Source organism: Pseudoalteromonas sp. CR1 (assembly GCF_019392235.1).
GTDB lineage: Bacteria > Pseudomonadota > Gammaproteobacteria > Enterobacterales > Alteromonadaceae > Pseudoalteromonas.
The window spans coordinates 1-56,786 of the sequence record NZ_JAHXRM010000015.1; the positions used below are offsets into that span (position 1 = coordinate 1).

58 protein-coding genes and 2 pseudogenes (1 of these 60 running past the window's edge) are annotated in these 56,786 nt (G+C 40.6%); 37 read left to right on the forward strand and 23 right to left on the reverse strand.

Annotated features, from left to right (window positions below; genetic code table 11):
* Positions 1-153: pseudogene (locus tag KZZ04_RS13305) on the forward strand (elongation factor Tu); the annotation flags it as partial.
* Positions 154-508: 355 nt separating this feature from the next.
* On the opposite strand, the gene KZZ04_RS13310 reads toward KZZ04_RS13305, so the two are convergent.
* The 5 genes from KZZ04_RS13310 to KZZ04_RS13330 all read right to left on the reverse strand — a co-directional run bounded on the left by KZZ04_RS13310 (position 509) and on the right by KZZ04_RS13330 (position 5,843).
* Entirely contained in the window at positions 509-1,711 is a 1,203-nt protein-coding gene (locus tag KZZ04_RS13310) for a dipeptidase (RefSeq protein WP_219422940.1), read from the reverse strand.
* A gap of 64 nt (positions 1,712-1,775) precedes the next feature.
* Positions 1,776-2,030, reverse strand: coding sequence for a YheU family protein (locus tag KZZ04_RS13315; protein WP_219422941.1), 255 nt, complete (start codon positions 2,028-2,030; stop codon positions 1,776-1,778).
* 2 nt (positions 2,031-2,032) lie between these two features.
* The gene (locus KZZ04_RS13320) at positions 2,033-3,019 is read right to left on the reverse strand and encodes a hydrolase (protein WP_058403653.1); all 987 of its coding nucleotides are present in this window, start codon (positions 3,017-3,019) and stop codon (positions 2,033-2,035) included.
* 504 nt (positions 3,020-3,523) lie between these two features.
* Positions 3,524-3,937 carry a TIGR02444 family protein gene (locus KZZ04_RS13325; RefSeq protein ID WP_219422942.1) on the reverse strand — a complete coding sequence of 138 codons (414 nt, stop codon included), beginning with the start codon at positions 3,935-3,937 and terminating at the stop codon, positions 3,524-3,526.
* Positions 3,921-5,843: an ATP-binding cassette domain-containing protein gene (locus tag KZZ04_RS13330; RefSeq protein ID WP_138527409.1), complete on the reverse strand. Its 1,923-nt coding sequence runs from the start codon at positions 5,841-5,843 to the stop codon at positions 3,921-3,923. Before KZZ04_RS13330 ends, KZZ04_RS13325 begins: the two co-directional genes overlap by 17 nt.
* Before the next feature lie 132 nt (positions 5,844-5,975).
* On the opposite strand from KZZ04_RS13330, the gene KZZ04_RS13335 reads away from it, so the two are divergent.
* Complete coding sequence (locus KZZ04_RS13335; RefSeq protein ID WP_058403650.1) at positions 5,976-6,179, forward strand: YheV family putative zinc ribbon protein; 204 nt, start codon at positions 5,976-5,978, stop codon at positions 6,177-6,179.
* Positions 6,180-6,209: 30 nt separating this feature from the next.
* Here the strand turns inward: KZZ04_RS13335 and KZZ04_RS13340 are convergent, their stop codons facing one another.
* Together KZZ04_RS13340 and KZZ04_RS13345 are read right to left on the reverse strand one after the other, a co-directional pair.
* Positions 6,210-6,425, reverse strand: coding sequence for a SlyX family protein (locus KZZ04_RS13340; RefSeq protein WP_006793743.1), 216 nt, complete (start codon positions 6,423-6,425; stop codon positions 6,210-6,212).
* Positions 6,412-7,410 carry a WD40 repeat domain-containing protein gene (locus tag KZZ04_RS13345; protein ID WP_219422943.1) on the reverse strand — a complete coding sequence of 333 codons (999 nt, stop codon included), beginning with the start codon at positions 7,408-7,410 and terminating at the stop codon, positions 6,412-6,414. The genes KZZ04_RS13340 and KZZ04_RS13345 overlap by 14 nt, the downstream gene beginning before the upstream one ends.
* A gap of 215 nt (positions 7,411-7,625) precedes the next feature.
* On the opposite strand from KZZ04_RS13345, the gene fkpA reads away from it, so the two are divergent.
* Complete coding sequence (gene fkpA, locus KZZ04_RS13350; protein WP_008126756.1) at positions 7,626-8,372, forward strand: FKBP-type peptidyl-prolyl cis-trans isomerase; 747 nt, start codon at positions 7,626-7,628, stop codon at positions 8,370-8,372.
* Positions 8,373-8,443: 71 nt separating this feature from the next.
* Here the strand turns inward: fkpA and KZZ04_RS13355 are convergent, their stop codons facing one another.
* Positions 8,444-8,914: an Rsd/AlgQ family anti-sigma factor gene (locus KZZ04_RS13355; protein ID WP_058403648.1), complete on the reverse strand. Its 471-nt coding sequence runs from the start codon at positions 8,912-8,914 to the stop codon at positions 8,444-8,446.
* 523 nt (positions 8,915-9,437) lie between these two features.
* Between KZZ04_RS13355 and hemE the strand changes: the two genes are divergently transcribed.
* Complete coding sequence (gene hemE / locus KZZ04_RS13360) at positions 9,438-10,502, forward strand: uroporphyrinogen decarboxylase (RefSeq protein WP_008126752.1); 1,065 nt, start codon at positions 9,438-9,440, stop codon at positions 10,500-10,502.
* Between the two features lie 73 nt (positions 10,503-10,575).
* On the opposite strand, the gene sthA is transcribed toward hemE, so the two are convergent.
* Both sthA and KZZ04_RS13370 read right to left on the reverse strand, forming a co-directional pair.
* The gene (gene sthA / locus KZZ04_RS13365; protein WP_010557785.1) at positions 10,576-12,006 is read right to left on the reverse strand and encodes a Si-specific NAD(P)(+) transhydrogenase; all 1,431 of its coding nucleotides are present in this window, start codon (positions 12,004-12,006) and stop codon (positions 10,576-10,578) included.
* 13 nt (positions 12,007-12,019) lie between these two features.
* Positions 12,020-13,153 (reverse strand): fatty acid desaturase, encoded by a 1,134-nt coding sequence (locus tag KZZ04_RS13370; RefSeq protein WP_219422996.1) that lies wholly within the window; start codon positions 13,151-13,153, stop codon positions 12,020-12,022.
* A 126-nt stretch (positions 13,154-13,279) separates the two neighbouring features.
* Between KZZ04_RS13370 and fabR the strand changes: the two genes are divergently transcribed.
* The 5 genes from fabR to leuD all read left to right on the forward strand — a co-directional run bounded on the left by fabR (position 13,280) and on the right by leuD (position 18,986).
* Positions 13,280-13,903 (forward strand): HTH-type transcriptional repressor FabR, encoded by a 624-nt coding sequence (fabR, locus tag KZZ04_RS13375; RefSeq protein WP_058403645.1) that lies wholly within the window; start codon positions 13,280-13,282, stop codon positions 13,901-13,903.
* Positions 13,904-14,304: 401 nt separating this feature from the next.
* The gene (gene leuA, locus KZZ04_RS13380) at positions 14,305-15,858 is read left to right on the forward strand and encodes a 2-isopropylmalate synthase (RefSeq protein ID WP_219422944.1); all 1,554 of its coding nucleotides are present in this window, start codon (positions 14,305-14,307) and stop codon (positions 15,856-15,858) included.
* Positions 15,855-16,931, forward strand: a complete 1,077-nt coding sequence (leuB, locus tag KZZ04_RS13385) for a 3-isopropylmalate dehydrogenase (protein WP_138527403.1) — start codon at positions 15,855-15,857, stop codon at positions 16,929-16,931. Before leuA ends, leuB begins: the two co-directional genes overlap by 4 nt.
* Before the next feature lie 55 nt (positions 16,932-16,986).
* Positions 16,987-18,387, forward strand: a complete 1,401-nt coding sequence (leuC, locus tag KZZ04_RS13390; RefSeq protein ID WP_219422945.1) for a 3-isopropylmalate dehydratase large subunit — start codon at positions 16,987-16,989, stop codon at positions 18,385-18,387.
* Positions 18,387-18,986: a 3-isopropylmalate dehydratase small subunit gene (gene leuD, locus KZZ04_RS13395; RefSeq protein ID WP_219422946.1), complete on the forward strand. Its 600-nt coding sequence runs from the start codon at positions 18,387-18,389 to the stop codon at positions 18,984-18,986. The genes leuC and leuD overlap by 1 nt, the downstream gene beginning before the upstream one ends.
* Before the next feature lie 72 nt (positions 18,987-19,058).
* Here the strand turns inward: leuD and KZZ04_RS13400 are convergent, their stop codons facing one another.
* Positions 19,059-20,567, reverse strand: coding sequence for a DUF3360 family protein (locus tag KZZ04_RS13400; RefSeq protein WP_219422947.1), 1,509 nt, complete (start codon positions 20,565-20,567; stop codon positions 19,059-19,061).
* Between the two features lie 411 nt (positions 20,568-20,978).
* On the opposite strand from KZZ04_RS13400, the gene KZZ04_RS13405 reads away from it, so the two are divergent.
* Positions 20,979-21,965, forward strand: a complete 987-nt coding sequence (locus tag KZZ04_RS13405; RefSeq protein ID WP_058403640.1) for a hypothetical protein — start codon at positions 20,979-20,981, stop codon at positions 21,963-21,965.
* 43 nt (positions 21,966-22,008) lie between these two features.
* Positions 22,009-22,602: a hypothetical protein gene (locus KZZ04_RS13410; RefSeq protein ID WP_219422948.1), complete on the forward strand. Its 594-nt coding sequence runs from the start codon at positions 22,009-22,011 to the stop codon at positions 22,600-22,602.
* A gap of 2 nt (positions 22,603-22,604) precedes the next feature.
* On the opposite strand, the gene KZZ04_RS13415 is transcribed toward KZZ04_RS13410, so the two are convergent.
* Positions 22,605-22,970, reverse strand: a complete 366-nt coding sequence (locus KZZ04_RS13415; protein WP_219422949.1) for a hypothetical protein — start codon at positions 22,968-22,970, stop codon at positions 22,605-22,607.
* A gap of 98 nt (positions 22,971-23,068) precedes the next feature.
* Here KZZ04_RS13415 and KZZ04_RS13420 point away from each other — a divergent pair, with 98 nt between their 5' ends.
* Positions 23,069-23,515: a TerB family tellurite resistance protein gene (locus tag KZZ04_RS13420; RefSeq protein ID WP_058403637.1), complete on the forward strand. Its 447-nt coding sequence runs from the start codon at positions 23,069-23,071 to the stop codon at positions 23,513-23,515.
* 11 nt (positions 23,516-23,526) lie between these two features.
* Here KZZ04_RS13420 and KZZ04_RS13425 read toward each other — a convergent pair whose 3' ends face one another.
* Complete coding sequence (locus KZZ04_RS13425) at positions 23,527-24,093, reverse strand: NADPH-dependent FMN reductase (RefSeq protein WP_058403636.1); 567 nt, start codon at positions 24,091-24,093, stop codon at positions 23,527-23,529.
* Positions 24,094-24,212: 119 nt separating this feature from the next.
* Here KZZ04_RS13425 and KZZ04_RS13430 point away from each other — a divergent pair, with 119 nt between their 5' ends.
* A complete protein-coding gene (locus tag KZZ04_RS13430; RefSeq protein ID WP_219422950.1) occupies positions 24,213-25,112 on the forward strand; it encodes a LysR family transcriptional regulator in 900 nt (299 codons plus the stop codon).
* Here the strand turns inward: KZZ04_RS13430 and norR are convergent.
* Positions 25,105-26,661, reverse strand: a complete 1,557-nt coding sequence (gene norR, locus KZZ04_RS13435) for a nitric oxide reductase transcriptional regulator NorR (protein WP_219422951.1) — start codon at positions 26,659-26,661, stop codon at positions 25,105-25,107. The two genes, KZZ04_RS13430 and norR, sit on opposite strands and share 8 nt — an antisense overlap.
* A 160-nt stretch (positions 26,662-26,821) precedes the next feature.
* Between norR and KZZ04_RS13440 the strand changes: the two genes are divergently transcribed.
* Genes KZZ04_RS13440 through hmpA form a run of 3 tightly spaced genes read left to right on the forward strand, consistent with a single transcriptional unit; the run spans position 26,822 to position 29,525 of the window.
* Complete coding sequence (locus KZZ04_RS13440) at positions 26,822-27,091, forward strand: hypothetical protein (protein WP_058403663.1); 270 nt, start codon at positions 26,822-26,824, stop codon at positions 27,089-27,091.
* Entirely contained in the window at positions 27,091-28,323 is a 1,233-nt protein-coding gene (locus tag KZZ04_RS13445; RefSeq protein WP_219422952.1) for an NnrS family protein, read from the forward strand. Before KZZ04_RS13440 ends, KZZ04_RS13445 begins: the two co-directional genes overlap by 1 nt.
* Before the next feature lie 20 nt (positions 28,324-28,343).
* Positions 28,344-29,525, forward strand: coding sequence for an NO-inducible flavohemoprotein (hmpA, locus tag KZZ04_RS13450; RefSeq protein WP_219422953.1), 1,182 nt, complete (start codon positions 28,344-28,346; stop codon positions 29,523-29,525).
* A gap of 60 nt (positions 29,526-29,585) precedes the next feature.
* On the opposite strand, the gene KZZ04_RS13455 is transcribed toward hmpA, so the two are convergent.
* The 4 genes from KZZ04_RS13455 to KZZ04_RS13470 all read right to left on the reverse strand — a co-directional run bounded on the left by KZZ04_RS13455 (position 29,586) and on the right by KZZ04_RS13470 (position 33,135).
* Positions 29,586-29,957 carry a hypothetical protein gene (locus tag KZZ04_RS13455; protein WP_219422954.1) on the reverse strand — a complete coding sequence of 124 codons (372 nt, stop codon included), beginning with the start codon at positions 29,955-29,957 and terminating at the stop codon, positions 29,586-29,588.
* The gene (locus tag KZZ04_RS13460) at positions 29,957-31,573 is read right to left on the reverse strand and encodes a S41 family peptidase (RefSeq protein WP_219422955.1); all 1,617 of its coding nucleotides are present in this window, start codon (positions 31,571-31,573) and stop codon (positions 29,957-29,959) included. The genes KZZ04_RS13455 and KZZ04_RS13460 overlap by 1 nt, the downstream gene beginning before the upstream one ends.
* Before the next feature lie 147 nt (positions 31,574-31,720).
* The gene (locus tag KZZ04_RS13465; RefSeq protein WP_219422956.1) at positions 31,721-32,374 is read right to left on the reverse strand and encodes an endonuclease; all 654 of its coding nucleotides are present in this window, start codon (positions 32,372-32,374) and stop codon (positions 31,721-31,723) included.
* A 62-nt stretch (positions 32,375-32,436) separates the two neighbouring features.
* Positions 32,437-33,135: a hypothetical protein gene (locus KZZ04_RS13470; protein WP_058403629.1), complete on the reverse strand. Its 699-nt coding sequence runs from the start codon at positions 33,133-33,135 to the stop codon at positions 32,437-32,439.
* 246 nt (positions 33,136-33,381) lie between these two features.
* Between KZZ04_RS13470 and KZZ04_RS13475 the strand changes: the two genes are divergently transcribed.
* Positions 33,382-33,762, forward strand: a complete 381-nt coding sequence (locus KZZ04_RS13475; RefSeq protein WP_219422957.1) for a hypothetical protein — start codon at positions 33,382-33,384, stop codon at positions 33,760-33,762.
* 1 nt (position 33,763) lies between these two features.
* Here the strand turns inward: KZZ04_RS13475 and KZZ04_RS13480 are convergent, their stop codons facing one another.
* Positions 33,764-34,207 (reverse strand): PaaI family thioesterase, encoded by a 444-nt coding sequence (locus KZZ04_RS13480; RefSeq protein WP_058403628.1) that lies wholly within the window; start codon positions 34,205-34,207, stop codon positions 33,764-33,766.
* 176 nt (positions 34,208-34,383) lie between these two features.
* Between KZZ04_RS13480 and lexA the strand changes: the two genes are divergently transcribed.
* From lexA to KZZ04_RS13505, 5 genes are all read left to right on the forward strand, one after another.
* Positions 34,384-35,001 (forward strand): transcriptional repressor LexA, encoded by a 618-nt coding sequence (lexA, locus tag KZZ04_RS13485; RefSeq protein WP_006793773.1) that lies wholly within the window; start codon positions 34,384-34,386, stop codon positions 34,999-35,001.
* A 416-nt stretch (positions 35,002-35,417) separates the two neighbouring features.
* Complete coding sequence (gene coxB / locus KZZ04_RS13490) at positions 35,418-36,560, forward strand: cytochrome c oxidase subunit II (RefSeq protein WP_058403627.1); 1,143 nt, start codon at positions 35,418-35,420, stop codon at positions 36,558-36,560.
* Complete coding sequence (gene ctaD / locus KZZ04_RS13495) at positions 36,560-38,152, forward strand: cytochrome c oxidase subunit I (protein ID WP_058403626.1); 1,593 nt, start codon at positions 36,560-36,562, stop codon at positions 38,150-38,152. The genes coxB and ctaD overlap by 1 nt, the downstream gene beginning before the upstream one ends.
* On the forward strand, positions 38,152-38,682 hold the full coding sequence (locus KZZ04_RS13500) for a cytochrome c oxidase assembly protein (protein WP_058403625.1): 531 nt from the start codon (positions 38,152-38,154) through the stop codon (positions 38,680-38,682). Before ctaD ends, KZZ04_RS13500 begins: the two co-directional genes overlap by 1 nt.
* 35 nt (positions 38,683-38,717) lie before the next feature.
* Positions 38,718-39,593: a cytochrome c oxidase subunit 3 gene (locus KZZ04_RS13505; RefSeq protein WP_138527387.1), complete on the forward strand. Its 876-nt coding sequence runs from the start codon at positions 38,718-38,720 to the stop codon at positions 39,591-39,593.
* On the opposite strand, the gene KZZ04_RS21370 is transcribed toward KZZ04_RS13505, so the two are convergent.
* Complete coding sequence (locus KZZ04_RS21370) at positions 39,493-39,804, reverse strand: DUF2909 domain-containing protein (RefSeq protein WP_082653587.1); 312 nt, start codon at positions 39,802-39,804, stop codon at positions 39,493-39,495. The two genes, KZZ04_RS13505 and KZZ04_RS21370, sit on opposite strands and share 101 nt — an antisense overlap.
* 14 nt (positions 39,805-39,818) lie before the next feature.
* Here KZZ04_RS21370 and KZZ04_RS13515 point away from each other — a divergent pair, with 14 nt between their 5' ends.
* The 13 genes and pseudogenes from KZZ04_RS13515 to KZZ04_RS13575 all read left to right on the forward strand — a co-directional run bounded on the left by KZZ04_RS13515 (position 39,819) and on the right by KZZ04_RS13575 (position 52,312).
* The gene (locus KZZ04_RS13515; protein WP_219422958.1) at positions 39,819-40,559 is read left to right on the forward strand and encodes an SURF1 family protein; all 741 of its coding nucleotides are present in this window, start codon (positions 39,819-39,821) and stop codon (positions 40,557-40,559) included.
* Entirely contained in the window at positions 40,549-41,043 is a 495-nt protein-coding gene (locus KZZ04_RS13520) for a hypothetical protein (protein ID WP_058403622.1), read from the forward strand. Before KZZ04_RS13515 ends, KZZ04_RS13520 begins: the two co-directional genes overlap by 11 nt.
* Positions 41,044-41,065: 22 nt before the next feature.
* Positions 41,066-42,055, forward strand: coding sequence for a heme A synthase (locus tag KZZ04_RS13525; protein ID WP_219422959.1), 990 nt, complete (start codon positions 41,066-41,068; stop codon positions 42,053-42,055).
* Between the two features lie 12 nt (positions 42,056-42,067).
* Entirely contained in the window at positions 42,068-42,997 is a 930-nt protein-coding gene (gene cyoE, locus KZZ04_RS13530; protein WP_219422960.1) for a heme o synthase, read from the forward strand.
* Positions 42,994-43,605, forward strand: a complete 612-nt coding sequence (locus KZZ04_RS13535) for an SCO family protein (protein ID WP_058403619.1) — start codon at positions 42,994-42,996, stop codon at positions 43,603-43,605. The genes cyoE and KZZ04_RS13535 overlap by 4 nt, the downstream gene beginning before the upstream one ends.
* A 151-nt stretch (positions 43,606-43,756) precedes the next feature.
* Positions 43,757-44,053, forward strand: coding sequence for an STAS domain-containing protein (locus tag KZZ04_RS13540; protein WP_082653586.1), 297 nt, complete (start codon positions 43,757-43,759; stop codon positions 44,051-44,053).
* 8 nt (positions 44,054-44,061) lie between these two features.
* A complete protein-coding gene (locus KZZ04_RS13545; protein ID WP_006793785.1) occupies positions 44,062-44,424 on the forward strand; it encodes a response regulator in 363 nt (120 codons plus the stop codon).
* A 14-nt stretch (positions 44,425-44,438) separates the two neighbouring features.
* Positions 44,439-46,553, forward strand: a complete 2,115-nt coding sequence (locus tag KZZ04_RS13550; protein ID WP_219422961.1) for a chemotaxis protein CheA — start codon at positions 44,439-44,441, stop codon at positions 46,551-46,553.
* Positions 46,550-47,014 (forward strand): chemotaxis protein CheW, encoded by a 465-nt coding sequence (locus KZZ04_RS13555; RefSeq protein WP_058403616.1) that lies wholly within the window; start codon positions 46,550-46,552, stop codon positions 47,012-47,014. The genes KZZ04_RS13550 and KZZ04_RS13555 overlap by 4 nt, the downstream gene beginning before the upstream one ends.
* A gap of 50 nt (positions 47,015-47,064) precedes the next feature.
* Positions 47,065-49,764: pseudogene (locus KZZ04_RS13560) on the forward strand (methyl-accepting chemotaxis protein).
* 73 nt (positions 49,765-49,837) lie between these two features.
* Positions 49,838-50,662, forward strand: a complete 825-nt coding sequence (locus tag KZZ04_RS13565) for a protein-glutamate O-methyltransferase CheR (protein WP_219422962.1) — start codon at positions 49,838-49,840, stop codon at positions 50,660-50,662.
* Complete coding sequence (gene cheD, locus KZZ04_RS13570) at positions 50,652-51,269, forward strand: chemoreceptor glutamine deamidase CheD (protein WP_058403614.1); 618 nt, start codon at positions 50,652-50,654, stop codon at positions 51,267-51,269. Before KZZ04_RS13565 ends, cheD begins: the two co-directional genes overlap by 11 nt.
* A gap of 8 nt (positions 51,270-51,277) precedes the next feature.
* Positions 51,278-52,312, forward strand: coding sequence for a chemotaxis response regulator protein-glutamate methylesterase (locus KZZ04_RS13575; RefSeq protein WP_138527384.1), 1,035 nt, complete (start codon positions 51,278-51,280; stop codon positions 52,310-52,312).
* A gap of 14 nt (positions 52,313-52,326) precedes the next feature.
* Here KZZ04_RS13575 and KZZ04_RS13580 read toward each other — a convergent pair whose 3' ends face one another.
* Complete coding sequence (locus KZZ04_RS13580) at positions 52,327-53,352, reverse strand: polysaccharide deacetylase family protein (RefSeq protein ID WP_219422963.1); 1,026 nt, start codon at positions 53,350-53,352, stop codon at positions 52,327-52,329.
* A 42-nt stretch (positions 53,353-53,394) separates the two neighbouring features.
* Between KZZ04_RS13580 and KZZ04_RS13585 the strand changes: the two genes are divergently transcribed.
* Positions 53,395-54,666 (forward strand): MATE family efflux transporter, encoded by a 1,272-nt coding sequence (locus KZZ04_RS13585; RefSeq protein WP_138527382.1) that lies wholly within the window; start codon positions 53,395-53,397, stop codon positions 54,664-54,666.
* A gap of 3 nt (positions 54,667-54,669) precedes the next feature.
* Here the strand turns inward: KZZ04_RS13585 and KZZ04_RS13590 are convergent, their stop codons facing one another.
* Both KZZ04_RS13590 and nfuA read right to left on the reverse strand, forming a co-directional pair.
* Positions 54,670-54,939, reverse strand: coding sequence for a hypothetical protein (locus KZZ04_RS13590; RefSeq protein WP_058403611.1), 270 nt, complete (start codon positions 54,937-54,939; stop codon positions 54,670-54,672).
* 9 nt (positions 54,940-54,948) lie between these two features.
* On the reverse strand, positions 54,949-55,524 hold the full coding sequence (nfuA, locus tag KZZ04_RS13595) for a Fe-S biogenesis protein NfuA (protein WP_058403610.1): 576 nt from the start codon (positions 55,522-55,524) through the stop codon (positions 54,949-54,951).
* 149 nt (positions 55,525-55,673) lie between these two features.
* On the opposite strand from nfuA, the gene KZZ04_RS13600 reads away from it, so the two are divergent.
* On the forward strand, positions 55,674-56,786 hold the start of the coding sequence (locus tag KZZ04_RS13600; protein WP_219422964.1) for a M14 metallopeptidase family protein. 1,437 nt of this gene lie beyond the right edge of the window; only the first 1,113 of its 2,550 coding nucleotides appear in the window; the start codon lies at positions 55,674-55,676; its stop codon lies off the right edge, out of view.

The following is a 56,786-nucleotide window of genomic DNA, read 5'->3' on the forward strand; positions in this document are numbered from 1 at the left end:
CCAGAAGGCGTAGAAATGGTAATGCCTGGTGATAACATCAAGATGACAGTAACTCTAATCGCACCAATCGCGATGGATGAAGGTCTTCGTTTTGCTATCCGTGAAGGTGGCCGTACTGTAGGTGCTGGTGTTGTAGCAACTATCGTAGAGTAATAATTAACATTTAAGTTAATTAATACAAAAAAACCCGAGCTTAGTCTCGGGTTTTTTAATGCCTGTAATTTATGTCATGTGAAGGTGGCGCTCTTACCTTAGGCGTAGGTGCTTTGTAGTAACGTTCAATGAGTAATAGTTAACTTTTAAGTTAATTGTTAGAAAAAGGTCACTTAGGTGGCCTTTTTTAATGTCTGAAGAAAAGTGTTTAGTTTTCAGCTATTAGTAGCTTGGTGTTAAATTATACTTAAGACATAAAAAAGCACGACTTTAAGCCGTGCTTTTAATTAATTTTTTTGACAACTGACAACTGACAACTGACAACTGACAACTGACAACTGACAACTGACAACTTTCACAGCTTAGTTTTTTTGGCGTATGCTTCAGCTTGCTTCCATACTCTTAGTGTATTGCCACTTAAGATTTTTTTAATATCGGCGTCGCTGTAGCCTCTATCCATTAAGCCTTGTACTAAGTTTGGATAACTAGACACATCTTTTAAGCCAATAGGTAACGAATCGCCAACGCCGTCGTAATCAGAGCCAATGCCAACGTAATCAATGCCAATCAACTCTACAACGTGATCAATATGATCAAGTACTTGTTCAAGACTTGCAAACGGATATGGATTTTTAGCGCGATAAGCCGCATCAAAATCATTACTTAATTTAGTGCCTTGTTTTTTAGCCGACTCTTTTGTGCTTTTTAGTTGCTTGCCCCATGCACCTGCTTTTGCTGTAACAAAGCTCGAACCAAAGTTAATTTGAATCACGCCTCCATTTTCTTTTAGCGCTAATAGCATATCGTCATTCATATTACGCTCAAAACCTGGGGTGTATTTACGAAGCGATGAATGTGATGCAATCACCGGTGTTTTAGACAATTCCATTACCTGATAAAACGCATCGTCAGAAATATGCGATACATCTATTAACATACCCATATTATTCATTGCAGTGACCAGCTCTTTACCAAAGGGGCTTAAGCCTTTCCATTTACGGCGAATATCGTAAGACGAGTCAGAAATATGATTACTTTGTGAGTGTGCGAGGGTGATGTAACGCACGCCACGGTCAAAAAAGTGCTGAAGGTTTTTTAAGTCACCTTCAATAGGGGAGCCATTTTCCATTCCCATAGCAATAGACAATTTACCCTCTTTAAACTGTTGCTCTATGTCGTTTGTAGAGCTTGCCATTGCAAATTTAGAAGGCGCACGTTGTGCAATGGCTTCCATCCCATCAATTAACTGGTTAGCTAACTGATAGCTTTTGCCTTTACCTTCAAATTCTAAATGAGCAGGAATATAAATCGACATAAATGGGGCGTTTAATCCCCCCTCAACTGCGCGAGGATAATCAAAATCGCCATCTTCAGTTGCTTTGGTTACATCAGCCCACGTATCGTGAATGCGGTAAGGCACATCAATGTGGGTGTCGATTAAAATAGTGTCTTTGGCAAGTTTAACCGCTTTGTCTGACGCGCTAATTGGTTGCTCTGCAAAGGCTTGGTTTGTTAAAGCTAGTGATACGGCTACCACTAGAGTGCTGAGTTTTATCATGTTTTGGCTCTTTGGGTAAAAAGCCATTGTGTACGCTCAGCTAAAAAGTTACAAGTATTACACTTTAATCATACGATGCTTGTTGATGATCTTCACTTTGCAGTGCTTTAAATTCGCCCTTTGAAATAATAGTGACCGATTCGTGCAGCTCTGAAAAAAACACCATGGCTTCGCCGTTTTTTAATTGTTGATTTACCTGCGCCACTTTACTTTCAATACTGAATTCTTGTTCGCCATAATCGGTGCCTTCACGCAGTACATAGCTTTCAATTAGGTTGTATAGGGTGTCTTTATCAAGTTGCTCAAAAGGAATAATCATTACTACTGGTTGCTCGCTTTGTCTATTATGTGTTGGCCAAAATAACTGGGTACGGCTTTTTCTAACCAAAAAATGGGTTTAAACGGATTGTTTCCGCTAATGAATCCAACGTGCCCACCTTTTTCAGAAACACGCAGTGTAACATCTTCACTCACATCTTGCTTACTTGGCACCGCTTTAATCGACAGCATTGGGTCGTCTTTTGCATGAATGATTAAGGTGGGTACAGCAATATGTTTTAAGTAGGGCATAGAACTGGCTTGGCGATAATAATCGTGTGCATTCTCAAAGCCATGCAAAGGAGCTGTTATATGGTTATCAAATTCTAATAAATCATCAATTTCCATTAATTCATCAGTGGTAATAGGTATTTGCTGCTTAATTTGAGGTAATTTGCGCTGCATCGATTTTTTCATGCGATCGAGCAAATACTTTTGATAAATTTTACCCAAGCTTTTGCGTATTACATCACTTGATGATGATAAATCATACGGTGCTGATATAACGGCTGCCGCATTTAGTGGGCATCGCTGGGCTTGCTCACCTAAATATTTTGCTAATACATTACCACCTAGCGAAAAACCAACAGCAAATAAAGGTCTGTTTGGAAACAGTAACTTTAGGTGATTAATAAAAAAAGCTAAATCGTCCGTATCACCACTATGGTAGGCGCGAGGAAGCCGGTTTACCTCGGTCGAGCAGTTTCTAAAGTGCATGAGTACAACGGCATACCCTTGCTTTTTTAGCGCTTTCATCATGCCTTTGGCATAAAAACTATTTATATTACCTTCAAGGCCGTGTAATACAATGGCAAGTGGGGCAGTTTCGTTATGCGGAAGTGACCATGCCAGCTCGATAAAGTCACCGTCAGGTGTATCAAGTTGCTCTAATTCGTAGCGAGTATTATGAAAAGGGCGGAAAAAACGCGGCATTATGGTTTGGACGTGACGATTGGTCATCCACCATGCTGGTTTAAACGTATGGATCATGTTTGTACTACACACTTTGCAAAAACGAAGCGTTAGTGTATCAAAAAGAATAAAAAGCGCCTAATTAGTAACTAATTAGACGCTTTGTGCGTCGTGCTTAATTTTTTAATGTTGCTCTGTCAGATCAGCGTCGTGTACTTTTTTCATGAAAAAATACACAAAAAATAGGCATAAACTAATAACGACGCCTAAAAAACCAAATGATAAAAATAACACTGGGTCGCTAAAAAAATCTCTAAAGAATACGTCCATAATTGCCTCCTGATGTCTATGGGTTAATCATAGGTTGAGTTTGCGTTAGCTTATATGATCCAGATCAAGCTATTTTCCTGATTATAAAAAGAGCTGTTAAGAAGTTGATTTGGATCAAAGTTGCCAAGAGAAGTTAGCGAGTTTGCAGGCTTAAAGATCTTTTTGCACAAAGAGAAAAGCATGAGAAGTAAATGAAGTTAACCAGGTTGCTGGTCGCTGACAGTTCAAAACTGATAGCTAATTAGGGATTGTTTACAAATACAGCGCACTATTATCTGGTGCTGTACATGCTACTAACTCAAATCCATTAACTGTATCAATTAGCATGTGCTGTTGCTGTTTTTCAAGCTTTAACTCTGCGCTTAATAACTCTTCACGTATTTTTGTGTAGTCAGCAATCGTCTCCTGATTTGCTTTTAAATAGCGACGGACAGAGCGCAGAGGCTTAAGTGCTTGTGTATCAAATTCGTCAATTGACTCTATTAAAGTACTGAGCTGCTCGGCATTGATACTTAGTTTAAGTGAGTCTAAATACAGTAATAATAAACACAGATTAACGTTTTTACCTTGCTGGTTTTGTAGTGCCAGCAAGGTGTGTTGTTGCCCAGGCTTTGCATACAAAGTGCATGCAAATTGCCAAAAGTCATCGCTATTGAGCAAGTTCATCGGCAAAGGCCTGTTCTTTTTCTTCCATTTCTTCAAGCGCCATAAGTAACTCTTCTTCAATGTCGTTAAGTTTGGGCGTAAGCGTGGCTTGTTTAGCTATTAATTCTTTTAATTGGGCTTTGTTGTCATCGTTATAGAGTTCGTTATCGCCAAGGGCCACTTCTACTTCGCTAAGCTCTGCAGAGTGTTTGTCGAGTTGTTTTTCAAGCTTTTCAATTTGCTTTTTAAGCGGTTGAATGGCTTTTCTAAATTCGGCTTCTAAGCGTTTTTGCTCTTTTCGGTTAACCCCTGAGTGTGCTTTGGGCTCATCATTTTGCTGGGCTTTAACAGCTTCTTTATTCGCATTTAGTAACCACTGGTAATACGCATCTAAATCGTAGCCAAATTGAGTTACTTTGCCATCATCGACTAAATAAAATTCATCAGCGGTGTTTTTAAGCATGTGGCGGTCATGCGATACGGTAACCATGGCGCCTTCAAAGCCTTGCAATGCCATAACTAGCGCGTGGCGCATTTCTAAATCAAGGTGGTTGGTAGGTTCATCAAGTAGTAGCAGGTTAGGCTTTTGATATACCAGCATAGCAAGGACTAAACGGGCTTTTTCACCACCCGAAAATGGCGCTACGGGCTCTAGGGCTTTATCGCCAATAAAGGCAAAGCCACCTAAAAAGTCACGTAGTGATTGTTCAGTAGCTTTTGGATTTAAACGTTGTAAATGCGTAATTGCGCTGGCGTTTAAATCAAGCGATTCAAGTTGATGCTGCGCAAAGTAACCAATATTTAAACCATGGTGCTGCACAACCTTACCTGCTTGCGGTTCTAAATCACCAGAGAGTAGTTTAATGAGCGTTGATTTACCTGCGCCATTTCGTCCCAGTAAAGCAATACGGCTACCAGGCACTAAGTTAAGCTCTATATTATTTAAAATAGTCACTTCACCATAACCCGCTTTAGCTTTATCTAAACTCATTAGCGGGTTTGGTAGAGCTGTAGGCTCTGCAAATTCAAAGTTGAACGGTGAGTCGGCATGTGCAGGGGCAAGCTTTTCCATACGTTCTAGCGCTTTTACCCGGCTTTGTGCTTGTTTAGCTTTACTGGCTTTTGCTTTAAAACGAGTAATAAATTGCTCAAGGTGTGCAATTTGCTCTTGCTGCTTGTCGAACATGGCTTGCTGTTGTAATAAACGCTCTGCTTTTTGGCGTTCAAACTGCGAGTAGTTACCTTTGTACACATTGATAAGTTGTTTATCTATGTGCCAAATTTGATCAACTACTGCATCTAAAAACTCACGGTCGTGCGATATAAGTACCAATGTGCCTGTGTAGGCACGTAAAAAGCGCTCAAGCCAATATACGGCATCTAAATCAAGGTGGTTTGTTGGCTCATCGAGTAGCAACAAATCAGCATTACGAATAAGTGCTTGGGCAAGGTTTAAACGCATGCGCCAACCACCTGAAAACGCACTCACGGGGTTTTCTATTTGGTTATTAGCAAATCCTAATCCATGCAAAAGTTCGCCAGCTTGCGATTCGATGCTGTAGCCTTTCATGTTTTCTAGTTGAATATGCACTTTGGCTTGGGTATCGCCATCGTTATTTTGTTCTGCTTCACGTAGTGCAATACGCAGCGCGTAGTATTCAGGGTGTCCTTGCAATACATAATCAATGGCGCTTATTTCGAGGGCTGGGGTTTCTTGTTTAACCGAAGCAATAGACCAATCTTTAGGAATACTGCAATTACCGGCATCAAGTTGCAATTCAGATTTTAGTAAACCAAATAAGGTTGATTTCCCGCAGCCATTGGCACCCACAAGGCCTACTTTGTGCTCTGGAAATAACGTAGCTGATGCATTTTTTAATAAGGCTGTGCCGCCACGAAGGAGTTCTATTTCTGATATTTGGATCATGAATGCGTTACTTTACTGTACCCTTGTTAAGTTGGCGCTATCATACCATAGAACTTAATGCGCTTATCAAGCGTATCAACAAGTGATGTTATACGATAAAATAGTTGTAGTTCAAACCACAGGAAAAATGTTGTGAGACAAAAGAAGCGATTTATTGCTGGCGCATCGTGCCCTGACTGTAAAGCCATGGATACTATGATGCTATACAGAGAACATGATGTTGAAAAAGTAGAGTGTGTTGAGTGTGGGCATAAAATGTCGCAACCAGAAAACGCTGTTCAGGCGTCAACTCGCCAATTTGAGCAAGTCATTGGTGTGTTTAAACCGGGCGAATAACCCGGTTTTTATTGCCTAGGTACACACCTTTTAGTAATGCGGAGGCGGTGGCTCTGGCATATTTGACATCATAGAAGGCGAGGTTTGCGCTTCTTTAATTTTTTCTGCCAGCAGTTCTGTTTGGCGTTTCATTTTAGCTAGCATTTGCTGGTGTACTTTGATCTCATCGTTTAAGATTTCAATCGTTTCATCTTGAAAAGCCACTTTGGCTTCAAGTTCCATTACGCGGTGTTCAATTGTGTTCATTAGTGTCTCGTATAATAAATCGCTCTGCGATACCGCTGGAGCTTTCGGTTAACAACGACTTATCGTTATCTATAAATGCCACATCAAGCACAACGGCCGATTTTGGTTTACTGCCTTCTCGCGGCGTAACTTGCCACGTTTGAATTTTTTCACCGCTTGATATTTGCCATAAATCAACTCGCTTATTAGGCGAACCCGTTGCCAGCAATGTGCCTTGCTCGTTAAAGCGCACGGCGGTAAAAATTTTCTGACGCGCAATATACGCCAGTTTACTCACAAGATCACCTGTAGTCAGCTTCCATACATGTGCTTGCTTCATACTATCGGCAGTAAATGCAAAACGACCTTGTGGATCAAGGGTTACTTGAGTAACACGTGTTGGGTGGCTAAAGCGGTGAATAACTTGCCCAGTATTGGTATCCCAAAAATAGGCAACGTAATCGTTAGAGCCGCTTAATGCAAAGCGTCCGTTAGGCGCTAAATCAACGGTATTAACTTTATCTTGATGGCCTAAAAACTCAATGCGACGTCCGGTTTCAAGGTTTAAAAATACAACCACGCCATCGCTGCGACCATACAACACGCTGCGACCTTGGTTGCTAATGGCAATATCTCGAATCGTGGCTTTTTGTATTTTGTAATAGCCTTTGTTTTCGCCGGTGCTGATATCCCACACTGCGAACGTTGTTTTTTCTGCGGTAACCGCAACGCTGTTATCAAACGCAATAGCCACGCTGTAAACTAAGTTGTCTTGCGATTGCTGCTGAAACCATTGGTATTTTAAAACGTGCTGTTGATTATCCCACAGCGCGACCCCATGGTTGATAGAAGAGATTAAACTGTACTTACCATCGTGAGAGAGTGCTGACGAAAATGCACCTTGTGCGGTGTGTTCAAAGCTTTCTACCGATTGATTTTTTTTATCGGTACAAGCAATGGCTAAAAAACAGCTAAAAACGATTAAAAAAGTACGAAATATCGACATCTTACAAGTATTTCCTCTTAACTCTTAGTGACTGAGAGGTTAGACTAGGTGCGTTAAATGCCTAGGTTGTTTGTCTAATCACTGAATATATATTTTTAGTTTAGCTAACAATACAGACTTTAGTTATTAAACAAACAGCCTACCATGTAGGGCGTTAATCTTTAACTAGTAATATTACAATAAATGACAACTGCAAAGTATGTCGGAGATTTAAAATGAAAAAGACGATTAGATTGTCATTGATTGCAGCGTCGGTTTTAGCGCTTACAGCTTGTAATCAAGAAGCAAAAAAAGAGCAAGCTGAAGTAACACTAGACACTGTAGAGCAACAACAAGCATATGGTATTGGTGCTTCTGTAGGTAACTTTTTAAATAAAGACCTAGCAGACAAATCTGAAATTGGCATTGAGCTAGACCAAGCACTACTAATTCGTGGTTTCGAAGATGCACTTGCTGGTAATGCAAAAATTGACGAAGAAAAAATTCGTGAAGTGTTAACGGCTTTAGATACCTCAGTACGCACTAAGCAAGAAGAAAAAGCGAAAGTTGAGTCTGAAAAAAGCAAAGCGGCAGGTGTTCAATACTTAGCTGATAACGCTAAAAAAGAAGGCGTAACGGTAACTGAGTCTGGCTTACAATACGAAGTATTAAGCGAAGGCGAAGGCGAAAAGCCAGCAGCAACAGACGTTGTTAAAGTACATTACAAAGGGACATTATTAGATGGCACTGAGTTTGATAGCTCATACGCACGTAATGAACCAACTACATTCCCACTAAATCGCGTAATTGCAGGTTGGACTGAAGGTTTACAACTTATGCCTGTAGGCTCTAAGTACAAGTTCACTATTCCTTCAGAGCTTGCTTACGGCGACCGTGACCTTGGTAAAATTCCAGCTAATTCAACACTTGTTTTTGAAGTTGAATTACTAGAAATTCAAAATGCAGAAGCACCAGCTGAATAAGCTAGGCTTAAAACGTAAAAAGGGGCCTTAAGGTCCCTTTTTTAATTCGTGTAGCTTAATTTAAACGTGATTTAATCAGTATGATTAGAAAACAAGTTATCGATTAGTTCATCTTCAAGCTCAAAACGAAGCTCTAATGATTCACCAATAACTGAAAGATCGTTGTCAAACCCTTCTAACAAATCATCTTTATTTACTTCGGCGTACTTGTCATTAAAATCAAGTGCGACATCGGTTGTGCTAGAAATACGCGGATAAATCGAGTTTGCCAGCTTTTGGCTTTCTAACCCCTTTTTTTCACAGGCTTTAGCAATATCATCGTACACTTCAAAGTGGCCTGCAGACAGGTAGTCCATAAGCAGTTGGCAAAAAGATTGAATTTGTTCAGGCTCTGGTAGCGCATGATCGTTTTTATCATAAGGCGCAAACCCTGCAATCTTACAATACAGTACAATAAGTTCTTGGCGTTCATTGAGCCAGTTATCGATTACTGTATGACTACCACCCCATTTCTGTTGAGCTTTTTCTACACGCGTCAGCATAACTGTTCTCCTAAGCTGGGTTGGTTGTTAGTTACATTCGTTTTTATGTACATCAAGATATATTTAATTTGCGTGTATATCAACAAGTAATGCAGATGTTCTAATTGTGAATAAGCTTTATTTGATAGGAGGGGCAAAATTTTATTGCAGGCAAGAAAAAACCACCGGTTAAGGTGGTCTAATTTCTTCAAGTGGCTTGTTATAACAAGCTTTCTTATTTTTATTAAATGATTTTTATTGTTATTATTTAAAACTTTTTATTTTTATTGTTTTAATAATTTATTATTGTTTTTGTTAACGCGGGAAAGACAATACCAAGGTTTTTGTTATGTTGCAAACATATTAACAAAAAGTTTTAAATGTTAGTGTTTTTTGCTCGTTTTATAATCAAAATGGATTAAAACCATCAATATTGTTGATCTACTTCTATGTAAAGGTGTTTTCGTCTTTAAGAAATAGAGAGGCGATGAATATGGTGATACAATCTTGCACAATTTCTATAAGCATTAGGATCATTTACGCCATGAGCGAATTAAAAAACGACCGTTATTTACGTGCACTTGCAAAACAACCCGTTGATGTAACGCCTGTATGGATGATGCGTCAAGCTGGACGTTATTTACCAGAGTACCGTGCTACACGTGCACAAGCGGGCGATTTTATGAGCCTGTGCCGTAATGCTGAGCTTGCCTGTGAGGTGACACTTCAGCCACTGCGTCGTTACCCATTAGACGCAGCCATTTTGTTCAGCGATATTTTAACGATTCCTGATGCAATGGGTTTGGGTTTGTACTTCGAAACAGGTGAAGGCCCTAAATTTGAACGTCCTATTTCATCCCTTGCCGATGTTAAAAAAATACCTAAGCTAGACCCAACCGATGAGCTTGGCTATGTAATGAACGCGGTAAGCACTATTCGCCGTGAACTTAAAGGCGAAGTACCGCTGATTGGTTTTTCGGGTTCACCATGGACACTTGCTACATACATGGTTGAAGGCGGCAGCAGCAAAGTATTTGGTAAAATTAAAAAAATGGCGTTTGCAGAGCCGCAAACACTGCATTTACTATTAGACAAGCTTGCTGATTCAGTGATTGACTACTTAAATGCACAAGTAAAAGCCGGTGCACAGTCGTTAATGGTATTTGATTCGTGGGGCGGTGTATTAAGTCCGCGCGACTACAACGAGTTTTCACTGCAATACATGCATAAAATTGTAGATGGCTTAATTCGCGAATACGATGGTCGCAAAGTGCCAGTAACGTTATTTACTAAAAATGGCGGCCAATGGATTGAGGCAATAGCAGCAACAGGCTGTGATGCAGTAGGCCTAGATTGGACCATTAATATTGGTGACGCTAAACGCCGTGTAGGCGATAAAGTGGCCTTGCAAGGTAATATGGACCCGTCAATGCTACATGGTACGCCAGATCGTATACGCCAAGAAGTAGGCACTATTTTAGAAGACTTTGGTACAGGCAATGGCCATGTGTTTAATTTAGGTCACGGGATTACGCCAGACGTTGACCCAGAAAATGCCGGTGTATTTATTAATGCCGTGCACGAGCTTAGCGGCCAGTATCACAAATAATTAATGTGTTTTATGCATTAATACTAAAAAGCCCGCTTAACAGCGGGCTTTTTGTTTATACGCTTTAAAGTGCTTACTTAAACAAGCGATTTAAACCATTTAATGCTGCAACCCGATAGGCTTCTGCCATGGTTGGGTAGTTAAATGTGGTATTTACAAAGTAGTCGATATTATTGCCGCCATTTTTTTGTTCCATAATGGCTTGGCCAATGTGGACAATTTCAGAGGCACGTTCGCCAAAGCAATGTACCCCAAGTACTTCTTTGGTTTCGGTGTGGAATAATATTTTTAAGCTGCCTACTTCAGTACCTGCAATCTGCGCGCGTGCAAGGTGTTTAAACTGAGCGCGGCCTACTTCGTAAGGTACTTTAGCCGCGGTTAGTTCTTGCTCTGTTTTACCCACTGAGCTCATTTCTGGAATGGTATAAATACCCGCCGGAATATCAATAATTAACTTATCATCACAGTTACCACAGGCTATGGCATCAGCTGCAATACGGCCTTGGTCAAACGCAGCACTAGCAAGGCTTGGGTAGCCAATTACATCGCCTACCGCATAAACGTTTTCAACCTCAGTTTGGTAGGTTTCGTTTACTTTAATTTGCCCACGGCCGTCGGCTTTTAAGCCAATGGCTTCAAGGTTAAGTGTGTCAGTGTTACCTGTGCGGCCATTGGCAAATAAAATACAGTCAGCCTTTACACGCTTGCCCGATTTTAAATGCATAACAACGCAATCGTCGCGCGTCTCTACACGATCAAACTCTTCGTTATGACGAATAACAATGCCGCTATTCCAAAAGTGGTAGCTAAGTGCATCAGATATTTCAGCATCCATAAAGGCAAGTAAACGGTCGCGAGTATTCACTAAATCAACTTTAGCGCCTAAACCTTTAAAAATAGAAGCATACTCACAGCCAATAACCCCTGCGCCGTATATAAGTACGCGCTGAGGGTCATGCTCAAGGCCTAAAATAGTATCGCTCTCATAAATACGAGAATGGCTAAAATCAACTTCAGGTGGGCGGTAAGGGCGAGAGCCCGTGGCAATAACAATGGTTTTTGCTGTAATACGCTCAGTTGAACCATCAAGGCGTTTCACTTCAACAGTGTGTTTATCAACAAAGCTCGCATCACCTTGAAACATATGAATGCGATTACGATCGTAAAAACTACTACGTAAATTAGACTGCTTAGAAATAACCGAACTTGCGTGACGTAAAATATCAGGAAACGTTAAACGACTAGGGCGTTCACCAATATTAAACAACGGGTTGGCTTTGTATTCAATGTAGCGGCTAACCGAGTGACGTAATGCCTTAGAAGGGATTGTTCCCCAATGTACACAACCGCCGCCGACTGTTTCTTGGCGCTCTATAACCGCTACTTTTTTGTTGTTTTTTGAAAGATTCATGGCGGTGCCTTCACCGCCAGGGCCCGTACCAATAATTATTGCGTCATATTGGAAACTTACGGGTGCTTTTTTCTGTTCTGGTTGTTTGGCCACAGCCACTCCTAAATTAATTAAAAGAGGCTTTTAATAACCTCGCATTAAGTGCTAGCCATGCCTGCTTTTGATTTTCCCAGGCGGCTTCCAGCTCGTGATATTGTGCCATTAAAGCTGGACGTTCACACTGCTTTGCCATATTATTTTTTTTAACTTCTAAAACTTGTTTTTGAAGTGAACAATATGTCTGCAGTTTTTTCAGCAATAAATCGTACTCTTGTTGTAATAATGTAAGCCTATCTTGCGCTAAAGGCAATTTTGCAACGCGTGTTTTCGTTTTACTCATAAGCGTATCGGCTTTAGCTTTTTCTATACGTTCAACCGGTGTGCGCTTTAATTTACTGGCTAAACCAATGGCAGCTAAAGAGCGGATCATCCATTTGGTGGGGTCATAATGAAACCACTTAATCCCATTACGATAATCACTTGCAAAAATATGATGAAAGTTATGGTAACCCTCGCCATAAGTGAATAACGCTAAAAAGCCATTATCGCGCGCAGTATTTTTTTCAGTGTATGGGCGCGAACCCCAAATATGAGCCACCGAGTTAATAAAAAAGGTAAAGTGTTGGCTTAATACTAAACGCAGTAAACCCGCTAAAATCAGCATACCCCACACATCGCCTACCAATAAACCAAGTGCTAATGGTAGGCCAACATTCATGGCAATAACCAGTTTTAGGTAGTGCTTGTGTTGCCACATAACGATTTTATTACGCTGTAAATCACGACAATTACTGTAATCGCCATAGCTATCGCCTTGGTAGTCACGTAACATCCAGCCAATGTGGCTGTACCAAAAGCCATTAGTTGCGGCGTAAGGGTCTTTTACTGGGTCGTCAACTTGGCCATGGTGTATACGGTGATCGCTACTCCAGTGCAACGCACTGTTTTGCAGCGCAAATGCACCGCCTAGGGCAAAAATAAATTCAACAGCAGGATGAGCATTATACGTTTTATGTGCCCATAAACGGTGGTAACCGGCTGTGATAGATAGGCCTGCAAAAAACATGCAGGCTACAAAAGCAATCCAATGTGCGCTGGTAAATCCGTAGCTAATGCCATACCAAGGAACAAGTGTGATAGCCGCTAAAAAGGTAAGGCTAAAAAATAGGACGTTTGTCCAGATAATCGGTGGTTTATTCATCATTCTCAATCTCAGCGTACAACTGTAAGCTAAAATAGTATTTCAAACTCTCGCCGTCAAGTATTAGACTGGGGAATTGAGCTATTATCACTAAATATTAATATAAAATTATTCAGGGAGTTGTTGATGTCGGGTGTTAGAGCGCAACAGAAACAAAAAACACGACAAGCCTTAATTCAGGCGGCATTTAATCAGCTAAGTGCAGATCACAGCTTTTCGAATTTAAGTTTACGCGAAGTAGCCCGCGAAGCCGGCATTGCACCCACCTCGTTTTATCGCCATTTTAAAGATATGAACGAGCTAGGTTTAACCATGGTAGACGAAGCCGGTTTAACGCTGCGCCAACTTATGCGCCAAGCCCGCAGACGCATAGCAAACGACGGCGGCAGTGTCATTAACACCTCGGTTGTTACGTTTATGGAATTTATAGACAGCTCAAGTAACCAATTTAGGTTATTACTGCGAGAGCGCTCTGGTACATCTAAGGCATTTAGAGCCGCAGTCGCACGCGAAATCAAACACTTTATTTTAGAGCTTGCCCACTACTTAGAAAGCGAAACCAAGTGCGACGCCATGCATGCCTACATCCAATCAGAAGCCATGGTAACACTGGTATTTAATGCCGGCGCAGAGGCGCTAGATATAGAAGGCCAACAACTAGACGAACTAGTTGAGCGTGTTATTTGGCAGCTGCGTTACATAACGCGTGGTGCAACCCATTATGTAAGAGAAACAAATAAAGTAACTTAGCCTAAAAAATAGTAAAGAGTTAATATAAGCAGAGCAGCTTGTTTAGGTTATATATTTAAGCGTGGTTTTGGTTTTTTTTGATATTTAAATCCTGAAATTAATTATTATTTAAATAATAAAACCTAAAATAATGTGAGTTTAAGTTGTTTTGTGGAATTTTTATGCTTGCTTCCATCTCTAGGTAATGTTAAAAATAGGCCTCACTGAACACACACAAGAAACAAGATGCAAAATATTCGTTTAATTACACTAAAACTTAACCTCTTACTGCTATGGCAAGTGAGCGGGGATTAGTGTGTTTGCATCGAGTTAAACATTAAAAACCCCGCAATTGCGGGGTTTTTTTTATCTCGCGGCTGGGATAAATTGAAATTTGGGTAACACAGGAATGAGGGGCAGTTATGCAAGACAAAGATAAAGTATGGATTTTTGATACCACCTTACGTGATGGCGAGCAGGCACTTAAAGCAAGCCTTACTGAAGACGATAAAATTCAGTTAGCGCATACTATTAGCCGCTTGAATGTTGATGTGATGGAAGTGGGTTTTCCAGTTTCGAGCCCTGCTGATTTTCGCTCGGTGCAACGTATTGCAACCGAAGTAAAAGGCCCAATTATTTGTGGTTTAGCACGCTCGGTTGCTAAAGACATTGAAGCCTGTGGTGAGGCGCTTCGCACAGCACAGCAAAGCCGTATTCATACTTTTATTGCCACAAGCCCTTTGCACCTTGAACACAAATTACGCATGAGCCTAGATGATGCAACGGCAATGGCGGTTAAATCAATTAAATTAGCGCGGAACTACACAGATGATGTTGAGTTTTCGTGTGAAGATGCAGGGCGTACGCCGCATCGGGATTTATGTAAAATTGTTGAGCAGGCCATTAATGCGGGTGCCTCTACTATTAACTTGCCCGATACCGTTGGCTTTGTAACGCCAGACGAATACGCTGCAATGATCCGCCATTTAATGAATAACGTGCCAAATATTGATAAAGCGCGTTTAAGCGTACATTGTCATAACGATTTAGGTTTAGCTGTAGCTAACTCGGTAGCCGCTGTACAAGCGGGTGCTCGTCAAATTGAATGTACAATAAATGGGATTGGTGAGCGTGCGGGTAACTGCTCGCTTGAAGAAGTGGCGATGATCATGAAAATGCGCAAAGACCACTTAAAAGTACATACCGATATTAAAAGCGAAGAAATTTATCGCGCATCTCGCCAAGTTGCAAAAATTTGTAATATGCCGGTACAGCCAAATAAAGCGATTGTGGGCGAAAACGCCTTTGCACATAGCTCGGGCATTCACCAAGATGGCGTATTAAAAGCGCAAAATACTTATGAGATTATGTCGCCAGAAAGCGTAGGTGTGCCAAATAACCAATTAAATATGACTTCGCGTTCGGGTCGTCATGTTATTGAGCACCGCTTAGAAGAGTTAGGGTACCAAAAAGCTGATTACGATATGGACAGCTTATACGAAAGCTTTTTAGCGTTAGCGGATCAAAAAGGCACGGTGTACGACTACGACCTTGAAGCCATGATTTACTTAAATCAAATTAACGACAAAGACGAAAAATACCAGTTAGAGTTTGTAAACTCAGCGTCTAACTCACAGTCGGTAGCAAGCTCAACTATTGGTATGGTGATTGATGGCGAAGTTAAACAAGAAGCTGCTACAGGTAATGGCCCGGTAGAGGCGTCGTTTGCGGCAATTGAGCGCTTAACCGGTATGAGCGTTGAAATGATTGAATACAACTTAGAAGCCACTGGCCAAGGCGCAAGCTCGCTAGGCCAAGTAAACATTATTGCTAAATACGATGGCCGCCCTTATCACGGTGCGGGTATTGCTGCGGATGTGGTAGAAGCGTCGGTACGCGCCATGATCCGTGTTTACAACTTAATTTATCGTGCACAAAAAGTGTCTGATTTAAAACAACAAAGGAAAGCAGGATGAGTAAAACAAACTACAGCGTTGCAGTATTAGCTGGCGACGGTATTGGCCCAGAAGTAATGGCAGCAGCAGAGCAAGTACTTGATGCTGTGAGCAATAAGTTTGGTTTTACTCTAAACCGCGATCATCATGCTATTGGTGGTGCAGCCATTGATGAATTTGGTGAAGCATTACCACCAAAAACACTAAGCGCGTGTGAAAACGCCGATGCCATTTTATTTGGCTCAGTAGGTGGCCCTAAGTGGGAAAACCTACCACCTAACGAGCAACCTGAGCGTGCATCGCTTTTACCGCTTCGTAAGCACTTTGGTTTGTTTTGTAATTTACGCCCAGCGCAGCTTTTACCGGCGCTTAGCGCAGCATCGCCATTACGTGCCGACATTAGCGAAAAAGGTTTTGATATTTTATGTGTGCGCGAGCTTACCGGCGGCATTTACTTTGGTGAAAAAGGGCGAGGTGGCGAAGGCGAAGAAGAGTTTGCCTTTGATACGCAAAACTACTCGCGTAAAGAAATTGAACGTATAGCTCGTTTTGCCTTTGAAGCAGCAAAATTACGCAGTAACCACGTAACCTCGGTAGATAAAGCCAACGTACTTGCATCAAGCGTATTATGGCGTGAAGTCGTTACCGAAGTAAGCAAAGACTACCCAGAAGTAAGCCTAGATTACATATACGTAGATAACGCAGCTATGCAGCTAGTTAAACAGCCTAGCCAGTTTGACGTGTTACTTTGCGATAACTTATTTGGTGATATTTTGTCAGATGAGTGTGCAATGATCACAGGTTCAATGGGCTTATTACCTTCGGCCAGCTTAAATCAATCGGGCTTTGGTTTGTACGAGCCTGCTGGTGGTTCAGCCCCTGATATTGCAGGCAAAGGTGTTGCAAACCCGATTGCGCAAATTTTAAGTGCCGCACTGATGCTACGTTACTCATTAGGGCAAGACGAAGCAGCGCGCACCATTGAAAAAGCCGTAGCCGAAGCCGTAGAAGCAGGCGTTGGCACGCCAGATATCTACCCAGAGGGTGGTTACAGCACAAGCGATGTGGCAGCAGCCATTGTTTCACGTATTTAATTATTAAAGCCGCAGCACCGTTATGCTGCGACTTAACAGAGTAGGGAATTAGCAAGTGGCCCAAACGTTATACGACAAAATTTGGCAAGCACATACCGTTGCCAGCATAAACGAGCAAACTGATTTACTTTATATAGATCGTCATTTAGTGCATGAGGTGACATCACCGCAGGCTTTTGCAGGCCTACGCGAAAAAAAACGTACGGTGCGTTGCCCTGAAAAAACTTTTGCAACGATGGATCACAATGTATCGACTAAAAGCCGATCACTTGATGCCGCAAGCGAAGTATCTAAAAACCAGTTAATGGCGCTAGATGCAAACTGTAAAGAGTTTGGCATTGTACTTTACGATTTAAACTCCATTAACCAAGGCATTGTGCATGTAATGGGCCCAGAGCAAGGTATTACCCTACCTGGCACTACCATTGTATGTGGCGATAGCCATACCTCTACGCATGGTGCGTTTGGCGCATTAGCACACGGTATTGGTACATCTGAGGTTGAGCACGTATTAGCAACGCAAACCCTACAGCAAAAAAAGGCAAAGTCGTTAAAAATTCAAATTAACGGCGTGCTTCGCCCAACGGTAACCTCTAAAGATTTAATAATGGCGGTTATTGGTAAATTAGGTACAGCTGGTGGCACAGGTTATGTTGCTGAATTTTGTGGTGAAGGCATTGTAGCACTTTCAATGGAAGCCCGTATGACGCTATGTAACATGAGCATTGAAATGGGTGCTAAAGCGGGTTTAATAGCGCCAGATAAAATTACCTATGATTATTTAAAAGGTCGTCCGTTTGCACCAAAAGGCGCTGACTTTGACGCAGCAGTTGAATACTGGGAAACCTTAAAAACAGATGAAGGCGCTGAGTTTGACTTAAGTGTTGAGCTTGAAGCTAAAGACATTCAGCCGCAAATTACGTGGGGCACAAGCCCAGAACAAGTCATTGGCGTTGATGAGTGCATACCCGATCCTGACCAAGAACCTGATTTAATTAAAGCCGACGCTATACGCAGCGCACTTAAGTACATGGACTTAAAAGCGGGCGATAAATTATCAAGCGCAAAAGTAGATACTGTATTTATTGGTTCGTGTACTAATAGCCGTATTGAAGATTTACGTGCAGCGGCAAAAATTGTTGAAGGTAAGCAAGTTGTAGCTGGTATCGAAGCGTTAATTGTACCGGGCTCAGGCCTTGTTAAAAAGCAAGCTGAAGACGAAGGCTTAGCCGATATTTTTAAAGCCGCAGGCTTTGAATGGCGCGAGCCAGGCTGTTCAATGTGTTTAGCGATGAACGATGACCGTTTAGAAGCGGGCAAACGCTGTGCATCTACGTCTAACCGTAATTTTGAAGGCCGCCAAGGTCGTGGCGGGCGTACGCATTTAGTAAGCCCTGCAATGGCGGCAGCTGCTGCAATACATGGTCACTTTGTTGATATTAGAGGAGAAGCCTAATGAGCGTATTTTTTAGTGGCTTAATGGCCCCACTTGATAAAAACAATGTAGATACAGACCAAATCATTCCTAAGCAGTTTTTAACATCAACCAGCCGTGATGGTTTTGATGCAGCATTGTTTTACGATTGGCGTTACCTAGAAAACGGCGAACCAAGCCCTGATTTTATTTTAAATCGCCCATGCTACCAAGGCGCGCAAATATTATTAACGCGCGACAACTTTGGTTGTGGCTCATCGCGTGAGCATGCACCGTGGGCGCTTAAGCAATATGGTTTTGAAGTGATTTTAGCGGAAAGTTTTGCTGATATTTTCTTTAATAACTGCGGCAACAACCAAATGCTAGCCATTGCACTACCGGCGGATACGCTTGAGCAATTGTTTGTACTTAGCGAGCAACACGACGATATAAACATTCAAATCGATCTTGAAAACCAAACACTATCAAGCGATAAATTTGCGCCAATTAGTTTTGATATTCGCAAAGACGTAAAAGAGCGTTTATTAAGTGGCTTAGATTTTATTGGTGTGACCGAAACGCTAAATCCACAAATTGATACGTTTGAAAAACAACTTGCTGCTGAGCGCCCTTGGCAGTAACGACAAGCAATTAATTACATATGAAAACAAAGCGCGGCTGAGTATATAAGCCGCGCTTTTTTATACCCTAAATTAATGTCTAAAATCAGCCATTAGCGCAGGAATGCCCGGCAACATACCAACAATAGCCATAACGGTAGTTAAAACCACAAACATAATGAGTGGTACAACCCAGCGGCTCATTTTAGTTAAATTAGCACTGCGCTCTTTACAGCCAATTAAGCCTAAGTTATCAAGCAGCATAGTCAGTGACCAACCAAAAGCAGGGTTAACCAAGCTTGACGCAAATACAACTATTGCGGCCGATTGCGTTGTTTTACCTTCGCGTGTCATTTCCATACCTGCCTCAAGCAGCGGAATAAACACACCAACAATAAGCGCAACGCAAAGCACGGGTTGCCAAATGGCTAAATCCATTGGGTAACCCCATAAACCCGCAATAATACAAAATACGGCTGTTAAAATGGCGCCCGCCGGTATAGGGCGTTTAGCAATAGCAGCAGGTACAATGTAAGTCCCCCACGATGAGGTAAAGTTAGCACCACCGGCCAGTGAGCCAAAGGTTTGCCTAACCGATGCACTTAGCATGGTGTCGTCTATGTTCATTTGTACTTTTTCAGTACGTTGTGGGTAACTAATTTTTTGAAAAACTTGATGACCTAAAAAATCCGGTGACCACATAGCGACAGCTAGTACCGCAAACGGCAGCACAACCACAAAGCTTTCAAGTTTTGGTAGGCCAAGCATCCAACCCGTGTTTTCGCCCCACCAATAAGCTGGGTTCATATTTGGTAAGCCCGGTGCCGTATTAAATTCAAATGGGGCACCGAGTGCAAATGCAACCACACCGCCAATAAGGCAGCTAAGCGGCACAGCAAGCCAGCGCTTTTTAAAATGCTCAAGTAACGCATACAATAAAATGGTGGCCAAAATAACTATAAATGCAATGTGCGCCATATCAATGGCCTCAGCCCATGCAAATAGCTTTTTAACCTGCGAAATAGTACCAATAAAGCCCAAGTATATGAGTAAGCCCCCGCACACGCCTTTACTGGTTAACCGTGCCAATAAACTCCCTCCTTTGGTTATGGCTAAAATAAAGCCAAAGGCACCAATGAGTAAGCCAAACGCCATAGGGTGGCCGCCAGCGGCAACCACAATAGGAATAAGAGGAATAAGTGGGCCATGAGTACCGGCTAAATTAGCCGTGGGTAAAATAAAGCCCGAAAACAAAATAATAAAAATAGAAACAATGAGTAATTCATAGCGTACGTTTTCTAACACAAACGCATCGCTTAAACCCAGTGGCGCTGCAAAAGTAGCTGCAATAGCCCCCACCATAACAACTTTACCAATGGTGCCCGCCATGGCTGGAATCGTGTCTTCAAATTCAAAGCGGTAGTCTCTAAATGGTAAATTAGGCCGCCAGCGCTTGGGCTGCATAATTTGTAGCTCGTGCTCTAAATATTCGTCGCGGGTATTAAACTCTGAACTGGGTTTATGATTGTTTTGATAGCTGTTGGTATTGTCGTGCAATGTATCTTTGTGATCTGAGTTGTGACGCTTTGGGGTTACTGACATAGTCCCTCCTGTTACTCGTTGCTTATTTTTCAAAACGCCCTAAAGCAAATGAATAGTGAAGGGGCAGGGTAGAACAGCTTTTACTCAGGAATGTATAGGCAAAAGGTCGTGTATGATTATTTTTAATACAGTTAATTAAAAAAACAGCTTTACACTAAAAATCATAAAATTACAGAAGGTGATTAAAAGTTTTTATAAATCATATTCTTGATTGCATCATTAATGATGCGCAGAGCTATTTGCCGAATAGTATCGTGTTAACGACAGGTTATTATCCTTTAGTCTTAGTGGTTGTTAAATTTGTTTTATTTCAGGCTATTTGCTTGCAGGAGCCGTTAATTTTGTTTTATTTGTGGTGGAATAATACTTCTGTTACTTTCTGATTGTTAATAACAACAATAAAGAATAGAGATGCAATTCAACTCCCCTAAATCAATTGGTATTTTACTTGGTACGCTTTACGGCATATTTATGCGGCTGTTTGTAGAGCTATTTGATACTTATAATTTAAGTAGCCTAGTCTCTATATCATTTATGTTTTTAGTGCCCGTTGCAATTGGCTATATTCGTATTCATTTTGAATTTAAAAGCGCAAAAACATTAACTAAAAGGCAAATGGTGATAATTGCTTGGCAGCCAATTTTTGTTTTTTTACTTGTCAGTGTTATTACGTTACTTGAAGGCAGTATTTGTGTGGCAATGGCTTTGCCTGCCTTTATGCTCTTTGCAAGTATTGGCGGTTTACTGGCAGGTTTTATTAAAAATCGCAAAACTAAAAACGCTAACCATTCTTTACTTTCAATAGCTTTGCTTCCTGTATTGCTCTCACCTATTGAGGTAAATTATTTACACTTATCAAAAACGTACGAAGTCACCAACTCTATAATTATTGAAGCGCCTATAAACCGTGTGTGGCAGCAGCTTGCAAATGTAAGCACCATAGAGCCACAAGAATTGCCATTTTCGCTTACCCAATTAATAGGTGTACCTAAGCCCTTAGAGGCAAATATGAATGCTGCGGGTGTTGGTGCAATTAGAACCAGTAAATGGCAAAAAGGAGTTATATTTAAAGAAGTTATTACGGATTGGCAGCCAAATAAACAGATGCTTTATAGATTTGACATAGACCCTGATGCTATCCCCGATGACGCACTCGATAAACATGTAAAACTAGGAGGCGAATACTTTTCACCTCTTTACGGTGGGTATGAGTTAAGTGAAGATAAAAGCGGTAATACCATTTTAACTTTAAAAACGACCGTGCAAGATAATACAAATTTTGGTGTTTATTCGCGAATATGGGGTGAGGTCATTTTTCAAGACTTCCATCATTCACTTTTAACATTAATGAAAAATAGAGCAGAGAAGCCACTTGTCGCAGTTATTTCCCAAACTTAACTTAAACCGCTATGGTATTAAAAAATTATTATAAGAGTACTTTATGAAATCATTAACGGCAGCAACGTTATTACTTGCCTCATCGGCAGCTATTGCGCGCCCTGCGCCTTTGGTATCTATACCAACGCATGATGCGTTTTTTAAAAATATTGCAGCGCACTGTGGTAAAGCGTTTGAGGGCAAAGTAAGTATAGATAACGCAAAGGGCCTAAGCTCATTTGATAATAAAAAACTAATCATGCATGTACGTAAATGTACTGATAGCGAGCTGCAAGTACCATTTCATGTGGGAGATGATGCGTCACGTACATGGATCATTACAAAAACAGGCAGTGGTTTGAGCTTAAAACACGATCATCGCCATGAAGATGGTACTGACGATGCTTCAACCATGTATGGCGGTCATACACTTGATGCGGGTTATGCACAAATGCAGTCGTTTCCTGCTGATCAATATTCTAAAGAATTATTTGTAGCACAAGGTATTGCGCAATCGGCAGGGAATACATGGCAAATGTATATTTACCCTGAGGTATTTACTTACCGTTTAATTCGTCAAGGGCTCGAATTTAAAGTGGATTTTGATTTAACCAAATCTATTACGCCACCCGCTGCACCATGGGGGTACGAAGAGTAAACTTATTGTTCGGGCTCTTTGCATTGCAATAAAACCGTTAAAGGTGGTTGATAGGCACGTGGCTTAGTAGGAAAACGTTCGTATTCTTGCACGCCTTCAAGCACTTTTAACATAAAGGTATTACCACGGCACAACCTCTCTGCATGGCGAAGTAAAAACATACTTTGATTGGCAAAATGCTTATAGTCGTCTGATTGTATTTCTAGTTTGTAATTGCTGTCGTCAATTTTGGTTTGGTAGTAATGCACTTTATTATCAAAGTCGTATGATTTTTCTTTTTCGATGGTGTCGGCTTGCGCAGTGCCTATACTCGAAAGGCCCACCAGTGCGCTACTAATAATAAAGCGTGGTGAAAATAACCCTTTCATAAAATGTATCCTTTAATTTGCGAACTTAATAACCATTAAATACTCATATAAGTTCGGTTTATGTACGTTAAGTCTAACACCCAAAAAGAGATAATGTGATGTTCAAACAAATAAAACAGCTTTTTGCAGCATTCGATGATCAAGCGCCGAGTATAGAGCCGCACGATTTAAAGACGGCGGTAGCAGCGTTGCTAATTGAAGTCATGCGTGCCGATACTAAGCTCGACAATAATGAACAACACACCCTGACTGTAACCTTAAAAAAATATTTTAATTTAACAGATTCTGAGGTTGAAGAGCTCACCACCAATGCTGCAAGCAGTTTAGATGGTGCAATTGATTACTTTCAGTTTTCAAAGCAGATTAATGAACATTGCAGTGCAGCCGAGCGCATCGAAATAATAGAATTGCTGTGGCGTTTAGCCTATGCAGACGGTGAAATAGACCCACAAGAAGAGTACGTAATACGTAAAATAGCGGGTCTATTATATGTAACGCATGTTGATTTTATCGCCGCAAAAATAGCGGCGACAAAGCAAAAGTAAAGCGTATAAGGTTACTTTAATTTGCTTGCAACACTGACTAATTGATGAGCAAGTGAAGATACTTTATCGGCTACTTCTGGGTCGCTAATTTGGCCATTATCGCCAAAAACAGAAAACGCAGAGGGTACAGCAAGTTGGTCGGCAAGCACTAACGAACCAATGCCGCTTAAAATATCACGTACGTGGTTTAAACCGCGTAAACCGCCCAATCCACCCGGTGAAGTAGCAAATAATGCCACTACTTTATTACGAAATGCCGGTACTGCACCTTGCTCTGTACGTGACGCCCAATCGATGGCGTTTTTTAATGGCGCAGTGATCGAGCCGTTATACTCTGGGCTTGCCAATAAAATACCATCTGCAGAGCGGAGTTTGTCTTTTAAAAGCTGGGCGTCGACTGGTGTGCCTTGCGCTTCAATGTCCTCGTTAAATAGTGGAATATCTAATTCGTTTAACTGAATAACTTCTACTTCAGCACCGGTTTGCAAAGCAAAACGTGCTGCTTCATTAATAAGTTTTTGATTAAAGCTTTCTTTTCGTAAGCTGCCCGCAAGAGCGATAATTTTTGGTGCTGACATGGATTTGGCCTTTTTATGTTTTAAGTTACATACCTAATGTAGCAAACTTTTACTTGTAGAAAACCCAAATAAACGCAACACTTATGTGCGTATACGCACATAAGTTTAAGGCAGGGCGCATGGCAATAAAATTTGACGACTGGCAAGACGTAAAAGTAGCCTTTGAAGTGGCTCGGCTTGGCACGCTTACCGCTGCGGCAGAGGCACTAAATGTACACCACAGCACAGTGTTAAGACGAATTAACAGCCTTGAAAAAAACCTAGATACCCGCTTGTTTCATCGCCATGCTCGTGGTTACAAGGTAACTGAAATAGGCGCTAAATTATTTGCTACAGCGCAAACTATAGATACCTCGCTCGAACAGCTACATAACGATATTGCCGCTGCCGACAGTACTTTACGCGGAAGTTTATTACTTACTACGGTTAGTGGGTTTATTGATGTAATGGGCGATGTATGTGAACAATTTCAGGCATTACACCCACAAGTACAGCTTGAAGTTATTTTGGAGCAAAAACGCTTGCGCCTCGATCACGGGCAAGCACATATTGCGCTTCGTGCAGGGCCTAAACCTGATGAAGGTGACTACATTGCTCAGCATTTAGCAAAGCTAACATCCGGTTTATACGCCAATAAGCGCTACATTGCCAAGCATGGTATGCCCAAATCGTTAAGTGATTTATCGCAGCATAATTTTGTATCAGGAGTTGCGGGATATAACGCGCGGGTGCCTTATTTTGCTTGGGCAGACGAAAACATTCCTGCATCGCAAATCAAACTGCGTGTATCAGAAACCGCCGAGGCCACGCGCGCTATTATTAAAGGCTTAGGCATTGGTGGTTTACAGTATGATGTAGCAGCGCAATATAGCGATTTGATTCCTGTTTTACATGGTGAACTAAGTTGGCCAACGGATGTGTGGTTAGTGACCCATCATTTAGTGCATCGCACCGCGAAGGTACAAGCTTTTGCAGGATTATTAAAAGCGCATTTTAATAAGCCTCAAACTCTTAAATAGTTTTTTTAACCTCAATACCTAAACGCTTAGCAAGGCGTACAAGGTTTGCTCTGTCGAGTTCCAGCACTCTTGCAGTTGCTGCCCAGTTATAATTATGCTGCTTTAGTTGCTCGGTTATAACTGTAAATTGTAAAGATTCAACGGCCTGCTTTAATGGCTGATTACAGGCAGTGTGAATGGTGTTTTGCGTGTTAACTTGCGCTGTATTACTTAGCTGTGGGGTTAAATCGCAGTGCTCGCTTGTAATCGTAACTATAGGGTTTTGCCATTGGCTTTGCTTAGCCTTTAATGCGCTGCGGCTAATAACATGTTCAAGCTCGCGTACATTACCAGGCCAACTGTATTGGTTAAGCAATGCTTGCGCTTCAGTGCTTAGCTTTAATTGTTTAATACCTAATTTACGGGCTGTTTGCTCAATAAAATAACCAGCAAGTAGGGTTATGTCGTGCTCACGTTTATTAAGTGGCGGCACGGTAATAGGGTAAACACTTAGCCGGTGATATAAATCGGCTCTAAAGCGACCTTGTGCTACCTCATGTTTTAAATCACGATTAGTGGCAGCGACTACTCGAACATCTACGTATTTTGGTATGTCTTCACCAACGGTTTGAATTTCACCACTTTGCAGTACGCGCAGCAATTTACTTTGCATAGCCAATGGCAGCTCGCCAATTTCGTCTAAAAATAATGTGCCGCCATCAGCTAGCTGAAACTTACCTTGGCGGGCATTTTGTGCACCAGTAAAAGCGCCTTTGGCATGGCCAAAAAATTCACTCTCTGCAAGATTTTCGGGAAGTGAGGCACAATTTAAGTGAATGAGAGGCTGATCTTTACGTGCAGAATTTAAGTGAATATTACGCGCTACTAACTCTTTTCCTACGCCTGTCTCTCCTAAAACCAATACACTAAAGTTAGAGGCAGCAACTAGTTTTATTTCATTTTTAAGCGTTTTTATTACTGGGCTTTGGCCAATTATTTCACCGCCATCGCGAGTAAGTGCATCACGTGTTAACTCTTGCACAAGTGCACTTGAATGCTGCGCATGTTGTTTGTAATGGGCAAGCTCTAGAGCCGTTTTAAAATGTGCACTACACAGCGTTTGTAAGGTGCTTAGCGTATCTGTGCTGATACTGCTAAAGGCATTTGCATTAAGGCTATCAAACGTGAGTACGCCAAGTAGTGCATTTTTATCGTAAAGGGGTAAGCCTAAACAGGCATGCACAGGAATATCGCCTGTTTTAGCCAGCAGTAGGCCGTCGTATGGGTCGGGCAGTGGGCAGTTGTGTGCAAATTGTAATGCGTGGCTAGTACTACAAATAGCCTTAAGGCGAGGGTGCTCTGCTATTTTAAAACGCCTGCCAAGGCTGTCGGGCATCAGGCCTTTAATGGCTAAGGGTTTAAGTTGCTCGCCCTGCACGACAAGTAATGCACTGGCATCGCTAGGTATTACACGCTCAACCGTTGCCAGTAATTGGTCAAAGCTGTGCTCGTGCAGGGTGCTTTGGGCAAGCTCTAAAGCTACTTGGGTGAGGTTGAATTGCTGGTTCATGTCAAAATGACCTATACGTGTTTTTATGATTTAAAATAGGGTAGGTCATAAAGACTCATTTTGTAAAGAGGTTATACTTAACCTGCTGAATAGTAATGCTTTGTTTTATTGGCACAGTATGTGTAATAGCTAAGTAACGTTAATGGTTACTGAGGTAGTTATGGACACACTTACAATAAATAATGTAAGCAACAATGTTGAGTTAGGCTCATTTTTTGAATCGCTTTTATTTACTGCTAATGCCGTATTAGGGTTGAGCTTTATTTGTATAGTTGTAAGTATTTTAATTAGCTACTCCTATGCAGAGTACTTTTCGATGCAGGTACAAATATCAGCACATATTAGCACTATTGTAGTGGCAGCTATTTTAAAAGTTAGTTATGTGCTGCGTTGTGTTGCTCAACATGGTTTAGGGCAGGAAGTACGCTAATGCGCCCACTAAATTTAACCGAGCCAATGCCAGCGCACATAGCTATCCATCACGTAACTAAATGGCCGTTATGGCTGCTTGCATTTAGACCTTACTTTTTAGCCGGCGGTTTGCTGGCATTTTTCTCGATAGGGTATTGGTTACTTATTTTATCAGGCCATGCTAGTTGGCACTTAACCATACCAGCTACATTTTGGCACGCGCATGAAATGCTGTTTGGCTTTGCAGGAGTGGTTGCTGTAGGTTTTTTACTTACGGCGGCACAAACATGGACGGGCATTGGAAGTATAAGTGGCAAAGCACTTATGCTACTTACTTTAATATGGGTAATTGCTCGTTTAGCTTTTTTTATTGTGCTGCCAGATTTTGCCAATATTAATTTATTGGCTGTTATTGTGCTGCAGCTAGTATGGTGGATAGGTGCAATTGCTGCGCTGGCTAATATGCTGTTAAAAGCACGCAGTAAAAATAACTATCAATTTTTAGCTATTTTAAGTGTGTTGTGCTCCCTCAATACACTTTATTTATTACTTGTTTTAAATAACAACATGCAGCTTGCTTTGGCTGTGGTTGACACCGCTGTACTCGTTATTAGCTTACTGGTAGGCATTGTTGCAGGAAGGGTGCTTCCCTTTTTTACTGCTAAAGGTTTATTGCTTAGCGAGCAAACACGCACTCCTAAAACTGATAAAGCACTGCTGTATTTATCAATATTGGCAATTACTTTATTTTTTATTAGTAAGTTATTTTTAAGCGCAATTAGCCCTTCATTAATTGTTGCAATAGTTGCTGCGCTTCACTTAATTCGATCTGGGTATTGGTGGAACGCAAAAGTGCTAAAAGTGCCATTATTATGGTCTCTGCATTTTTCTTATCTTGCTTTAGGTGTTGGCTTGATGATGATTGCATTTAGCTTTTACACAAGCGTAATACCCTTCAAAGATGCGCTCCACCTTATCACTATTGGCACAATAGGGATGATGATTTTAGCCATGATGACCCGTGTATCGCTTGGTCATACAGGGCGTACGCTTAGCACCCCTAATTATATATCTGTTGCTTTTGCTCTTGTGCTGGTGGCAGCGATTACTCGCTCAATACTCCCCTTAATTATTGGGCCACACTTTGCTTGGCAGATAAGTGCTTTGCTGTGGCTAGTGGCTTTTTTGTTATTTTTAATTTACTGCACACCTATATTAACGCGGCGTCGTGTTGATGGGCGTCGTGGTTAGTTTACCTACAGGAATACATTATGTTATCTGATAAAACCATTGAGATTGTTAAAAGCACCGTTCCGTTATTAGCGCAAGCCGGCACGGTTGTTACCGATCATTTTTATAAGCGTTTGTTTAGCCATAACCCAGAGCTTAAAAATATTTTTAATATGGCGAATCAAGACACCGGCCGCCAGCAATTTGCTTTGTTTAACGCATTAGCGGCATACGCCCAAAATATTGATAACTTAGCGGTGTTAAAAGAGGCATTAGCGCGCATTAATCATAAACACACCAGTTTAAATATTTTACCAGAGCACTACCCCATTGTTGGTGCTCATTTAATTGGCACCTTAAAAGAGCTAATACCAGAGCAGTTTACGCCAGATGTAGAATACGCATGGCGTGAAGCTTACGCACTGCTTGCTGATATTTGTATTACCGAAGAAGCGGCTTTGTATGAACACAGTAAAAACACACTGGGTGGTTGGGTGGGTACTCGCCAATTTGAAATAACCAACAAGCAAGTTGAATCTGAGTTAGTAACAAGCTTTACACTTACGCCGGTTGATGGCGAAGCTATAATTACCCATAAACCTGGCCAATATTTAGGTATTAAAGTTAAGCCAGAGGGCGCTGAATATGAAGAAATTCGCCAGTATTCTATTTCGCAAAAAAGTAACGGTAAAAACTACCGTATTAGTGTTAAAAAAGAGCTACAGCCAAAGCCTGGCATGGTGTCTAATTATTTACACTCACTAGCTCAAGGTGACATAGTTGAACTATACCCGCCTGCAGGAGATTTCTTTTTACGCAATAGTACTCAACCGACGGTACTTATTTCAGCAGGTGTTGGGCAAACGCCAATGCTTGCTATGCTCGAAACGTTATTAAGCGATAACCCTAATCACGACATTCTGTATTTACATGCGTGCGAAAATACTCAGCAGCACTCGTTTGCACACTATTTAAATGAATTAAGTACGGTTTATAACTGTTTGCAAACTATGACGTGGTTTAATCAAAGTAGTGATGGGGCTGATTTTACTGGGCTAATGGATTTAACGGCCATAAAAACACAGTTACCTCTTAAAAATGGCGATTTTTACTTATGCGGCCCCGCTGGGTTTATGGCGTTTGTGAAAAGCCAGTTACTGGCACTAGGCGTTAAAAATGAGCATATTCATTACGAAGTGTTTGGTCCGCATCAAGACTTATAAACCAAGTGAAAAATGATAAAGGCACACAGTATTAATGCTGTGTGCCTTTTTAATAGTATTTTATTGCGCTTTACAACTTACGTTTTTAAGCTCAATAGACATATCTTTTTTAGGATAATAAAGCACGCACTGCTCGCCGATTATTTGTAAAACAAATTTTTCAGACTTTATATTATGCGCGCCCATTATGGGCATGCCATTTGGATCTTTACTATTTCCATGGCTTAGCAAGAGCTCGCTACGTTTGGTAAACACAGTGTCGGCAAGTGTAACTAGCGTGCCACCTTTGGCTTTTATAATGGCCTGTTGTAGCACAGTAATAACGCCTGGGTTAACCTCTGTTAAAAGCGCAGGTTTTGCAACGGCACTACTCATACTATTACACCCCCCTAGGCTAATTAATACAGTGAGTATTGCCAGTAACTTTACCATTATTGCTCCTTAGACAACGTAGGCCATGTTAGGTCCATGTTACCGCGAGTGAGCTCATTTGGTGCGTTTAAAGGCTGCAGTTTTTCGCTGGCTGTGGCAAAGCTTGGTACATCTATTTTACTATTAGCGACCGTTGTTGTGATTGGGCATGCACCGTTATTATCTATATGAAAAAGTGCCGTAGATAGTAAAGCTTCGTTACTATCACCAAGTTGATTATCAAAGTCGTCGTTAACAACACACCCTTGTACATCGGCATTAAATTGTGGCGTTGGTGTAGGGGTAAAGCCAGCGGCATATTCACCAAAGCCTTTGCTGTTAACGCCACTAAATTGAATGGTGTAGTAGGTTGTTCCACAGTTGTGTGTAGGCGTAAATCCGTATGGTTTACCACAGGTTGTATCGCCAATAAGTATCACCTCTGCATCTATCCCTTTTAAGCCATTTACAAACGCTTCAGAGGCTGAACAGGTACCTGATGTACTTAATACATACACTTTAGATAAGTTTAAATCAGGTAATTTATCGCCAGTACTGAAAAACGTTGAGTAGTCTATTTCTTCGTCAATAAACGGGAATGGAGAATCAACAGGCTGTTTATCATTTTGTTGCGTTTGATAGTAAAAACGGTTTTGTACATTTGCGCTCCCCGCCACCATATATGCAAGCTGCGAAGACAGTGCTAATAAACCACCGCCGTTGTATCTAAAATCAATAACGAGTTCGTCCACGTTATCGGTTCTAAATTTATTTACTGCATCAATGAGTCCTTCTTGGGCAATACCTATGTGACTATTAAACTGCATATACCCAACGCGCGTGTTATTGCTTGTTACAATCGTTTGTACATTTTGAACTGGAGTCTGCTCGATGTTACCTGCAGTGACATTAAACGTTTTTTCCGTGCCGTCGTTACTGCGTACAATAATTGTATGTGAGTCACCGTTGGTTGGGCTAAATAAGCCTTCGTTTAAAGTGTCTATGCCTGCTTGGGTATTGGTATTAATACTCACACCATCAACTTCAAGTACAGTATCGCCTCGTTGAAAGCCAATTTGGCTTGCTGGAGAGTTATCTTCAAGGTAAGCAACACGTAAAATTCTATCGGCTGAATCACCAATAAATGCCCAGTTAATACCATAGCCAGAAGTGACGCCCGACTGTGCTTCTTGGAAGTAATCTTCAGAGGGTTCTGAAAAATGAAAGTTATCTTTTTTAGCACCCGAATCGGTTAGTTCTTCAGTTTTTAGTTGAGCAAAATAGTCAGCCACGGTATCGAACGATTCAGGGTTGTTATCGGTAATTTCATCATACCAAAGGTATGTTTCGTCGCTCCATGAACGAAGCCATAGTTTTTCGTATAAGGCTGAACCAGCTTGGTCTGGGTATGGTTGGTTATTATTAAACGGATCGTTACCTGTGCGCGGTGTTTCACAAAAGTTTTTAAGTTCGTCTGAAGGTTCAAATACACCAGCAGTCCATGTCGGTGTACTACTTGTTGGTGGCGTGACAGGAGATGGTGTATTGTTGCTACCTCCGCCTCCACCACAACCTGTTAAAGCAAAAACTGAGAGCACGCTGATAATTGCAAGCGATAGTGTGTTGTTTTTAAACATGCTAAGTACTTCCTGTAAATAAGTTATTTAAAATACTACAACACCTGATTATTTATTCAACGTTTAGCTTTTTCTTTATGTAAATAAGTGTGTCATTTTTATTTGCAAAGCAGGAGCTTGAATTTCTTTATTAGTGGATAGGCGCTATTACAGTTTATTGGTCATGTTTTTTAGTGCTAGGTCTTGTTTTTGCCAGGCATTAAAGAGTTTTTGTTGTTGTTTTGAAATTTTTAAACCATACGTTTTTTGCATGTAAGCATAGGCGTCGGCAATTTGTTTACGGGCATAAAATGGTGGCTCAACAACACGTTGCTTAAAGTTTACTTTTACATGACATTGGCCATATTGGGTCGCGGGCTCACCCAGCATACCAAAGCGGTAATTAGAACGGTCAGCGTTTATTTCGCCAATGGCGGGGGCTAAATTGTTTATGTCGGCTTCCATCTTCCTAAATTTAGCACTGACCTTACGGCAATTTTTTCGCCCGCCGTTTTGCCAACATTGTAGTTGATGGCCAAACTCCCATGCCGGCACTATGTGCTCCCATTCAATACGTAAAGCGCGCTGATTTATTTTGCCAGAGCGCGTGAACGTATTACGTGGTACATAGCCACAACCCGTTGGATCTGGCACTAGTTTTTTACCTTGTTTGTTAATATCACAACCGCAATACAGGCTTTTTGCATTGTTCGGTAGTGTTTTTATTAAGTGCTTTTTAGCAGTAGAGAAACGAGTAAAGTCTTTACTTAATACCGAAAAACAGACACAGCAAGCCAGTAAGGCCAAAATCAATCGGGTCATATCCATCACATACGTGAACTACAGGAGCGCCTAGTTTACTGGCTTAACAGGCAAACATACACTTATTTAAAACTGCGTTTAATCCTTATATTTTGCAATAGCAGCAAAAAACCACTTAAACAAAAAAGTACACTGGTTGCTGCAAAGCTAATTAATAAAGGATTATTAAAGTTTTCACGCTCATCATAATCCATAATATGAAGCATCCAAAAAAAGTCGAAAATTCGCCACAGTGTACTGCGCACAGTAATCACTTGGCCTGTATCTGATGACAAATAGAGGGTGGTGCTAAATGTATCGTTAAATTGTACTTGCCATACATTTTTTTTATAACCGCTTTCTCGTGGTCCTACAGCTAATAATGCGGTACTTTCGGGTTGAGCATCAATAAGTAAATGTGCGTGCGCATTAGCAATTATTTGCTGTTTATTCGGCGCTTTAAATGGTTGCCCAGTAATGCCATTAAAGCTTTGTTGGTTGTCTTTACTGGTTACAGTTATAAGTGGGGTGAATAAGAAATGTGTGAAGGTTATTTTAGTCGGATTGGTTACTTTGGTTGCGATATCATCAATTGATGCGACGTAACTATGGCTTTTAAAAGGGTTGGCTAGAGTGCGTGTTGCTAGGTGTTTACCATGTACTTTTTCAAGCGGAATAGCGCTCATCACTAAACCGCCAAGCAACCAAGCTAGTATTTGTATTCCTAATAGGTAGCCTAACCATTTATGAAGTTTACGTGCTGGCTTAAATATTTTTTTCATAGGTGTTTATCTTATTATTTTTAATAAACATTTTACGCGAATGGTAGGCAAGGTGGGTGCGACAAAATGTCGCACTAGTGCATTAAAACTGAGTTGCAGCACACTAGCGCGAATAGTAAGTAGCAATAACACTCTAAAATAAGAATATTAACTGATAAAGTGTCTATTTATAGGGTGTTGATTTGGTATAACGATAAAACTGCGTTAAAGTTTGCAAGGTAACCATTAGAGGATAAATACGAAACAATGTCGGAAATTCAATTTTTAAATGTAGATCTAGAGCTTGAGTCAAAACAAGATATTAGTGTGCTGGTGGCCGACCTAAAAAAAGTCGCAACGATTTTACATTATGACAAAGACGAATACCGTCAATTAGCGCGTATTGAGGTAGCTGGCGATGTTAAATCACCAGACAAAGCAATAAACCATATTTGTGAGCTTATTGAATCGTGTTCACGCAATGCATTAAAGCAATGGTTAAGCTGTTCACGCAGAACGTTTGATATAGGATTTGAGTCAGGCACATCGCCAAAGTGTTTTAATCAAGCTTTGCATGCAGATACACTACTTCGTATATCTGCTATTGGCGCGGGTATAGAAATAACAATTTACCCTCTCGAGAAGTAACCTACGCTTTTCGTTCAACAACTGCTGCGGTCATTTTTGATACGCAGCACAGTTCGTTACGGCTATTTGTGATTTTTATTTCCCATACTGAGCTACGTTTTCCAATATGAAATGCGCGTGCTGTTGCCGTTAATGTACCATTACGAGAAGCCTTTAAATGGCTTGCACTTATTTCTTGCCCAACACAGTAAAATTTTGTGAAATCGACAACAAAATTAGCAGCATAGCTGGCTACCGTTTCTGCCAGTACAACGTTAGCGCCGCCATGAACCATGCCAATAGGATTATGATGTGCAGGGATTGCAGGCATAGTTGCGACTAAGTAGTCATCGCCTATCTCTGTTATTTCTATTCCCATGGTTTTCATTAGGGTACCTTGGCCACTAATCCCTTCGTCTAATTGTTTACACAGTGCTAATGTAATCGGTTGATGCCAAATACTCATATAGATTCCTTTAAATTTAATGAAGCAAGTTACTATTTTTATAGGCTATTTTAGAAAGCACCTAAAATGTACACGTACGGAAGTAATTTGGCTATTTGAACGGGTAATTTAAATTTGCGATTTTTATTTAACTGTATATACTCACAGTTAAATGTACTGTATGGAAAACCAGTTGTATGCGCCCATTAACTAAACGCCAAGCTCAAATACTCGAATTAATTAAAGTGTTTATTAAAGACACTGGTATGCCGCCTACACGTGCTGAAATAGCACAAACGTTAGGGTTTAAAAGTGCAAATGCCGCTGAAGAACATTTAAAAGCCCTTGCCAAAAAAGGGGTGATTAAAATGAAGCCAGGCGCAAGCCGAGGGATTCAACTTGTTGAAGAAGAGGAACCGGAGCAATTAGGTTTACCGCTTATTGGCCGAGTTGCGGCAGGCTCACCCATTTTGGCGCAAGAGCATGTTGAGAGCCACTGTAAAATTGATCCATTAATGTTTAAACCAGCTGCTGACTTTTTACTGCGCGTAAATGGTATGAGTATGAAAGATATAGGCATTATGGATGGCGACTTACTTGCTGTACATAAAACACAAGTGGCTGAAAATGGTCAAGTTGTGGTTGCTCGTGTTGATGACGATGTAACAGTAAAACGTATTGAAAAGGCAGGTCGTCAGGTATTACTTCATGCCGAAAATGACGAGTTTGCACCAATTAAGGTCGACCTTGAAACTGAGTCATTCAACATTGAAGGCTTGGCAGTGGGTGTTATTCGTAACGCAGACTGGATGTAGCTTTACCTTATTTTATAAATTGCGCACTATTTTGGTGCGCATTTTTATTTTTTTAAATTTGTTTTTTTTATTCATACTCCTTATTTCATTCTCAGCCCTTACTAACTCTCGATTTTAGCTACTTTTTTCTACGCTAAACTAAATCAACTCTCTACTTTTTACATATTTATTGTTTGTTTTTAATACAAAAAACTTGCATGCTGGTTAAATATTAACTAATTGTTAATGAACTGACGCTGGCAATACTCATCGCTTTTAAGTTTTGAGCACACACAATAAATTTGTTGCTAGCGCAGTGAATGCCAATTTTTTTTATAAATCAAATGGCATTAATACAAAAATAAAAATAACGAATTGGCGTTTAAGCCGTATGCCTCTTCGCTTTGCACTAGCAACAGCATCAAAGGAGTCGTCACATGGGTAAACTTAGTTGTACCTTGTGGCTTATATTGTGTGTTTTTCCGCAGTTAGCGTTGGCCAACAGCCAATATAATATGCGCAAGGGCGTTACAGATATAAGTGAAAATGTTTACGAATTACACATGACCATATTTTTTATATGTTGTGTAATTGGAATAATAGTGTTTGCCATCATGCTTTGGGCACTCATTCATCATCGAAAATCTAAAGGGGCGGTTCCCGCTCAATTCCACGAAAGTACTAAAGTAGAAATTCTTTGGACTGCTATACCATTTGTTATATTAATTGCGATGGCAGTGCCAGCTACAAAAACGTTAATAGCGATGGAAGATGCCAGTAAAGCCGACTTAACAATTAAAGTGACTGGCTCGCAGTGGAAATGGCATTATGAATACATGGGAGAAGACGTAGAGTTTTACTCAATGCTTGCAACCTCTCAAGATGAAATTACCAATTTAGCAGATAAAAACCCAAATTATTTGCTTGAGGTAGATAAACCCCTCGTACTGCCAATTAATAAAAAAATTCGTTTTTTAATGACCTCAGATGATGTTATTCACTCTTGGTGGGTACCAGACTTTGCCGTTAAAAAAGACGCAAATCCGGGCTTTATTAACGAAACATGGACCAACATAAACGAAGAAGGGATTTACCGAGGCCAGTGTGCTGAGCTGTGTGGTAAAGATCATGGATTTATGCCTGTTGTAGTTGAGGCTAAATCTGAAGCTGATTTTAAAGTATGGCTTGCCGACGCTAAACAAGCTAAACAAAAAGCTGCTTTAGCTGATGCAGCTTTACTTGATCAAACATTACCAAAAGAAGAGTTAATGGAGCTGGGTGCTCAGGTATACATGGCAAGTTGTGCCGCGTGTCATCAGCCTACAGGTATGGGATTGCCGGGCGTATTTCCGGCGCTTAAAGGCAGCCCAATTGTACTTGGAGATATAAAAGGTCATATAGACATACTTATTTATGGTAGCCCAGGTACGGCAATGCAATCATTTGCCAAGCAGTTATCTATAAAACAATTGGCTGCGGTTATTACTTACAAGCGCAATGCATGGGGTAATGATACCGGTGATGTTATTCAGCCTAGTGAGATTCAAGCAGCACTTGATGCCGACGCGGAGGCTAACTAATGAGTAGCATAGCAGAACAACCTAATGCCAACGAAGCGCACCATGCTCATCACCCAGCTAAAGGCTTTAAACGCTGGCTTTATACAACTAATCATAAAGATATTGGTAGCTTATATTTAATATTTTCGCTGACCATGTTTTTAATTGGTGGCGCAATGGCTATGGTGATCAGGGCCGAGTTATTTCAGCCAGGATTACAGTTAGTCGACCCTCACTTTTTTAATCAAATGACCACAGTTCACGGTTTAATAATGGTGTTTGGTGCCGTTATGCCGGCTTTTACGGGATTAGCCAATTGGATGATACCGTTAATGATAGGTGCGCCAGATATGGCATTACCTAGAATGAACAACTGGAGTTTTTGGATTTTACCTTTCGCATTTTTAATTTTGCTTGCGTCTTTATTTATGCCTGGAGGGGGCCCTGCTTTTGGCTGGACTTTTTATGCTCCGCTTTCAACCACATACAGTAATGACAATACTGCCTTATTTGTATTTGCTGTGCACATAATGGGCATTAGCTCGATTATGGGGGCTATTAACGTGGTGGTTACTATAGTTAACTTACGCGCTCCTGGTATGACGTGGATGAAACTCCCTCTGTTTGTATGGACATGGCTAATAACGGCATTTTTGCTCATTGCTGTTATGCCTGTTTTGGCAGGCGCGGTGACCATGGTTTTAACCGATAAATATTTTGCGACTAGCTTTTTTGATGCTGCCGGCGGTGGCGATCCGGTGATGTTTCAGCATATATTTTGGTTTTTTGGTCACCCTGAAGTTTACATCATGATTTTGCCTGCCTTCGGTATTATTTCAACCATAGTGCCTACTTTCTCGCGTAAAAAGCTATTTGGTTATGCATCAATGGTTTATGCCACGTCATCTATAGCATTGCTGAGCTTTATTGTGTGGGCGCATCACATGTTCACCACCGGTATGCCGGTAGCTGCAGAGCTATTTTTTATGTATTCAACAATGCTGATATCGGTACCCACTGGCGTTAAAGTATTTAATTGGGTAGCCACCATGTGGCGCGGTTCGATTAGCTTTGAAGTGCCTATGATGTTCAGTATTGCCTTTATAGTGTTGTTTACATTAGGTGGTTTTTCAGGGTTGATGCTTGCTATTACCCCCGCCGACTTTCAATACCACGATACTTATTTTGTAGTGGCTCATTTTCACTATGTATTAGTGACCGGTGCGGTATTTTCAATCATGGCCGGTGCTTATTACTGGCTGCCCAAATGGACCGGCAATATGTTTAATATCACGTTGGCTAAATGGCACTTTTGGTTGTCGTTAGTCAGTGTAAATGTGCTGTTTTTCCCAATGCATTTTGTGGGATTAGCTGGTATGCCTCGTCGTATTCCGGACTATGCACTGCAATTTGCAGACTTCAACGCAATTATAAGTATTGGTGGCTTTGCATTTGGTTTATCTCAACTGTTGTTTGTGGTGGTTGTTTTTAAATGTGCCAGAGGTGGCGAAAAAGTCCCTGCTAAAGTTTGGGATGGTGCAGAAGGGCTGGAGTGGGAAGTTGATTCGCCAGCGCCATACCACACATTTTCAACACCACCGGAAATTAAGTAATGACACATGCACCACTTCTTAAGCGCCTAATACTTATCAGCATAGGTATGTTTGCGTTTGCGTTTGCCTTAGTGCCGTTATACGACGTGTTTTGTGATTTAACAGGGCTTAATGGGAAGCCATCGTTAGAGCAAGCACAACAAAGTACTATGGTTCAGCAAACAAGGGACGTCAGCGTGAGTTTTACTACCCATGCGCAAAGTGGTGCACCTTTTGAAGTGAAATCAAAAGAGTACAGTGTGGTTGTAAAACCCGGAGAAATGCGAGAAGTCGTTTTTAGCGCAAAAAATAGTAGCGAACTCGATAAAGTTATGCAGGCTGTGCCGTCTGTTTCACCTGGGAAAGCAGCAAAATATTTACACAAAATGGCCTGTTTTTGCTTTGATCAACAACCCCTAAAAGCGGGAGAAGAGCTCGAATTTAAATTGCTTTTTTATGTTGATACAGCGCTTCCAAGTGATGTTGAAGAGCTAACTTTATCTTATACCGTATTTGATATTAGTGAACAGCTAGTAGCCAGTAATAACTAGCGTTTAATACTAGTGTGAAACTAGGAGCAAGTAAAATGAATCAAGAATATGAGCATTATTACGTACCAGAGCAAAGTCCGTGGCCTATTGTAGGGGCGGTTGCATTATTTTTTATCGCCGTAGGCGCAGGCTTAACTGTTATGGAGGTTGGAAAGGAAGGGGGTAGCGGTGTTTATTTGCTTTATGCCGGTATAGCCGTTCTTCTGTATATGTTATTTAGCTGGTTTAAAAACGTTATACATGAGTCAGATCAGGGGTTGTACTCTGCGCAAATGGATCGCTCTTTTCGACAAGGCATGAGTTGGTTTATTTTTTCTGAGGTTATGTTTTTTATGGCCTTTTTTGGTGCGTTATTTTACGCGCGTATGATTTCGGTGCCTTGGTTAGGTGGCGCGGGTAACAATGCTATGACCAATGAGGTTTTGTGGCCTACTTTTGAAGCTATGTGGCCTTTAGTTGTTACACCTTCGGGAGACACAACGCAAGCTATGGGTTGGCAAGGGCTACCACTAATTAATACGTTAATTTTAATCGCGTCATCAGTTACTTTGCATTTTGCTCATGTAGCAATGGAAAACAATAAACGCAAACCCCTCAAAGTGTTTTTAGGGCTTACGGTGCTATTAGGCGTGTGCTTTTTAGCATTACAAGTAGAAGAATATGTTCATGCATATAACGACCTAAACTTAACATTAGATGCCGGTGTTTACGGGAACACATTCTTTTTGCTTACTGGTTTTCATGGCATGCATGTCACGCTTGGAGCCGTACTTTTATTTGTTATTTTAATACGAATATTAAAAGGGCATTTCACAAAAGAAAAGCACTTTGCCTTTCAAGCTGCTGCTTGGTATTGGCATTTTGTTGATGTGGTATGGCTGTGTTTATTTGTATTTGTATATGTGCTGTAACGTTTATGGGCGAACTGTTTGCCTTTATAAAACCGAGCTTAACTGCTGCAATTGCAACCACTAATACAATAACCGAAAACAACACTCGGCGACCTAAAAAATGAGACATAGGTCGTCCGTTTGTTTTCCCTGACACCATAATAAATAACGCTCTAAATAAGTTAAAAAGTATAAACATTAACAACAGTACAATAATAATTTTAATAATCACTGAGTTGACCCTTTATGCAAGTAGTTTTAAGGCACAAACAAAAGCTTAGTTCAATAATCACAATTTGTATGGTTGTGGTTGTTGTGCTTGTATGTGTGCGCCTAGGCTTTTGGCAATTAGAACGAGGTGAAAAAAAACAGCAACAGCTTACTGCCATTGCTCAAATACAAACTCATGGTGTTATGAATTGGTCGCAGTTGCTTGAGTTACCAAAACAATGGAATAAAACCGGCGTATTAGTTGAGCTTAAAGGGACATTTTTAAGCGAACATTACTGGTTGTTAGATAATCAAGTATATAACGGGCAAGTGGGTTACGACTTACTAGCTCTGTTAAAACCAAATAATGATACGCGTGCAGTATTGGTTAATTTAGGCTGGGTCAGAGCCCCAGTATCACGTGATTTTTTACCCAAAGTGGTTTTGCCCCAAGGTGAGTTTACGGTCAAAGCACAAATTAAAGAGAATAACCTCAGTAGTTTTACTCTAGAAGATAAAACCGCGAGTGGTGATCTGCCCAAACGCATTCAATCAATCGACTTAAGTTTTATAAAATCGCAAACAAACATCCCATTAGTTAACTTTATGGCTTACCGCCAAGGTGAAGGTGATGAAATGGCGATACCGCATTACAAAGCGGTTGTAATGAGCCCACAAAAACATAATGCCTATGCCTTACAGTGGTTTTTAATCGCGTTTTCATGTGTTGTTGTTGCCATTTTTGCGAGTAAAAAAAGGAAAAAAAATGAAAAATAAACCCCTTTTATTGTTTGTAACCTGTTGTGCTATTCCTTTGCTTTTAGCTTATAGCGCGCTCAAATTTGATTGGTTACCCAGTGCGGTTACAAATCATGGTGAATTTCTAAATGAAGAAATAAAGCTAAAAAATTGGCAAAACGATAACCCTAAACAATGGACTATAGCGCTTAATTATTCGAGTGAGTGCAGCGCGTCATGTAGCGAGCAGCTTGAGGCGCTTAATAATCTTTATATAGCGCTAGGAAAAAACCAAGGCAAGGTTGATATGGCTGTTATGGGAAGCCCTTCACAAGCAGATTTACCATGGAAAAAAATGGCTCAGCAACCAAATTTAACGCCAGCTAGTTTGTATTTAATTGATCATATGGGGCTTGTGGTGCTTGAGTACCCTTATAAAGTAAAGCCTCAAGAAAACCGCTTAGTTCAAAAGGGGTTATTAAAGGATTTAAAAAAACTACTTAACTATTCTCGTTCAAGCTAACACGGTTAGTGTGAGGTAAAAGATGTATAAAAATTATAAAAATTGGGTTTTATTAACCGGACTTTTTGCTTTAGTGGTTGTTGCTCTGGGTGCTTACACTCGTTTGAGTGATGCCGGACTGGGTTGTCCAGATTGGCCGGGGTGTTACGGTTTTTTAACGGTTCCTAAACACGAAGCTGATATTGCTTTAGCGACACAAAGTTACCCTGACATGGTGTTTGAAAAAGCGAAAGCCTGGAAAGAAATGATTCATAGGTATTTTGCTGGCACCTTAGGGCTGATGATTTTAGCGTTATTTATTGTTGCTTTTTTAAAGCGTCAATTTCCAACTACCCCATTAAAGCTAACATCTTTATTGTTATTGCTTGTTGTGTTTCAGGCTGCATTAGGGATGTGGACTGTCACTATGAATCTGCAGCCACTTATTGTAATGGGGCATTTGCTAGGTGGCTTTAGTATCTTATCGCTGATTACTTTGCTGTATTTAAGGTTAACAGCAAAGCCTATTATGGGCGGAGATGAGGGCGCTAAGCAGCACTTCGGATTGAGTTTGATTGCGCTTTTTGTGCTGATTTTACAAATAGCGCTTGGCGGCTGGCTTGCGGCAAATTACGCAGCACCACACTGTAATGGTTTACCTTTATGTGATTACGCTCAGCCTTTTTCGTTGAGTAGTGTTTTTCAATTACCGCTTGAGCATAGCAACTACGAGTTTGGTGTGCTGTCACAGCAAGCCAGAATGTCTATCCATTTATTACACCGCATTTGGGCATTAATGACCTGCATCGTATTGGCGCTTGTTATGTGGAAAATTTACAGCCACGCTTATTCTCAAAAAATTAAAAGCTGCGTAATAGCGGTATTGGTCACTTTATTTTGCCAAATTAGCTTAGGGCTTATTTTGATACATTGGCACTTTCCGTTGGGGATTGCACTGGCGCATAACTTAATGGCTGCCATACTGTTATTAAGTATGGTTAGGTTGTGTTATTACCTAAAATCACGCACATAAAGGAGAAATATAATGGCACTAACAATAAACAAAAAAACAATACAGCCTGTTCATACTCAATCACTTAGTGTGCGTGCTTACGACTTATTACAAGATTACTTAGCCATTAGTAAATTTAAAGTAGTGGCTATGTTGGTTTTAACAGCCTGGGTTGGATTAGCATTAGCCCCTGATGTTGGGCGTGGAATAGGCGTTCAAGTTATTAGCTTATTAGGAATAGGCCTGTTATCTGCTGCGGCCGCCGTTATTAATCATGTAGTGGATAGCGAAATAGACTCTAAAATGGCAAGAACGCGTCATCGGCCTGTTGCTAAAGGGCGTTTAAGTAAAACACATGCATTAACGTTTGCGGCAAGTATTGGGGTTACCGGTTTTATCATGCTTATGGTGTGGGCTAATACGCTTACAGCAATATTAACGTTATTTGCATTAGTGGGTTATGCCTTTATTTATACGTCATTTTTAAAACGCGCGACACCTCAAAATATTGTAATAGGCGGACTTGCTGGAGCGATGCCGCCATTGCTTGGTTGGGTATCTGAAACAAATCAAATGGCAGCAGCGCCATGGTTGCTGGTTATGATTATATTTACCTGGACCCCCCCCCATTTTTGGGCTTTAGCGATTGCTCGAAAAAGTGATTACGAGCGTGCAAAAATTCCAATGTTGCCGGTAACACATGGTATCGACTTTTGTAAAACATGTGTGGTTGCATACTCAGTTTTACTGGCTTTAGTGTGTGTGATGCCATACTTAATTGGTATGTCAGGAGGTATATACTTAGCCGGTGCTTGTGTGCTCAATAGTGTGTTTATGTATAAAGCCATTAAGTTAAAATTTGCAGCTAATAACGACAAGGCTATGGATTTATTTCGTTTTTCGATAGTGCATTTAATGGTACTCTTCGTGATCTTATTTATAGATAAATGGTTCCCTTTATGAAGCGACTCTGGCTTTTAGTAATTGTTATTTTAAGTTTATTTTTATCAGCATGCTCAAGTGAAAACGATCCTCAAAATTTAAATGCACTTGTTTATGAAAACGCTAAATCACTTTCGGATTTTACGTTAAAAAATCAGCTCGACGAACCGGTGACAAAAGCGCAATTTAAGGGGCAATGGAATTTAGTATTTTTAGGGTACACAAGTTGTCCCGATATTTGCCCGTTAACGTTGGCTAAGTTAAACGCTGTTTATAAAGAGCTGGAAGCTGATTACCCGTTGCAAATATGGTTTGTATCGGTCGATCCAAATAGAGATACAGCAGAAAAGCGAAAACAATATATAGATTACTTTAACCCAAATTTTTTGGCTGTTTCTGGGCAGCACAAAGATCTTTTTCCAGTAGTAAGAGAGCTTGGCTTAATTTACGCAATTAGTGATACAACAAAAGCTGATTATGCGGTTGATCATAGTGCATCAGTTGCGTTGGTTGATGATACTGGAGCGCTAAGAGCTATTTTTAAACCTGAGTTTAAGCAAGGTAGTGTACCGCTTATTAATTCAACTCAATTAACGCAAGAGTTTAAAGTTATTGCAAACTACTACTAAAAACTGACTTTTTAATTTTTCACGTATTTTAAGGGGGCTTTAGGCTCCCTTTTTTGTTTTTTTCATTCCTGTTTATAAATTTATTAAAATTTTTTTTGACCCTTTTATGGCAATTTTAACAACTAGAGCTAAGCTTTTGTTATGAATTGAAATGAAAGGGATTACACAATTTTACATGTTAAAACTTCCAAGCGAACTTGTGATTACCCGAGTTGAAACGCTCCACCAAGACTTACTACAAGAACTCAATAGCAACGACGACATCAGTCTTGATATTAGCGATGTAGTGTCTGCAGATACTGCATCTATTCAGCTGTTATGTGCGCTTCAAAAACACTTACTTACTATACAGCATAAAATTATATGGGTAGGTAGCAGTGCAGCATTAGCACATACCATTAATCAGCTTGGCTTAAGCCATTATTTAACAATCGAGATAAATAGTTAGAGGTTTATATGAAAAAAATCTTAGCAGTTGATGATTCAGCGTCTATGCGTCAGATGGTGAGCTTTACTTTAAAAACCGCAGGCTTTGATGTGACAGAGGCCAAAGACGGCAGTGAAGCATTGGCTATTGCTAAGCAGCAAGGTTTTGATGCGGTTATTTCAGATGTAAACATGCCCATTATGGATGGCATTACATTAATACGGGAGCTACGTACATTACCTGACTATAAATTTACGCCACTACTTATGCTAACCACCGAGTCGGGTCTAGAAAAAAAAGTAGAAGGTAAAGCGGCTGGTGCAACAGGTTGGATAGTAAAGCCATTTAATCCAGAGCAGTTACTAGCGGTGATTAAAAAGGTTATTCGTTAGTCAAGGAGCGCAAAGTGAGCATAGATTTAAGTCAATTTTTTGAAGTTTTCTTTGAAGAGAGTTTTGAAGGCCTTGATACCATGGAAGCTGAGCTTTTAAACTTAGTGCCTGGTGAGGAAGACTTAGAAACTATTAACACTATTTTTAGAGCCGCTCATTCAATAAAAGGGGGGAGTGGGACGTTTGGTTTTTCATCGGTGTCTGACTTTACTCACGTACTTGAAACTTTACTGGATCAAATTCGCCAAGGTGAGCGCACCCTGACAACCGAGCACGTTGATTTATTACTTAAAGCGGTTGATTGCCTTAGATCGTTACTCGCTGGGTTGCAAGCAGAGCAAGCGCCCGACTTAACTGAAGCCGATACACTACGAGCACAATTTGAAGAGGTGCTAGGAATAAAGGGCGCAACACAAGAGTCCACCACTCAACCCTCTGACAACCAACCCGATAGCGATACTTACCAAATAGACTTTAAGCCGCATCATCACTTATTTAAAACAGGCAATGAGCCACTCATTATGATTAGTGAGCTTGAGCAATTAGGCGAGCTAGATACCACTGTTTTTTACGATGAAGTCCCTGAAATAACTGATTTAAGTAGTGATGAGTGCTTTTTACATTGGCGTTTTTTCTTAAATACCAGTCATGGGAAAAGCGCGATTAAAGAAGTGTTCGAATGGGTTGAAGATGACGCTGATATTACTATTGAATTATGCGGTGGCTTATTTACCGATGATATACCAGCATCAGCAACCAACATAATCGATAGCAACGCTGTTGGTAATGACGCAGCACCTACCCTAGAGCCTTTGACCCCAGAGCCAATAACAGAGCCGACGAAACAGGCTAAGCCCATAAAGCCCACCTCTGCGAGTGCCAATAAAAAATCAACAACGCCCGAATCTACTTCCATTCGCGTCGGGATTGATAAAGTTGACTCATTAATAAACATGGTCGGTGAGCTTGTTATTACTCAGGCTATGCTTAATCAGCTTAGCGAGCAAGACATTACGCCGGCTACTATTACTGCATTGCAAGAAGGCTTAGCGCAACTTGCGCACAACACCCGCGATTTGCAAGAAAACGTAATGCGTATCCGCATGTTGCCAATTAATTTTGTATTTAGCCGTTTCCCACGTTTGGTACGCGACATTGCGCAAAAGCTAAATAAACAGGTTGAATTGAAGCTGATAGGCGAGCAAACCGAATTAGACAAAACAGTAATGGAAAAAATTTCCGATCCTATGGTTCATTTAGTTAGAAACTCATTAGATCATGGCTTAGAAACTGTTGAGAAAAGACTGCAAGCCGGAAAAGATCCTGTAGGAACGGTGACCTTAAATGCATTCCATCAAGGTGGAAATATTGTTATTGAAATAATGGATGATGGACAAGGGTTAAACACCAAAAAAATCCAAGAAAAAGCCATTGCAAATGAGCTAATTTCTGCCGACAACCACCTGAGCGATGAAGAAATTAACGAGCTGATATTTATGCCAGGCTTTTCCACTATGGATGAGGTGAGTGACTTATCTGGGCGAGGTGTTGGTATGGATGTCGTTAAGCGTAATATCCAGTCTTTAAATGGTTCTGTAGAAGTCACATCTGCACCAGGGGTAGGCTCAACATTTACAATTAGGTTACCACTTACACTGGCTATTTTAGATGGTCAGTTAGTTAAAGTTGCCCAGCATACTTATATTATTCCGCTCATTTCTATTGTTGAATCGCTGCAAATTGATATTGCCAAGGTAAGCCGTGTAGGAAAAAACCTTGATGTACTTAGGTTACGTGATGAATATATTCCAATTTTAAGGCTCTACGATATTTTTAATCATGATAATGCCATTGAATCTCTCGATAAAACTTTACTTGTTGTTGTAGAAACCGACAACCAAAAAGTGGGTTTATTGGTAGATGACCTCTTATCGCAACAACAGGTGGTAATTAAAAGTTTAGAGGCAAACTATCAAAAAGTAGATGGCATATCCGGCGCGACTATTTTGGGTGATGGGCGGGTTTCATTGATAGTTGATATAAGCGGGTTAATAAAACTTTCAGGTTTAAAAAAACCGGGCAGTCAAGAGTTAAGTATTGAGTCGCAAGCTGCTTTGGAGGCGCTATGATTTCTGAGCTTAATCTGCAGCAGCAAAAGGGCGTGAAACAGTTTTTAACATTCATCATGGCTGATGAAGAATACGGTGTAGATATTTTAACTGTACAAGAAATTCGTAGCTGGGAAGAGATAACCGTTTTACCCAACGCTCCCGAGTTTGTAAAAGGGGTTATTAATTTGCGTGGCACCATAGTGCCGATTATTGATTTAAGGCTGCGGTTTGGCTTGCCCAGTATAGAGTACGGGCCGCTTACAGTGGTGATTGTAGTAAAAATAGAGTTTGAACAAGACAGTAAAATTATTGGTATTACCGTTGATGCGGTTTCTGAGGTTTACAGTATTGCAGAGCAAGATGCTAAAGCGGTTCCAAGTATTTCAGAAACAAATAACGACGATTATGTGGCAGGGTTAGTTAACGTGGGCGAGAAAATGGTGGCGTTAATCGACTTACAAAAAACAATGAATATTTAGAGTCAGTATTTGCTAAATAAAGTAAAAATAACTTAAAGGTGGTGATGAGCATGGGATGGTTTAGTAATCCAAAACAGTCTGAATCAAATAATGATTTAATTATAAGTGCATTAAATAAGTCATTAGCTGTGATTGAGTTTGAGCCAAGCGGAAAAATTATTACCGCTAATGCTAACTTTCTTCGCGTAATGGAATATCAACTAGAAGAAATTCAAGGCCAGCACCACTCTTTATTTGTGGATGATACTGAAGCTCAAGAAAGTGACTACAAACATTTTTGGCTGCGATTGAATAACGGCGAATTTATATCTCAAGAGTTTAGACGCATTACTAAAAGTGGTAAAGAAGTGTGGATTCAGGCCACCTATAATCCAATTGTGAACTCTCAGGGGCAAGTCATTAAGGTTGTGAAATTTGCGACGGATATAACAGCACAAAAGCTCGTTTCAGCAGAGGCAAGAGGACAAATAAATGCAATTAGTAAGTCTCAAGCAGTTATAGAGTTTAATTTAGACGGCACTATTATTGATGCAAACGATAATTTTTTAAACACCTTGGGGTATCAGCTTAACGACATCATGGGCCAGCACCATCGAATATTTGTTACACCTGAATACGCAGCAAGTGATGAATATAAAACTTTTTGGGCTAAATTAGGGCGTGGTGAATTTGACTCGGGTGAGTATTTAAGAATAGGAAAGCAGGGTCAAGAAATTTGGATTCAGGCTTCTTATAACCCAATTTACGACATGAATGGTAAGCCCTTTAAAGTAATTAAATATGCGTCTGATATAACAGCTCAAAAAGAGTTAGAAAAATCTTCACGCAAAGCTGCAGACCTAGCTAGCGCCTTAAAAGTATGCCAAGCAAATGTAATGATTGCAGATCAAGACCTTAATATTGTTTTTGTAAACGAACGCGTGCAAGACATGCTAAAAGCGCGTGAAAAAGACCTACAAACGGTATTACCACACTTTTCTGTTGATAATTTAGTGGGGACTTGTGTTGATGATTTTCATAAAAAGCCGTCGCATCAACGAGAATTACTAAAAAATTTAGATAAACCTTACAAAGCAGAGCTGCGTTTAGCGGGGTTGATTTTTACATTAATAGCGACGCCATGGTACAGCCAATAAGGCAAAAAACTCGGTACTATTGTTGAGTGGGACGATATTACTGATAAGGTTGCTAAAGCTGACGCTGAGCGTGCAATCGCGCAAGAAAACCGTCGTGTGCGCCAAGCGCTTGATACTGTTGCAACCAATACCATGATTGCAGATTCATCAAATGTCATTGTGTACATGAATAAAGCCGTTAGAAGCATGATGAGCATTGCTGAAAATGACCTTCGAAAAGACTTACCTAATTTTGATAGCAAAAATCTGCTTAATCAAAATATTGATGTATTTCATAAAAACCCAGCGCACCAACAAAACTTATTAGCAACGTTAAAAGATACTTACAGCACGCAAATAAAGGTTGGTGGACGCACATTTGGTTTGGTTGCAAACCCAATAATAACCCCAGAGCAAGAGAGAATTGGCACTGTTGTAGAGTGGGAAGATAGAACCTCAGAAGTTGCAATAGAAAGAGAAATAGCACAATTAGTAAGTGCTGCAGGAGAGGGGGACCTCGATACGCGTGTAATGGAAGAGGGTAAAGAAGGGTTCTTTTTACGCTTGGCACAAGGGTTAAACAGTCTGGTTAAAATTGTAGACGATGCGGTCGCAGATACTGGCAATATGCTAGATGCCTTGGCAACTGGCGACCTATCTAAGCGAATTGAAAAAGAATACAAAGGCTCGTTTGATAAATTAAAACGCGATGCAAACACCACTGCAGATAAATTAACGGAGGTTATTAATCGTATAAGCTCATCAGCGACCTTGGTGGCCAGTGGCGCAGAAGAAATTTCTCAGGGGAACGCAGATTTAAGTCAGCGTACGGAAGAGCAAGCATCATCACTGGAAGAAACAGCCTCAAGCATGGAAGAAATGACGAGTACGGTCCGTCAAAATGCAGACAATGCCAAAGTGGCAAATACGCTCGCAGAAGAAACATGCGATAAAGCGATTCAGGGTGGTGAAGTGGTTAATCGCGCTGTGACGAGTATGTCAGCGATTAATGAATCGAGTAAGAAAATTGCCGATATTATTGGTGTGATTGACGAAATTGCATTTCAAACTAACTTGCTTGCACTTAATGCGGCGGTTGAAGCAGCAAGAGCCGGTGAGCAAGGGCGTGGTTTTGCGGTGGTTGCGGGTGAGGTGCGTAATTTAGCTCAACGCTCTGCAGGTGCAGCAAAAGAAATTAAAGAGCTGATAAGAGATAGCGTAGGTAAAGTGGCAGATGGCTCTCAGCTTGTGAATGAGTCAGGTGCAACGCTGAAAGAAATTGTGGTGTCGGTACAAAAAGTGACGCAAATGATTTCAGATATTACAGAGGCGTCTGAAGAGCAAAGTGCAGGAATAGAACAAGTAAATAAAGCTATTTCTCAAATGGATGAAATGACTCAGCAAAATGCAGCCTTAGTAGAAGAAGCATCGGCAGCAGGTGAATCTATGGCTGAGCAAGCAAATGAAATGCGTAGGCTTCTTAACTTCTTTTCACTAGGCCAGCAAGACATGGCTATTATGTCGCCCACGATGAATACCCCAAGTTTAGCTCACAAACCACAAAATAACGCAGTACAAAGCAAGCCAAGAGGCGATAACTTTATTGACTCGGCAGACGAGTGGGAAGAATTTTAATTTTTATGATTAAAGGCCTTATTAAGAAAACGCTCAATAAGGCCGCACTTACTGCTATGTATGAGAGCTGCTAATGAAAGAGTTTTTGTGTACCGATCGCGATTTTAAAGACATTGCTAATTTAGTGTACAACGCTTGCGGTATTGTTTTGGGCGATCATAAACGTGAAATGGTGTACTCACGTTTAGCAAGGCGAATAAGAGCGCTGAAATTAAACGACTTTAAAGCCTACTTAGCCTACCTAGACACGCATAAAGACAAAGAATTTGATGCGTTTATAAATGCAATTACCACTAATTTGACGTCTTTTTTTCGTGAATTTCATCATTTTGAATTTATTAAATCTGAGCTTGTACCTAGTTTACTAAAATCAAATAAAGACACTAAGCGCGTGAGAATATGGTCTGCAGGCTGCTCAACAGGAGAAGAGCCTTACAGTTTAGCGATGACGCTAAATAATGCGTTTCCAAGTAATTGGGATGTAAAAATTTTAGCCACCGATTTAGATTCTAACGTGTTAGAAAAAGCGCAAAAAGGTGTGTATACCGCAGCAAACGTAAATGGCTTAGACGACTTTCATTTAAAGCGTTGGTTTTTAAAAAGCAAAGACAGCGAACATTATAAAGTGAAAGACAAGTTACGCGAATGTATTTCTTTTAAACGTTTAAACCTATTGCAGGACTGGCCAATGAAAGGGCCCTTTGATCTTATTTTGTGCCGTAACGTGGTTATTTATTTTGATAAAGAAACTAAAGATCATTTATTTAAACGCTATGCAAATATACTAAGCGAGCACGGCTACTTATTTTTAGGTCACTCTGAAAGTATGGGAAAAGAGCACTCAAATTATAAAAATTTAGGAAAAACTATGTATCAACTGAGAGCACATGCAGGCTGAATTTAGAAGTGTTTTGCCCAGTTTTGAACACATTAAGCGTTACTGGGATTCAGGAAGAGATCATGTAGTTGCCAAATTGCTTCCAGGAGAATTTTATGTATCTAAAAATAATGAATTGATTTCAACTGTACTTGGCTCATGTATTGCTGCCTGTGTTTACGATGAAGTATTAGGTATTGGTGGGATGAATCATTTTATGTTGCCGATACAAAAAGGTGTAGAGCTTAAAAGCGCGCATGGTTTAAATTGCCGCTATGGTAATTGGGCTATGGAGTACCTGATAAACGAAGTATTAAAAAACGGGGCGTCTCGTCATAATTTAAAAATTAAGCTATTTGGTGGCGGAAAAATAATTAGTGCAATGACAGATATTGGGCTGGGTAATATCAGTTTTGCTACCGCCTATGTTAAAGAAGAAGCCTTAAATTTAGTGGCCCATGATATGGGCGGCCCGTGGCCTAGAAAAATATTTTTTCATCCACAAACGGGTAAAGTGTATATGAAAAAACTTAAAAAATTACATAACGACACCATTGAAAAGCGCGAAGTACGTTACTTGCAAAACCTTAAAAAGCAAGAAGTGGTATCGAATATAGAGTTGTTTTAGGAGTCGCTATGATAAATGTATTAATAATCGATGACTCCCCTTTAATTAGAGGGTTGCTTACAGAGATACTGCAACAAGCCAGCGATATTAATGTTGTTGGTTGTGCAGAAGATCCATACCAAGCACGCGAAATGATAAAAAAACTTAATCCCGATGTACTTACCTTAGACGTAGAAATGCCAAAAATGGATGGGATTAGCTTTTTAAAAAACCTAATGCGCCTAAGGCCTATGCCTGTTGTTATGATTTCTACGCTCACGCAAAAAGGATCGCCTATAACATTAGAGGCATTAGAGCTAGGTGCTGTTGATTTTATTGCTAAACCGACTAGTAATGTAAGAGCGCAAATGAATCACTACGCGTCACTCGTTCAGCAAAAGGTGAGAATTGCGGCAGGTGCACGGATACGAAGCTTTAAAAAAGCGCCACCCGATGCTAAGCCCATACTTACGGATACTAAGTTTTTATTAAATAAAGTGATTGCTATAGGGGCATCTACCGGCGGCACCGAGGCAATAAAAGAAGTACTAATAAAAATGCCCGTTAATTGCCCGCCTATTGTTATTACTCAGCATATTCCTCCCGTGTTTAGTGCATCGTTTGCCGAGCGTATGGATAGAACATGTTTAATTAACGTGAAAGAGGCGCAGCATGGTGACAAGCTTAGTTCTGGTTGGGCTTACATTGCCCCTGGTGGGCTTCATTTAAGTATACAAAAACGTGGGGCTGCTCTTTATTGCCAACTCGATGATAGCGATCCTGTAAATCGGCATAAGCCGGCAGTCGACGTACTATTTGATTCGCTCGTACATTGTGGGGCAAAAAATGTGGTTGCAACAATACTTACAGGTATGGGCGCTGATGGGGCTAAAGGGCTATTAGCACTTAAGCAAAACGGCGCATACACATTAGCACAAGATGAATACTCGTCAGTTGTGTGGGGGATGCCAAAAGCTGCAATTGATATAAATGCAGCCAATGAAGTGGCTGCACTTGATAAAATGGCTGAGAAGTTGTTAAGCCATGCAGTTATAACTAAGTAAGTATAGGCTTAAATTTATTGAATAACCCAAGGCTGAGAAAACCAATAATAGCTATTCGGTTTTTTAATTGAAGGCGCTGTACAATTAAAGCGTGAACGGCCTTTGTTAAGTGTTTTAGGAGAGGTTACTTCTACTGTTGTATCAGTTAACCAGTCTAAATTAGCTGTACCAATACCTGAAACATAACAAGCCAGTTGAGCTTTTTTAAAATCCTCCACTTTAAACGAAATAGTTAACGCAGGCGGGTTTTGCTTTGTTACGCTATTACCGTAGCTTAATTGAGTGATATTAAATGCCTGAGAATTTAATTTGGTTGCCAGTGTTTTTATGTCACTGTAAACGCCAGATGCAGGAAAGCGGGGTAAGCGACTAAAGTTAGCGTGTTTGCTTAGTGCACCTGAATGCTGGCCAATGCCTATATAGCCAAGCTCTGTCACTAAAGCTTGTAACTCGTTATCAAACTCTCCGTAGGGGTAGGCTAAATACTTAAAGTCGTGGCCTATTTCATCTTTTATACGTTGTTGTGAATTAACAATATCTTGAGTTATACGTTCTTTCCATTGCGCATTAGTTTCACCGTCAAGTTTTACATGTAAATAGTCATGCTGTGCGGTGTGGTTACTTATAAGTGCGCCTTTTTTGCTCAGCTCTTTCAGTTTATCCCACCCCATCACATAGCGTTTACCTTCGTCTATTAGTTTAGGGTTAACAAAAATTGTATAAGGGTAGCCAAACTTTTCTAATATTGGAGCAGCTTGATCATAATTATTATTGTAACCATCATCAAACGTGATGGCGACGGTTTTATCAGGTAAGGTATGGCCTTGCTTTAAAGCATCAAGTAGTTCATTTAAGGCAATAACATTAAAATCATTATTTTTTAAATAGTTTAGATGCTCTGTAAACGTTTCTTCGCTCACACTCGTAACCGCCGGCAGGGTTTCACTTACATGGTGGTACTGTAAAATAACACCAGCATGAGCACGTAAAGATAAACCAATAAGAGTCAATAATACCAAATGAAACAATTTCTTATACATAATAAAGCACACCATAAAAGCTTGCTGTTGTTAGCAGGACCAATGATATTATCAAATATCACCGTGCCACTGTTAGGAATAGTTGATACCGCGGTTATTGGCCATTTAGGCAGTGCACATTATTTGGCTGGTATTGCGCTAGGCTCAGCCGTTATATCCATTTTATTTTGGCTCGCGGGTTTTTTAAGAATGAGCACGACCGGCATGGTTGCACAAGCCTATGGCCAAAATGACTTAACCCAGCTAGCAGCTTTACTCAAACGAAGCCTATTACTTGCCAGTATAGTGGCATTATTTCTTATTGCTATGTCTCCTTTAATAAAGCATGCCATAGCGTTTTTATCAGACGCGAATAATGCGGTGCTAAGCGAAGCCTACACTTATTTTAGTATTCGAATTTTTAGCGCGCCAGCGGCATTATGTAATTTAGTTTTATTAGGTTGGATGCTAGGCGTCCATTATGGACGAGGGCCTTTTTACCTATTGTTGGTGACAAATAGTGTAAACATTGTGCTCGATATTTATTTTGTTGTTTTTTTAGATTGGGCTGTTGCAGGCGCTGCATGGGCATCGTTAATCGCTGATTATACTGCGCTCGTATTTGCGCTGTTTTTAGTGACTAAACTGGCAAAAAAACAAGGTGTAGCTTTAAGTACTCCGCACTGGTTTAGCTTCAAAAAAATGGCAGGGTTATTGAGTTTAAATCGCGACATTTTTATCCGGTCTTTAATACTTCAGTTGTGTTTTAGCTTTATGACTTTTTATGGTGCGCGTATAGGCGAAACAACCCTTGCAGCGAATGCCGTGTTACTAAATTTTTTGATGTTAGTTAGTTTTGCGTTAGATGGCATAGCCTACGCAAGTGAGGCTAAAGTAGGCCAAGCTAAAGGTCAGCAGAGTGTAAGTAAAATACAACTGTGGGTAAAAATAAGTGTATTTTGGGGAATGTTGTTTGGCGTGGTTTATAGCCTGTTTTTTGCTGTGTTTGGTGCACATATAATTACGCTACTGACCAATGTACCTGAGGTTATTAATGAGGCCACGCAATATTTACCGTGGGTAATTGCTTTGCCATTATTAGCAATGAGCTGTTTTTTATTTGATGGTGTATTTGTTGGTTTAACCCGTGCTAAGGATATGCGAAATAGTATGTTGCTTTCGGCAGCTGTTGGTTTTTTTGGTGTATTTTGGGTATTTATTGATTGGCAAAATAATGGGTTATGGCTTGCGATGAGCTGTTTTATGCTAATGCGTGGAGTTACATTAATAATTAAATATCAAAAACTTAAGGCTAATAATCAACTGCTAGACTAAGATTTATTTCCATAGATCTGGATCGTGATATTTTGGCCCTATGTCTTTAATTACTTGCGAAAAGCGATTGGCAAAAATGCCACTGTAGCCCCAAAAAGCAAAAAATAGCGCAGGTATTAAAATTAAAACACCAATAATTTGCAAACTATAATGGCTATAGTAACCCGCAAAAATAAAAATCACGGCTAGCACAAACAGTGCTATGCCGCGAAAAAACCGCTTTAAACTTAGCTTAGGGTTGCTCCCTAAGCGGTATATGAGAGGCTTTAGCATTTACTAGGCTTAATAGTAAGAATGGTCGCCAGCTTCGTGATCAGTAATATCTGCAACACCTGTGATCTCGTCAAACTTAGCAATCATTTCTTTCTCGATGCCTTCTTTTAACGTTACATCAATCATAGAACACCCATTACAACCGCCACCAAACTGAAGCACTGCAACGCCAGCAGCTGTAATTTCTACTAGGCTTACTTGGCCGCCATGGTTAGCTAGTTGCGGGTTAACTTCTGTTTCAAGCATGTGCTGAACACGTTCGTTTAATGATGCATCATCACCAATTTTACGTGCTTTTGCATTAGGTGCTTTGAGTGTTAGCTGAGTTCCCATTTTGTCGGTAACAAAATCAATTTCAGCTTCTTCTAAAAAAGGAGCACTTTCAGCATCAACAACGGCATCAAACCCATTAAAGTTTAATCGAATATCGCTGTCTTCAACGGCGTCTTCTGGGCAATAAGAAACACCACACTCGGCTTGTGATGTACCAGGGTTTACAACAAAAACGCGAATATTGGTCTGTTGTGATTGATCTGCTAATAGTTTAGCAAAATGTGCTTGTGCTGTTTCGGAAATAGAAATCATAAAAAACGGCTTTATACCTGACTAAATTACTCGGATACTGCATATCATACTCCGCTCATCGTGTTGCGGCTAGTGTTGAGCGTAAAAAGTTGGCATCTATTTTAAGCAATGCTAGCGTGCAATTAACAAACATTTTTAGAGTGATCTATATGCGTTTATTAATAACAATAATGGTGGTAATGCTGAGCTTTTCAAGTGTAGCAAAACCGCTTTCGTACTATTTTGAAGACGATGTTGTATTCGATCCAACCATCCCTACACCAGAAGAGGTATTAGGTTATCAAGTTGGTGAGTGGCATGTAAGGCACGACCAGCTCGTACGCTACATGGAAGTACTTGCTCAAAAGAGCGATAGAATAAACTTTGAGATAATTGGCCGCACACATGAGCAACGACCACTGGTAATGCTAACGGTTACAGCGCCAAATAAGTTAACTCAAATAGAGCAAATACGCCAAGCGCACTTGGCTCGCTTGGGTAATAACAGCAAAAAAGCAAAAGATGAACCTGCAGTTGTGTGGATGGGTTACAGCGTGCACGGTAACGAGTCATCGGGTAGTAATGCATCGCTCTTAACGGCTTATTACTTAGCTGCAGCACAGGGTGATGAAATAAACAATTTATTAAATAACACGGTTATTTTACTCGACCCATCACTAAACCCCGACGGACTTGCACGTTTTGCAAATTGGGCAAACAGCAATCGCGGCATGAATTTGTCGTCAGATCCAAAAACTCGCGAGCATACCGAAAACTGGCCAAGCAGCCGCACTAATCATTATTGGTTTGATTTAAACCGAGATTGGCTATTACTACAGCACCCTGAATCGCGTGCGCGTATTGCTAAATTTCATCAGTGGAAACCAAACGTACTTACCGATTTTCATGAAATGGGCCCAAACAGCAGCTACTTTTTTCAGCCGGGCATTCCAAGCAGAAAGCACCCAATTACGCCAGTTGAAAACGTAACATTAACCAAAGCAATTGCTAACTATCATGCCAAAACATTGGATGAAAATAATGCACTGTATTTTACAGAAGAAAGCTTTGACGATTTTTACTATGGAAAAGGTTCAACTTACCCAGATGTAAACGGGGGGATTGGTATTTTGTTTGAGCAAGCAAGCTCTCGTGGCCATATACAAGAGACCATTAATGGCCCTTTAACATTTCCATTTACGATAAAAAATCAGCTATTAACGAGCTTATCTACCTTTAAAGCGGCGGTCGAAAATCGCCAAGCGTTGCTTGACTATCAAGCT

Bases quoted from the DNA above. Each gene is read 5' to 3' on its own strand.
- hmpA (WP_219422953.1), top strand. From the start codon at position 28,344: ATGTTATCTGATAAAACCATTGAGATTGTTAAAAGCACCGTTCCGTTA.
- KZZ04_RS13325 (WP_219422942.1), bottom strand. From the start codon at position 3,937: ATGAACTTGCTCAATAGCGATGACTTTTGGCAATTTGCATGCACTTTG.
- KZZ04_RS13590 (WP_058403611.1), bottom strand. From the start codon at position 54,939: ATGCTAAAGCCTCTCATATACCGCTTAGGGAGCAACCCTAAGCTAAGT.
- KZZ04_RS13515 (WP_219422958.1), top strand. From the start codon at position 39,819: ATGCAAGTAGTTTTAAGGCACAAACAAAAGCTTAGTTCAATAATCACA.
- cyoE (WP_219422960.1), top strand. From the start codon at position 42,068: ATGGCACTAACAATAAACAAAAAAACAATACAGCCTGTTCATACTCAA.
- KZZ04_RS13425 (WP_058403636.1), bottom strand. From the start codon at position 24,093: ATGTCAGCACCAAAAATTATCGCTCTTGCGGGCAGCTTACGAAAAGAA.
- KZZ04_RS13585 (WP_138527382.1), top strand. From the start codon at position 53,395: ATGATATTATCAAATATCACCGTGCCACTGTTAGGAATAGTTGATACC.
- norR (WP_219422951.1), bottom strand. From the start codon at position 26,661: ATGAACCAGCAATTCAACCTCACCCAAGTAGCTTTAGAGCTTGCCCAA.
- KZZ04_RS13330 (WP_138527409.1), bottom strand. From the start codon at position 5,843: ATGATCCAAATATCAGAAATAGAACTCCTTCGTGGCGGCACAGCCTTA.
- KZZ04_RS13535 (WP_058403619.1), top strand. From the start codon at position 42,994: ATGAAGCGACTCTGGCTTTTAGTAATTGTTATTTTAAGTTTATTTTTA.
- KZZ04_RS13400 (WP_219422947.1), bottom strand. From the start codon at position 20,567: ATGTCAGTAACCCCAAAGCGTCACAACTCAGATCACAAAGATACATTG.
- leuD (WP_219422946.1), top strand. From the start codon at position 18,387: ATGAGCGTATTTTTTAGTGGCTTAATGGCCCCACTTGATAAAAACAAT.
- KZZ04_RS13310 (WP_219422940.1), bottom strand. From the start codon at position 1,711: ATGATAAAACTCAGCACTCTAGTGGTAGCCGTATCACTAGCTTTAACA.
- leuA (WP_219422944.1), top strand. From the start codon at position 14,305: ATGCAAGACAAAGATAAAGTATGGATTTTTGATACCACCTTACGTGAT.
- KZZ04_RS13465 (WP_219422956.1), bottom strand. From the start codon at position 32,374: ATGACCCGATTGATTTTGGCCTTACTGGCTTGCTGTGTCTGTTTTTCG.
- fabR (WP_058403645.1), top strand. From the start codon at position 13,280: ATGTCGGGTGTTAGAGCGCAACAGAAACAAAAAACACGACAAGCCTTA.
- KZZ04_RS13520 (WP_058403622.1), top strand. From the start codon at position 40,549: ATGAAAAATAAACCCCTTTTATTGTTTGTAACCTGTTGTGCTATTCCT.
- KZZ04_RS13505 (WP_138527387.1), top strand. From the start codon at position 38,718: ATGAATCAAGAATATGAGCATTATTACGTACCAGAGCAAAGTCCGTGG.
- KZZ04_RS13415 (WP_219422949.1), bottom strand. From the start codon at position 22,970: ATGAAAGGGTTATTTTCACCACGCTTTATTATTAGTAGCGCACTGGTG.
- ctaD (WP_058403626.1), top strand. From the start codon at position 36,560: ATGAGTAGCATAGCAGAACAACCTAATGCCAACGAAGCGCACCATGCT.
- KZZ04_RS13430 (WP_219422950.1), top strand. From the start codon at position 24,213: ATGGCAATAAAATTTGACGACTGGCAAGACGTAAAAGTAGCCTTTGAA.
- KZZ04_RS13555 (WP_058403616.1), top strand. From the start codon at position 46,550: ATGATTTCTGAGCTTAATCTGCAGCAGCAAAAGGGCGTGAAACAGTTT.
- KZZ04_RS13455 (WP_219422954.1), bottom strand. From the start codon at position 29,957: ATGGTAAAGTTACTGGCAATACTCACTGTATTAATTAGCCTAGGGGGG.
- KZZ04_RS13440 (WP_058403663.1), top strand. From the start codon at position 26,822: ATGGACACACTTACAATAAATAATGTAAGCAACAATGTTGAGTTAGGC.
- KZZ04_RS13355 (WP_058403648.1), bottom strand. From the start codon at position 8,914: ATGCTGACGCGTGTAGAAAAAGCTCAACAGAAATGGGGTGGTAGTCAT.
- cheD (WP_058403614.1), top strand. From the start codon at position 50,652: ATGCAGGCTGAATTTAGAAGTGTTTTGCCCAGTTTTGAACACATTAAG.
- KZZ04_RS13575 (WP_138527384.1), top strand. From the start codon at position 51,278: ATGATAAATGTATTAATAATCGATGACTCCCCTTTAATTAGAGGGTTG.
- KZZ04_RS13580 (WP_219422963.1), bottom strand. From the start codon at position 53,352: ATGTATAAGAAATTGTTTCATTTGGTATTATTGACTCTTATTGGTTTA.
- KZZ04_RS13460 (WP_219422955.1), bottom strand. From the start codon at position 31,573: ATGTTTAAAAACAACACACTATCGCTTGCAATTATCAGCGTGCTCTCA.
- KZZ04_RS13445 (WP_219422952.1), top strand. From the start codon at position 27,091: ATGCGCCCACTAAATTTAACCGAGCCAATGCCAGCGCACATAGCTATC.
- KZZ04_RS13320 (WP_058403653.1), bottom strand. From the start codon at position 3,019: ATGATCCATACGTTTAAACCAGCATGGTGGATGACCAATCGTCACGTC.
- KZZ04_RS13420 (WP_058403637.1), top strand. From the start codon at position 23,069: ATGTTCAAACAAATAAAACAGCTTTTTGCAGCATTCGATGATCAAGCG.
- KZZ04_RS13500 (WP_058403625.1), top strand. From the start codon at position 38,152: ATGACACATGCACCACTTCTTAAGCGCCTAATACTTATCAGCATAGGT.
- KZZ04_RS13315 (WP_219422941.1), bottom strand. From the start codon at position 2,030: ATGATTATTCCTTTTGAGCAACTTGATAAAGACACCCTATACAACCTA.
- KZZ04_RS13480 (WP_058403628.1), bottom strand. From the start codon at position 34,207: ATGAGTATTTGGCATCAACCGATTACATTAGCACTGTGTAAACAATTA.
- KZZ04_RS13410 (WP_219422948.1), top strand. From the start codon at position 22,009: ATGAAATCATTAACGGCAGCAACGTTATTACTTGCCTCATCGGCAGCT.
- hemE (WP_008126752.1), top strand. From the start codon at position 9,438: ATGAGCGAATTAAAAAACGACCGTTATTTACGTGCACTTGCAAAACAA.
- KZZ04_RS13545 (WP_006793785.1), top strand. From the start codon at position 44,062: ATGAAAAAAATCTTAGCAGTTGATGATTCAGCGTCTATGCGTCAGATG.
- KZZ04_RS13475 (WP_219422957.1), top strand. From the start codon at position 33,382: ATGTCGGAAATTCAATTTTTAAATGTAGATCTAGAGCTTGAGTCAAAA.
- fkpA (WP_008126756.1), top strand. From the start codon at position 7,626: ATGAAAAAGACGATTAGATTGTCATTGATTGCAGCGTCGGTTTTAGCG.
- nfuA (WP_058403610.1), bottom strand. From the start codon at position 55,524: ATGATTTCTATTTCCGAAACAGCACAAGCACATTTTGCTAAACTATTA.
- KZZ04_RS13470 (WP_058403629.1), bottom strand. From the start codon at position 33,135: ATGAAAAAAATATTTAAGCCAGCACGTAAACTTCATAAATGGTTAGGC.
- KZZ04_RS13565 (WP_219422962.1), top strand. From the start codon at position 49,838: ATGAAAGAGTTTTTGTGTACCGATCGCGATTTTAAAGACATTGCTAAT.
- leuB (WP_138527403.1), top strand. From the start codon at position 15,855: ATGAGTAAAACAAACTACAGCGTTGCAGTATTAGCTGGCGACGGTATT.
- KZZ04_RS13525 (WP_219422959.1), top strand. From the start codon at position 41,066: ATGTATAAAAATTATAAAAATTGGGTTTTATTAACCGGACTTTTTGCT.
- lexA (WP_006793773.1), top strand. From the start codon at position 34,384: ATGCGCCCATTAACTAAACGCCAAGCTCAAATACTCGAATTAATTAAA.
- coxB (WP_058403627.1), top strand. From the start codon at position 35,418: ATGGGTAAACTTAGTTGTACCTTGTGGCTTATATTGTGTGTTTTTCCG.
- KZZ04_RS13340 (WP_006793743.1), bottom strand. From the start codon at position 6,425: ATGAACACAATTGAACACCGCGTAATGGAACTTGAAGCCAAAGTGGCT.
- KZZ04_RS13540 (WP_082653586.1), top strand. From the start codon at position 43,757: ATGAAAGGGATTACACAATTTTACATGTTAAAACTTCCAAGCGAACTT.
- KZZ04_RS13405 (WP_058403640.1), top strand. From the start codon at position 20,979: ATGCAATTCAACTCCCCTAAATCAATTGGTATTTTACTTGGTACGCTT.
- KZZ04_RS13345 (WP_219422943.1), bottom strand. From the start codon at position 7,410: ATGTCGATATTTCGTACTTTTTTAATCGTTTTTAGCTGTTTTTTAGCC.
- KZZ04_RS13370 (WP_219422996.1), bottom strand. From the start codon at position 13,153: ATGAATAAACCACCGATTATCTGGACAAACGTCCTATTTTTTAGCCTT.